This window comes from Salinarimonas chemoclinalis, assembly GCF_041514305.1.
Classification (GTDB): Bacteria; Pseudomonadota; Alphaproteobacteria; order Rhizobiales; family Beijerinckiaceae; genus Salinarimonas; species Salinarimonas chemoclinalis.
In genome coordinates this window covers 1-56,430 of sequence record NZ_JBGMWH010000010.1, presented here as the reverse complement: position 1 = coordinate 56,430, position 56,430 = coordinate 1, and the positions used below count along the sequence as shown (strand labels likewise).

General features: G+C 71.4%; 52 protein-coding genes (1 of these 52 only partly in view). 30 read left to right on the top strand and 22 right to left on the bottom strand.

Annotated features, from left to right (window positions below; genetic code table 11):
* The 3 genes from AB9M23_RS15585 to AB9M23_RS15575 all read left to right on the top strand — a co-directional run.
* Positions 1-375: the 3' portion of an undecaprenyl-diphosphate phosphatase gene (locus AB9M23_RS15585; protein ID WP_372425484.1), read on the top strand. The gene continues 432 nt to the left of window position 1, outside the view; only the last 375 of its 807 coding nucleotides appear in the window; its start codon lies beyond the left edge, outside the window; the stop codon is at positions 373-375.
* Positions 376-412: 37 nt separating this feature from the next.
* Positions 413-1,669 carry an MFS transporter gene (locus AB9M23_RS15580; protein WP_372425483.1) on the top strand — a complete coding sequence of 419 codons (1,257 nt, stop codon included), beginning with the start codon at positions 413-415 and terminating at the stop codon, positions 1,667-1,669.
* Between the two features lie 229 nt (positions 1,670-1,898).
* The gene (locus AB9M23_RS15575) at positions 1,899-4,079 is read left to right on the top strand and encodes a sodium-translocating pyrophosphatase (protein WP_372425482.1); all 2,181 of its coding nucleotides are present in this window, start codon (positions 1,899-1,901) and stop codon (positions 4,077-4,079) included.
* A gap of 49 nt (positions 4,080-4,128) precedes the next feature.
* On the opposite strand, the gene AB9M23_RS15570 is transcribed toward AB9M23_RS15575, so the two are convergent.
* On the bottom strand, positions 4,129-4,506 hold the full coding sequence (locus AB9M23_RS15570; RefSeq protein ID WP_372425481.1) for a VOC family protein: 378 nt from the start codon (positions 4,504-4,506) through the stop codon (positions 4,129-4,131).
* A gap of 199 nt (positions 4,507-4,705) precedes the next feature.
* Here AB9M23_RS15570 and AB9M23_RS15565 point away from each other — a divergent pair, with 199 nt between their 5' ends.
* The 4 genes from AB9M23_RS15565 (at position 4,706) to preA (ending at position 10,457) form a co-directional block, all read left to right on the top strand.
* Positions 4,706-5,683, top strand: a complete 978-nt coding sequence (locus AB9M23_RS15565; protein ID WP_372425480.1) for an NAD(P)H-dependent flavin oxidoreductase — start codon at positions 4,706-4,708, stop codon at positions 5,681-5,683.
* 153 nt (positions 5,684-5,836) lie between these two features.
* Entirely contained in the window at positions 5,837-7,492 is a 1,656-nt protein-coding gene (locus AB9M23_RS15560) for an alpha-amylase family protein (RefSeq protein WP_372425479.1), read from the top strand.
* A 249-nt stretch (positions 7,493-7,741) separates the two neighbouring features.
* Complete coding sequence (locus AB9M23_RS15555; protein WP_372425478.1) at positions 7,742-9,103, top strand: NAD(P)-dependent oxidoreductase; 1,362 nt, start codon at positions 7,742-7,744, stop codon at positions 9,101-9,103.
* A 13-nt stretch (positions 9,104-9,116) separates the two neighbouring features.
* Positions 9,117-10,457, top strand: coding sequence for an NAD-dependent dihydropyrimidine dehydrogenase subunit PreA (gene preA, locus AB9M23_RS15550; RefSeq protein ID WP_372425477.1), 1,341 nt, complete (start codon positions 9,117-9,119; stop codon positions 10,455-10,457).
* Between the two features lie 23 nt (positions 10,458-10,480).
* On the opposite strand, the gene rutR is transcribed toward preA, so the two are convergent.
* Positions 10,481-11,149 (bottom strand): HTH-type transcriptional regulator RutR, encoded by a 669-nt coding sequence (gene rutR / locus AB9M23_RS15545; protein ID WP_372425476.1) that lies wholly within the window; start codon positions 11,147-11,149, stop codon positions 10,481-10,483.
* A 392-nt stretch (positions 11,150-11,541) separates the two neighbouring features.
* Here rutR and AB9M23_RS15540 point away from each other — a divergent pair, with 392 nt between their 5' ends.
* From AB9M23_RS15540 to AB9M23_RS15515, 6 genes are all read left to right on the top strand, one after another.
* Positions 11,542-12,384, top strand: a complete 843-nt coding sequence (locus AB9M23_RS15540; protein WP_372425475.1) for an ABC transporter ATP-binding protein — start codon at positions 11,542-11,544, stop codon at positions 12,382-12,384.
* Between the two features lie 76 nt (positions 12,385-12,460).
* Positions 12,461-13,390, top strand: coding sequence for an ABC transporter permease (locus AB9M23_RS15535; protein WP_372425474.1), 930 nt, complete (start codon positions 12,461-12,463; stop codon positions 13,388-13,390).
* Positions 13,391-13,437: 47 nt separating this feature from the next.
* A complete protein-coding gene (locus tag AB9M23_RS15530) occupies positions 13,438-14,370 on the top strand; it encodes an ABC transporter permease (RefSeq protein ID WP_372425566.1) in 933 nt (310 codons plus the stop codon).
* A gap of 36 nt (positions 14,371-14,406) precedes the next feature.
* Positions 14,407-15,417 (top strand): ABC transporter substrate-binding protein, encoded by a 1,011-nt coding sequence (locus AB9M23_RS15525; protein ID WP_372425473.1) that lies wholly within the window; start codon positions 14,407-14,409, stop codon positions 15,415-15,417.
* Between the two features lie 79 nt (positions 15,418-15,496).
* Entirely contained in the window at positions 15,497-16,957 is a 1,461-nt protein-coding gene (gene hydA / locus AB9M23_RS15520) for a dihydropyrimidinase (protein WP_372425472.1), read from the top strand.
* A 262-nt stretch (positions 16,958-17,219) separates the two neighbouring features.
* Complete coding sequence (locus AB9M23_RS15515) at positions 17,220-18,458, top strand: Zn-dependent hydrolase (protein ID WP_372425471.1); 1,239 nt, start codon at positions 17,220-17,222, stop codon at positions 18,456-18,458.
* Between the two features lie 4 nt (positions 18,459-18,462).
* Here AB9M23_RS15515 and AB9M23_RS15510 read toward each other — a convergent pair whose 3' ends face one another.
* From AB9M23_RS15510 to AB9M23_RS15495, 4 genes are all read right to left on the bottom strand, one after another.
* The gene (locus tag AB9M23_RS15510) at positions 18,463-18,840 is read right to left on the bottom strand and encodes a helix-turn-helix domain-containing protein (RefSeq protein WP_372425470.1); all 378 of its coding nucleotides are present in this window, start codon (positions 18,838-18,840) and stop codon (positions 18,463-18,465) included.
* A 337-nt stretch (positions 18,841-19,177) separates the two neighbouring features.
* Positions 19,178-19,393, bottom strand: coding sequence for a hypothetical protein (locus tag AB9M23_RS15505; protein ID WP_372425469.1), 216 nt, complete (start codon positions 19,391-19,393; stop codon positions 19,178-19,180).
* A gap of 123 nt (positions 19,394-19,516) precedes the next feature.
* On the bottom strand, positions 19,517-20,383 hold the full coding sequence (locus AB9M23_RS15500; RefSeq protein ID WP_372425468.1) for an HpcH/HpaI aldolase/citrate lyase family protein: 867 nt from the start codon (positions 20,381-20,383) through the stop codon (positions 19,517-19,519).
* Positions 20,384-20,393: 10 nt separating this feature from the next.
* Entirely contained in the window at positions 20,394-20,879 is a 486-nt protein-coding gene (locus AB9M23_RS15495; RefSeq protein WP_372425467.1) for a MaoC family dehydratase, read from the bottom strand.
* Between the two features lie 132 nt (positions 20,880-21,011).
* Between AB9M23_RS15495 and AB9M23_RS15490 the strand changes: the two genes are divergently transcribed.
* Together AB9M23_RS15490 and AB9M23_RS15485 are read left to right on the top strand one after the other, a co-directional pair.
* Positions 21,012-21,971, top strand: coding sequence for a transglycosylase SLT domain-containing protein (locus tag AB9M23_RS15490; RefSeq protein WP_372425466.1), 960 nt, complete (start codon positions 21,012-21,014; stop codon positions 21,969-21,971).
* Entirely contained in the window at positions 21,968-23,182 is a 1,215-nt protein-coding gene (locus AB9M23_RS15485) for a DUF2336 domain-containing protein (RefSeq protein ID WP_372425465.1), read from the top strand. Before AB9M23_RS15490 ends, AB9M23_RS15485 begins: the two co-directional genes overlap by 4 nt.
* A gap of 13 nt (positions 23,183-23,195) precedes the next feature.
* On the opposite strand, the gene AB9M23_RS15480 is transcribed toward AB9M23_RS15485, so the two are convergent.
* Positions 23,196-23,459 (bottom strand): DUF7683 domain-containing protein, encoded by a 264-nt coding sequence (locus AB9M23_RS15480; protein ID WP_372425464.1) that lies wholly within the window; start codon positions 23,457-23,459, stop codon positions 23,196-23,198.
* Positions 23,456-23,704 (bottom strand): colicin E3/pyocin S6 family cytotoxin, encoded by a 249-nt coding sequence (locus AB9M23_RS15475; RefSeq protein WP_372425463.1) that lies wholly within the window; start codon positions 23,702-23,704, stop codon positions 23,456-23,458. Before AB9M23_RS15475 ends, AB9M23_RS15480 begins: the two co-directional genes overlap by 4 nt.
* Before the next feature lie 208 nt (positions 23,705-23,912).
* On the opposite strand from AB9M23_RS15475, the gene AB9M23_RS15470 reads away from it, so the two are divergent.
* The 6 genes from AB9M23_RS15470 (at position 23,913) to AB9M23_RS15445 (ending at position 27,829) form a co-directional block, all read left to right on the top strand.
* Complete coding sequence (locus AB9M23_RS15470; RefSeq protein WP_372425462.1) at positions 23,913-24,545, top strand: 50S ribosomal protein L25/general stress protein Ctc; 633 nt, start codon at positions 23,913-23,915, stop codon at positions 24,543-24,545.
* Positions 24,546-24,628: 83 nt separating this feature from the next.
* Positions 24,629-25,234 carry an aminoacyl-tRNA hydrolase gene (gene pth, locus AB9M23_RS15465; protein WP_372425461.1) on the top strand — a complete coding sequence of 202 codons (606 nt, stop codon included), beginning with the start codon at positions 24,629-24,631 and terminating at the stop codon, positions 25,232-25,234.
* Positions 25,235-25,321: 87 nt separating this feature from the next.
* Complete coding sequence (locus AB9M23_RS15460; protein ID WP_372425460.1) at positions 25,322-25,627, top strand: hypothetical protein; 306 nt, start codon at positions 25,322-25,324, stop codon at positions 25,625-25,627.
* Positions 25,536-25,979, top strand: a complete 444-nt coding sequence (locus tag AB9M23_RS15455) for a PIN domain-containing protein (protein ID WP_372425459.1) — start codon at positions 25,536-25,538, stop codon at positions 25,977-25,979. The genes AB9M23_RS15460 and AB9M23_RS15455 overlap by 92 nt, the downstream gene beginning before the upstream one ends.
* A 22-nt stretch (positions 25,980-26,001) precedes the next feature.
* Positions 26,002-27,099 (top strand): redox-regulated ATPase YchF, encoded by a 1,098-nt coding sequence (ychF, locus tag AB9M23_RS15450; protein ID WP_372425458.1) that lies wholly within the window; start codon positions 26,002-26,004, stop codon positions 27,097-27,099.
* A 64-nt stretch (positions 27,100-27,163) separates the two neighbouring features.
* A complete protein-coding gene (locus AB9M23_RS15445) occupies positions 27,164-27,829 on the top strand; it encodes an endonuclease V (RefSeq protein WP_372425457.1) in 666 nt (221 codons plus the stop codon).
* Positions 27,830-27,841: 12 nt separating this feature from the next.
* Here the strand turns inward: AB9M23_RS15445 and AB9M23_RS15440 are convergent, their stop codons facing one another.
* Together AB9M23_RS15440 and AB9M23_RS15435 are read right to left on the bottom strand one after the other, a co-directional pair.
* On the bottom strand, positions 27,842-30,856 hold the full coding sequence (locus tag AB9M23_RS15440) for an N-6 DNA methylase (protein WP_372425456.1): 3,015 nt from the start codon (positions 30,854-30,856) through the stop codon (positions 27,842-27,844).
* 106 nt (positions 30,857-30,962) lie between these two features.
* Positions 30,963-31,487: a hypothetical protein gene (locus AB9M23_RS15435; RefSeq protein WP_372425455.1), complete on the bottom strand. Its 525-nt coding sequence runs from the start codon at positions 31,485-31,487 to the stop codon at positions 30,963-30,965.
* A gap of 416 nt (positions 31,488-31,903) precedes the next feature.
* On the opposite strand from AB9M23_RS15435, the gene AB9M23_RS15430 reads away from it, so the two are divergent.
* Positions 31,904-33,073: a TadE/TadG family type IV pilus assembly protein gene (locus AB9M23_RS15430; protein WP_372425454.1), complete on the top strand. Its 1,170-nt coding sequence runs from the start codon at positions 31,904-31,906 to the stop codon at positions 33,071-33,073.
* Positions 33,074-33,079: 6 nt separating this feature from the next.
* Here AB9M23_RS15430 and argE read toward each other — a convergent pair whose 3' ends face one another.
* Both argE and apaG read right to left on the bottom strand, forming a co-directional pair.
* The gene (argE, locus tag AB9M23_RS15425) at positions 33,080-34,243 is read right to left on the bottom strand and encodes an acetylornithine deacetylase (RefSeq protein WP_372425453.1); all 1,164 of its coding nucleotides are present in this window, start codon (positions 34,241-34,243) and stop codon (positions 33,080-33,082) included.
* Positions 34,244-34,276: 33 nt separating this feature from the next.
* Positions 34,277-34,669: a Co2+/Mg2+ efflux facilitator ApaG/CorD gene (apaG, locus tag AB9M23_RS15420; RefSeq protein ID WP_372425452.1), complete on the bottom strand. Its 393-nt coding sequence runs from the start codon at positions 34,667-34,669 to the stop codon at positions 34,277-34,279.
* Between the two features lie 135 nt (positions 34,670-34,804).
* On the opposite strand from apaG, the gene AB9M23_RS15415 reads away from it, so the two are divergent.
* Positions 34,805-35,455, top strand: coding sequence for a CDP-alcohol phosphatidyltransferase family protein (locus tag AB9M23_RS15415; protein WP_372425451.1), 651 nt, complete (start codon positions 34,805-34,807; stop codon positions 35,453-35,455).
* Between the two features lie 39 nt (positions 35,456-35,494).
* Here the strand turns inward: AB9M23_RS15415 and AB9M23_RS15410 are convergent, their stop codons facing one another.
* A complete protein-coding gene (locus AB9M23_RS15410; RefSeq protein ID WP_372425450.1) occupies positions 35,495-35,866 on the bottom strand; it encodes a helix-turn-helix domain-containing protein in 372 nt (123 codons plus the stop codon).
* Positions 35,848-36,129, bottom strand: coding sequence for a BrnT family toxin (locus tag AB9M23_RS15405; RefSeq protein ID WP_372425565.1), 282 nt, complete (start codon positions 36,127-36,129; stop codon positions 35,848-35,850). Before AB9M23_RS15405 ends, AB9M23_RS15410 begins: the two co-directional genes overlap by 19 nt.
* A gap of 418 nt (positions 36,130-36,547) precedes the next feature.
* Here AB9M23_RS15405 and AB9M23_RS15400 point away from each other — a divergent pair, with 418 nt between their 5' ends.
* The 4 genes from AB9M23_RS15400 to AB9M23_RS15385 all read left to right on the top strand — a co-directional run bounded on the left by AB9M23_RS15400 (position 36,548) and on the right by AB9M23_RS15385 (position 40,886).
* Positions 36,548-36,736, top strand: coding sequence for a hypothetical protein (locus AB9M23_RS15400; RefSeq protein WP_372425449.1), 189 nt, complete (start codon positions 36,548-36,550; stop codon positions 36,734-36,736).
* A gap of 107 nt (positions 36,737-36,843) precedes the next feature.
* On the top strand, positions 36,844-37,860 hold the full coding sequence (locus AB9M23_RS15395) for a BMP family lipoprotein (RefSeq protein ID WP_372425448.1): 1,017 nt from the start codon (positions 36,844-36,846) through the stop codon (positions 37,858-37,860).
* A gap of 37 nt (positions 37,861-37,897) precedes the next feature.
* A complete protein-coding gene (locus AB9M23_RS15390; protein WP_372425447.1) occupies positions 37,898-39,436 on the top strand; it encodes an ABC transporter ATP-binding protein in 1,539 nt (512 codons plus the stop codon).
* A gap of 601 nt (positions 39,437-40,037) precedes the next feature.
* Positions 40,038-40,886, top strand: coding sequence for a C40 family peptidase (locus AB9M23_RS15385; RefSeq protein ID WP_372425446.1), 849 nt, complete (start codon positions 40,038-40,040; stop codon positions 40,884-40,886).
* 85 nt (positions 40,887-40,971) lie between these two features.
* Here AB9M23_RS15385 and AB9M23_RS15380 read toward each other — a convergent pair whose 3' ends face one another.
* From AB9M23_RS15380 to AB9M23_RS15360, 5 genes are all read right to left on the bottom strand, one after another.
* A complete protein-coding gene (locus AB9M23_RS15380) occupies positions 40,972-41,550 on the bottom strand; it encodes a TerD family protein (RefSeq protein ID WP_372425445.1) in 579 nt (192 codons plus the stop codon).
* 52 nt (positions 41,551-41,602) lie between these two features.
* Entirely contained in the window at positions 41,603-42,586 is a 984-nt protein-coding gene (locus tag AB9M23_RS15375; RefSeq protein ID WP_372425444.1) for a calcium/sodium antiporter, read from the bottom strand.
* A 43-nt stretch (positions 42,587-42,629) separates the two neighbouring features.
* Positions 42,630-43,082: a tellurite resistance TerB family protein gene (locus AB9M23_RS15370; RefSeq protein ID WP_372425443.1), complete on the bottom strand. Its 453-nt coding sequence runs from the start codon at positions 43,080-43,082 to the stop codon at positions 42,630-42,632.
* Positions 43,083-43,193: 111 nt separating this feature from the next.
* Complete coding sequence (locus tag AB9M23_RS15365; protein WP_372425442.1) at positions 43,194-44,471, bottom strand: TerD family protein; 1,278 nt, start codon at positions 44,469-44,471, stop codon at positions 43,194-43,196.
* 41 nt (positions 44,472-44,512) lie between these two features.
* Positions 44,513-45,100: a TerD family protein gene (locus AB9M23_RS15360; RefSeq protein WP_372425441.1), complete on the bottom strand. Its 588-nt coding sequence runs from the start codon at positions 45,098-45,100 to the stop codon at positions 44,513-44,515.
* A 346-nt stretch (positions 45,101-45,446) separates the two neighbouring features.
* On the opposite strand from AB9M23_RS15360, the gene AB9M23_RS15355 reads away from it, so the two are divergent.
* A complete protein-coding gene (locus tag AB9M23_RS15355) occupies positions 45,447-46,532 on the top strand; it encodes an ATP-grasp domain-containing protein (RefSeq protein WP_372425440.1) in 1,086 nt (361 codons plus the stop codon).
* Between the two features lie 134 nt (positions 46,533-46,666).
* Here the strand turns inward: AB9M23_RS15355 and ppdK are convergent, their stop codons facing one another.
* The 3 genes from ppdK to glyS all read right to left on the bottom strand — a co-directional run bounded on the left by ppdK (position 46,667) and on the right by glyS (position 53,036).
* Complete coding sequence (ppdK, locus tag AB9M23_RS15350) at positions 46,667-49,345, bottom strand: pyruvate, phosphate dikinase (RefSeq protein WP_372425439.1); 2,679 nt, start codon at positions 49,343-49,345, stop codon at positions 46,667-46,669.
* A 119-nt stretch (positions 49,346-49,464) separates the two neighbouring features.
* On the bottom strand, positions 49,465-50,778 hold the full coding sequence (locus tag AB9M23_RS15345) for a hypothetical protein (protein WP_372425438.1): 1,314 nt from the start codon (positions 50,776-50,778) through the stop codon (positions 49,465-49,467).
* A gap of 176 nt (positions 50,779-50,954) precedes the next feature.
* Positions 50,955-53,036 (bottom strand): glycine--tRNA ligase subunit beta, encoded by a 2,082-nt coding sequence (gene glyS, locus AB9M23_RS15340; protein WP_372425437.1) that lies wholly within the window; start codon positions 53,034-53,036, stop codon positions 50,955-50,957.
* A 387-nt stretch (positions 53,037-53,423) separates the two neighbouring features.
* Between glyS and argS the strand changes: the two genes are divergently transcribed.
* Both argS and AB9M23_RS15330 read left to right on the top strand, forming a co-directional pair.
* Complete coding sequence (gene argS / locus AB9M23_RS15335) at positions 53,424-55,184, top strand: arginine--tRNA ligase (protein ID WP_372425436.1); 1,761 nt, start codon at positions 53,424-53,426, stop codon at positions 55,182-55,184.
* 48 nt (positions 55,185-55,232) lie between these two features.
* Positions 55,233-56,430, top strand: a 1,198-nt coding sequence (locus AB9M23_RS15330; protein WP_372425435.1) for a hypothetical protein, incomplete at its 3' end; no start/stop codon positions are given.

Here is a 56,430-nt window from a genome sequence, read left to right as displayed (position 1 = left end):
CCGCTGCCGATGTATCTCGCCATCGGCGTGATCCAGTGCCTCGCGATGATCCCCGGCGTGTCGCGCTCGGGCGCGACCATCGTCGGTGCGATGCTGATGGGCTCGTCCAAGCGCGCGGCCGCCGAGTTCTCCTTCTTCCTGGCGATGCCGACCATGGCGGGCGCGTTCGTCTGGGAACTCGGCCAGTCCTGGCGCGACCTCTCCGCGGACGACGCGACGATGATCGCGATCGGCTTCGTCTCCGCCTTCTTGGCGGGAATCTTCGTGGTGAAGACGCTGCTCGACTACGTCTCCAGGCACGGTTTCGCGCTGTTCGGCTGGTGGCGCATCCTGGTGGGCAGCATCGGCTTCGCCGCGCTGATCGCCTTCGGGTGACGCACGGGGCGTCGCGAGCGAGGAGCGGGCGGGAGCGATGACGACGACCGGCGCGAGCCGCATGCGCGATGGCCCCGCGCCGGGCGGCCCCGGGATCGACGACGGGCTCGCCCGCCGCAACGCCGTCGTGCTCGCCGGCGCGCAGGCGCTCGGCGGTGCGAACCCGGCGATCATCATCTCGCTCGGCGGGATCGTCGGCCAGCAGCTCGCCGAGAACGACGCGCTCGCGACGCTTCCGGTGAGCCTCCTCAATCTCGGGCTCGCGCTCGGCACGATTCCCGCCGCCCTGGTGATGCGCCGCTTCGGGCGGCGAACGGGCTATGTCCTCGGCGCCACGATCGGGGTCGTGGCCGGTGCGATCGCCACGCTCGGCATCGCCCGCGAGGCGTTCCTGCTGTTCTGCCTCGGCACCTTCGTCGCCGGATTCTACGGCGCCTACGTGCAATCCTACCGCTTCGCGGCGGCGGACACGGCGAGCCCGGCCTTCAAGGCGCGGGCGATCTCGTGGGTGATGGCCGGCGGGCTCGTCGCCGGCGTCGTGGGGCCGCAGGTGGTGATCCTCACCCGCGAGGCCATCCCGGGCGCGCCCTTCGCCGGCTCGTTCCTGGCGCAGGGCGGGCTCGCGTTGCTCTCGATCCTGGTGATCTCCCAGCTGCGCACCCCGCCCGTGCCGCCGCCGCGCCCGGCGGGGGAGGGTCCCGCGCGCGCCGGACGCCCCCTGCGTACGATCGTGCGCCAGGGGCGCTTCGTCATCGCGGTCTGCGCCGGGCTCGTCTCCTACGGGCTGATGAGCTTCTTGATGACGGCGGCGCCGCTCGCCATGGTGGGCTGCGGGCTGCCCATCGAGACGGCGGCGCTCGGCATCTCGTGGCACATCCTGGCGATGTTCGGCCCGGCCTTCTTCACCGGGCGCCTGATCGAGCGCTTCGGCAAGGAGACGATCACGGCGATCGGCCTCGTGATGATCGCGGTGGCGGCGGCGATCAACCTCGGCGGGCTGACTGTCGCGCATTTCTGGGGCGGGCTGATCCTGCTCGGGGTGGGCTGGAACTTCGGCTTCATCGGCGCGACCGCGATGGTGACGGACTGCCACCGCCCCGAGGAGCGGGCGAAGGTCCAGGGCGCCAACGACTTCCTCGTCTTCGGCTCGGTGGCGATCGCCTCCTTCTCCGCCGGCAAGCTGCTCGACGTCGGCGGCTGGGAGACGCTCAACTGGCTCGTCTTCCCGCCGATCGCGGTGGCGCTCGCCCTCGTCGCGCTGCAGGCGCGCGACAAGCGGCTCTCCGCCGCCTGAGGCCCCGCGCCGCCCGATCGACGGCGCGCGCCGGCGCCGGCACCGGAAAGCGGCCGAAATCCGTGCGTCCCGCGGCCGTCGGCCGCAAGTCTCGTTTGCGCACCGTCGGAAAGTTTGGCACGACTCCTCGCGGAAACCTCAAGAGGGGGCGAGCGCCGGCCCCGGCGCGTCGCGCACGTGCCGGAATGCGACGGACAGCGGCGCCGACCCCGATCCCAAGGACGGTCAGATGCTCGTACTCACACTCATCATCCTGGGCGGTGCGTTGTCCATCGCCTACGGCCTCTGGGCCATCAACGATGTCATGAAACGCGACGCCGGCACCCTTCGGATGCAGGAGATCGCGGGCGCGATCGCCGAGGGCGCGCAGGCCTACCTCAAGCGTCAGTACATCACGATCGGCATCGTCGGCGTGATCCTGTTCGGCGTGATCGTCTGGCTCCTGGGGATCTGGGTGGCGATCGGCTTCGCCATCGGCGCGATCCTGTCCGCCGCGGCCGGCTTCATCGGCATGAACGTCTCGGTGCGCGCAAACGTCCGCACCGCCCAGGCGGCGGCGACCTCGCTCGCGAAGGGACTGGACGTGGCGTTCAAGTCCGGCGCCGTCACGGGCATGCTCGTGGCGGGCCTCGCGCTTCTGGGCGTCGCCGTCTACTACACCGTCCTCACCCGGTGGCTCGGCTATGGACCCGGCTCGCGCATCGTCATCGATTCGCTGGTCGCGCTGGGCTTCGGCGCCTCGCTGATCTCGATCTTCGCCCGCCTCGGCGGCGGCATCTTCACCAAGGGCGCGGACGTCGGCGGCGACCTCGTCGGCAAGGTCGAGGCCGGCATCCCGGAGGACGACCCGCGCAATCCGGCCACGATCGCGGACAACGTCGGCGACAACGTCGGCGACTGCGCCGGCATGGCGGCGGACCTGTTCGAGACCTACGCGGTGACCTTCGTCGCCACCATGGTGCTCGCGGCGATCTTCTTCGCCGGCCAGCCCGGCATGGAGACGATGCTGCTCTACCCGCTCTCGATCGGCGCGGTGTGCATCGTCACCTCGATCGCCGGCACGTTCTTCGTCAAGCTCGGCGCGAACTCGTCCATCATGGGCGCCCTCTACAAGGGCTTCGTCGCCACCGGCGTGCTCTCGATCGCGGCGATCGCGCTCGTCAACGTCCTGCTCTTCGGCGGCTTCTCCACCGAGTTCACGGCGGTCGTGCCGACGCTCGGCGGCGGCGAGAACGTCACGGTCTTCACCTCGCTCGACCTCTTCCTCGCGGCGGTGCTCGGCCTCGTGGTCACCGGGCTCATCGTCTGGATCACCGAGTACTACACCGGCGTCGGCTTCAGGCCGGTGCGCTCGATCTCGCAGGCCTCGGTGACCGGCCACGGCACCAACGTGATCCAGGGCCTCGCGATCTCGCTCGAGTCGACCGCGCTGCCGACGGTGGTGATCTGCTTCGGCATCATCGGCGCGTACCTGCTCGCGGGGCTCTTCGGCATCGCCATCGCGGTCACCGCGATGCTGGCGCTCGCCGGCATGGTGGTCGCGCTCGACGCCTTCGGCCCGGTGACGGACAACGCCGGCGGCATCGCCGAGATGGCGGGCCTGCCCAAGGAGGTGCGCCGCTCCACCGACGCGCTCGACGCGGTGGGCAACACCACGAAGGCCGTCACCAAGGGCTACGCCATCGGCTCGGCCGGCCTCGGGGCGCTCGTCCTGTTCGCGGCCTACACGTCCGACCTGAACTACTTCATCCTCTCGGCGAACGCCGAGGGCTCGACGCAGTACCAGTACTTCGCCGGCGTCACGCCGGACTTCTCCCTGGCCAACCCCTACGTGGTCGTGGGCCTGCTCTTCGGCGGCCTGATCCCGTTCCTGTTCGGCGGCATCGCCATGACGGCGGTGGGCCGCGCGGCGGGCGCGGTGGTCGAGGAGGTGCGCCGGCAGTTCAAGGAGAAGCCGGGCATCATGGCGGGCACCGATCGTCCCGACTACGGGCGCGCGGTCGACATGCTGACCAAGGCCGCCATCCGCGAGATGGTGGTGCCGTCGCTGCTGCCGGTGCTCGCGCCGATCGTGACCTACTTCGTGATCTACGCGGTGGCGGGCAAGAGCCAGGCCTTCTCGGCGGTGGGCGCGATGCTGCTCGGGGTCATCGTCACGGGCCTGTTCGTGGCGATCTCGATGACGTCGGGCGGCGGCGCCTGGGACAACGCCAAGAAGTCCTTCGAGGACGGCTTCGTCGACAAGGACGGCGTGAAGCACATGAAGGGCTCGGAGGCGCACAAGGCGTCGGTCACCGGCGACACCGTCGGCGATCCCTACAAGGACACGGCGGGCCCCGCCGTGAACCCGGCGATCAAGATCACCAACATCATCGCCCTGATGCTGCTCGCCGTTCTCGCCCAGATGTGAGGACCACCGCCCGCCCCGGCCGCGCTCGGCCGGGGCGGGCGGTCTCGCTTCAGCTCGCGGGCGTCATCCAGCCGACGGCGACGCCGCGCGGGTCGGCGACGATGGCGATGCGGCCGACCTGCGGCACGTCGAAGGGCTCGCGCAGGACGCTCCCGCCCTTCGCGCGCGCCGCGGCGAGCGCCGCATCGAGATCGTGGACGCTGACGTAGGCGAACCAGGTCTCCGGCCCGGCCTCGTCTCCCATGTGCGACGTGTCGAACAGGCCCGCGACCGCGGTGCCGCCGACCATGGCGACGGCGTAGGTCGTGCCGTTGTCCATCGGCATCTCCTCGAAGGTCCAGCCCAGCGTCTCGCCGTAGAAGGCCTTCGACGCGGCGAGGTCCTTCGTCATCAGCTCGTTCCAGTGGAAGTACCCGTGCGGGGTCATGGCTCCTCTCCTCGGGCGCGCCCTGCGCCGGGCGGACCCTAGGCCCACCCGAGCGCCCGCGACATCCGGACGCATCCGTAGGGGACGCGGCGCCCGGCGGCCGCCGCCCGGCGTTGCCGCCCGTGCTTGCAAGGATCGCGGGGAGCGTCCATGTCGGCTGCGACCCCGCTCGCGCGCCACTCCCGCCGGAGACGTCCCCGTGCCGCTACCCGCCATCCTCCAGGGCCGCCTGCGCCTGCCCGTGATCGCCGCCCCGATGTTCATCGTCTCGGGGCCGGAGCTCGTGATCGCGCAGTGCGAGGCCGGGATCGTCGGCTCCTTCCCGGCGCTCAACGCCCGCCCGCCGGCGCTGCTCGACGAGTGGCTCGCGCAGATCCGCGAGGCGCTGGCCGCCCACGACGCCGCGCATCCGCAGGCGCCATCCGCGCCCTTCGCGGTGAACCAGATCGTGCATCGCTCGAACGACCGGCTCGAGCAGGATCTCGCGCTGTGCGAGAAGCACCGCGTGCCGATCGTCATCACGTCGCTGGGCGCACGCCCGGAGCTGAACGACGCCGTGCACGCCTGGGGGGGCATCACCTTCCACGACGTGATCAACGTGAGGTTCGCGCACAAGGCGCTGGAGAAGGGCGCCGACGGGCTCGTGGCGGTCGCGGCCGGCGCCGGCGGGCACGCGGGCGGGCTCTCGCCCTTCGCCCTCGTCCAGGAGATCCGCGCCTTCTTCGACGGCCCGATCGCGCTCTCGGGCGCCATCGCCACCGGCCGGGCGGTGCGCGCGGCGGAGGTGATGGGGGCGGATTTCGCCTACATCGGCTCGCCCTTCATCGCCACGACCGAGGCGCGGGCGAGCGAGGGCTACAAGCGCATGATCGTCGAGAGCACGGCCGACGACATCCTCTACACGCCCTACTTCACCGGCGTGCCGGGCAACTACCTCGCGCCCTCGATCCGCGCCGCGGGGATCGATCCCGCCACGCTGGCCGACAAGGAGCGCCAGGCGATGGACTTCGGCGCGTCGGGCGCGGACGCCAAGGCCTGGCGCGACATCTGGGGCGCGGGGCAGGGGATCGGCGTGGTCGACCACGTCGTGCCCGCGGCCGCGCGCATCGCGCGCCTCGCCGAGGAGTACGACACGGCGCGGGCGATGGAGGGCCGCGTGCGGCTGCGGCCACGCTGAGCCGGGGGGCTTCGGGCCCCTGCTCCCCGTAGCCCGGAACGAAAGGCGCGCAGCGGCGGTTTCGGCAGTCGTCGCAGACGCATCGCGTGCTCCGGGCGTCGGCGGCCCCACCCGCGACGGCCTTCCCGCCGGGGAAGGAGAGAGGGACCCCCCATGCTCGATCTCTGGTACAAGAACGCCGTCGTCTATTGCGTAGACGTCGAGACCTTCATGGATTCGGACGGAGACGGGTGCGGGGACTTCCAGGGTCTCACGGACCGCCTCGACCACATCGAGGCGCTCGGCGCCACCTGCGTCTGGCTCCTGCCGTTCTACGCCTCGCCCAACCGCGACAACGGCTACGACGTTTCGGACTTCTACCGGGTCGACCCGCGGCTCGGCACTCTGGGCGACTTCGTGAACTTCACGCGCGAAGCGAACGGGCGGGGCATCCGCGTGATCGTCGATCTCGTGGTCAACCACACCTCGACCGATCATCCCTGGTTCCAGAAGGCCCGCGCCGACCCGGGCTCGCGCTTTCGCGACTTCTATCTGTGGTCCGATGAGAAGCCGGACGACGCGCACGAGGGCGTCGTCTTCCCGGGCGTGCAGGACACGACCTGGACCTGGGACGAGGAGGCCGGCGCCTACTATTTTCATCGGTTCTACGAGCATCAGGCCGATCTCAACGTCGCGAACCCCGCGGTGCGCGAGGAGATCGAGAAGATCATGGGCTTCTGGCTGGAGCTCGGCGTCTCGGGTTTCCGGCTCGACGCCGTGCCCTTCCTGATCGAGGACGGCCCGCGCTCGCCGCTGCGCAGCGCGGACCCGGACGCGCAGGCGGACCCGCACGAATTCCTCACCTACCTGCGCCGCTTCCTCTCCTGGCGCAAGGCGGAGGCGATCCTGCTCGCCGAGGCGAACGTGCCGATGGAGACGATCCCCGCCTATTTCGGCGACGACGGCGAGCGGATGACGATGGTCTTCGACTTCCTGTTGAACCAGGCGACCTTCCTCGCGCTGGCCCGGGAGGACGCGAGCCCTATCGCCGAACTGATGAGGGCGCGCCCACCGATCCACGAGGTGGCGCAATGGGCGACCTTCCTGCGAAACCACGACGAGCTCGATCTGGGGCGGCTCTCCGAGGAGGAACGCGCGCAGGTCTTCGCGGCCTTCGCGCCGGACCCGGGCATGCGTCTCTACGACCGCGGCATCCGCCGGCGCCTCGCGCCGATGCTCGGCGGGGACTGTCGGCGGCTCGCCATGACCTACAGCCTGATGCTCGCGCTGCCCGGCACGCCGGTTTTCTGGTACGGCGACGAGATCGGCATGGGCGACAACCTCGACCTGCCCGAGCGCGCAGCCGTGCGCACGCCTCTCCAATGGACCGACGGGCCGACGGGCGGTTTCTCCAAGGCGGCGCCGCGGCGTCTCGCGCGCGCCATGGTGACCGATCCCGCGTTCGCGCCGGACGCCGTCAACGTCGCGCTCCAGAGCGAGAACGCGAACTCCCTGCTCGAGCGCATCCGCCGGCTCGTGCGCGCGCGCCGCGCGGCGCCCGAGATCGGCTGGGGGCGCAGCGAGATCCTGGAGACGGACGATCCCGGCGTGCTCGCGCTGCGGGCGAGCTGGCGGGGTGCGAGCACGATCACGCTCCACAACCTCGCGCCGCGCCAGGTGACGGTCACCCTCGACATCGCAGACGAGCACGAGGTGCTGCGCCCCGTCCTGTGCGACAGCGGCGGACGCCTGCCGCAGGCGGCCGACGAGCCGATCGCGCTGCCGCCCCACGGATACGCGTGGTTCAGGGCGGACGACGAGCGGCGGTGAGAGGGGATCGATGTCGCAGACGCACGCCGGCGTCGTGCGGGCGCGGCCCATCGGCATCTGCTGCCCATCCCCTGACCACCCCTGCCTCCCTTTTCACCCTGCCGCGAAATTGACAGCCGCCCTCGCTTTTGATCACATGGTCAAAACTAGAGCCGCTCCAAGAGAGACCGGCCGAGGGTGAACGTGTCCGACCATTTCGCGAGCGAGGCCCGTGGGCGTATCCGCGCGGGCTCGAGGGAGGCTCATGCCGTGAGCACGCATCCTGACATCGGCGCCGGCCGGCTTCCGGCGGAGGCCATCGAGGCCGGGTTCGGGGACCTGCATCCGGCGCTCGACCGCAACGAGGCGCGCGTCGCCTCCGAGCGCTGCCTGTTCTGCTACGACGCGCCCTGCATCCAGGCCTGCCCGACGGGCATCGACATCCCGCTGTTCATCCGCCAGATCATGGCGGACAACCCGCAGGGCGCGGCCAAGACGATCCTCGACGCGAATATCTTCGGCGGCATGTGCGCGCGCGTCTGCCCCACCGAGACGCTCTGCGAGGAGGCCTGCGTGCGCATGGCCGAGGGCAAGCCCGTCGAGATCGGGCGCCTCCAGCGCTACGCCACCGACGCGCTGTTCTCGGCGGGACGCCAGCTCTACCGGCAGGGTCCCGCGACGGGCGCGCGGGTCGCGGTCGTCGGCGCGGGGCCGGCGGGGCTGTCCTGTGCCCACAAGCTCGCGACGCTCGGCCACGCGGTCGACGTCTACGAGGCGCGCGAGAAGGCCGGCGGGCTCAACGAGCACGGCATCGCCGCCTACAAGGCGACTGAGAACTTCGCGCAACGCGAGGTCGACTGGATCCTCGGCGTCGGCGGCATCACCGTCCACCACGGCAAGCGGCTCGGCCGCGACGTCACGCTCGCCTCCCTCGCGTCGGAGTACGACGCGGTGTTCCTCGGGCTGGGCCTCCAGGCGGTGAACGCGCTCGGCGTCGACGAGGCGGGCCTCGCCAACATCGAGGACGCGGTCGCCTTCATCGAGCGCCTGCGCCAGACGCCGGACCTCGAAACGCTGCCGATCGGCCGCCGGGTGATCGTGGTCGGCGGCGGCATGACGGCGATCGACGCCGCCGTGCAGGCGAAGAAGCTCGGCGCGGAGGAGGTCACCCTCGTCTACCGTCGTGGCGCCGACGCCATGCCGGCCTCGCGCTACGAGCAGGAGGTGGCGCTCACGAACGGCGTCGTCATCCGCCACTTCGCCCGGCCCTACGCGGTGCAGGGGGAGGGCGGTGTCCTCTCGTCCGTGCTGTTCATGCGCACGGCGCTCGAGGGCGGCAAGCTCGTCGATACCGGCGAGACCTTCGCGCTGCCCGCCGACCAGCTGTTCAAGGCGATCGGCCAGGTCTTCCTGCCGACCGACGTCGCCGACGAGAGCGCGGTGCTCGAGATGGACGGGCCGAAGATCAGGGTCGACGCCGAGCGGCGCACCTCGCTGCCCAAGGTCTGGGCCGGGGGCGACTGCATCGCCGGCGGCTCGGATCTCACCGTCGTCGCGGTGGAGGACGGCAAGCAGGCCGCGCTGTCCATCGACCGGGCGCTCGCCGCCCGCATGCCGCTCGCGGCAGAATGAGGAGGACGAGACCATGGCCGACCTGTCCGTCGACTTCGTGGGCATCAAGGCGCCCAACCCCTTCTGGCTCGCCTCCGCGCCGCCCACCGACAAGGCCTACAACGTCGAGCGCGCCTTCCGCGCCGGCTGGGGCGGCGTCGTCTGGAAGACGCTCGGCGAGGACCCGCCGGTCGTGAACGTCTCGGGCCCGCGCTACGGCGCGATCCACGGGCCGGACCGGCGCGTGATCGGCTTCAACAACATCGAGCTGATCACCGATAGGCCGCTCGAGGTGAACCTGCGCGAGATCAAGGAGGTCAAGCGCAAGTGGCCGGACCGGGCGATGGTGGTCTCGCTGATGGTGCCCTGCACCGAGGAGAGCTGGAAGGCGATCCTCGCGCGTGTCGAGGAGACCGAGGCCGACGGCGTCGAGCTCAACTTCGGCTGCCCCCACGGCATGTCCGAGCGCGGCATGGGCTCGGCGGTGGGGCAGGTGCCCGAATACGTCGAGATGGTCGCGCGCTGGTGCAAGCAGCACACCCGCATGCCGGTGATCGTGAAGCTCACGCCCAACGTCGGCGACATCCGCAAGCCCGCGGAGGCCGCCAAGCGCGGCGGCGCGGACGCGGTGTCGCTCATCAACACCGTCAATTCCATCATGCACGTCGACCTCGACGCCATGTCGCCCTGGCCGCACACGGGCGGCAAGGGCACGCACGGCGGCATGTGCGGGCCGGCGGTCAAGCCGATCGCGCTCAACATGACCGCCGAGATCGCCCGCGCGGAGGCCACCCGCGGCCTGCCGATCTCCGGCATCGGCGGCATCGAGACCTGGAAGGACGCCGCCGAGTTCATGGCGCTGGGCGCCGGCACGGTGCAGGTCTGCACGGCCGCGATGGTCTACGGCTTCAAGATCGTCGAGGAGATGAAGTCGGGCCTGTCCGACTGGATGGACCAGAAGGGCTATTCCCGCGTCTCCGACTTCGTGGGCAAGGCGATCCCCAACGTCACCGACTGGCAGTACCTGAACCTCGACTACGCCGTGAAGGCGCAGATCGACCAGGACGCCTGCATCAAGTGCGGCCGCTGCCACATCGCCTGCGAGGACACGTCCCACCAGGCGATCACGAACATGGTCGAGGGGGTGCGCAAGTTCGAGGTGATCGAGGAGGAATGCGTCGGCTGCAATCTCTGCGCCGTCGTCTGCCCGGTCGAGAACTGCATCACCATGGTGCCGCTGGAGAACGCGGTCGACAAGCGCACCGGCCGCATGGTCGACGGTTCCTACCGGAACTGGACGCAGCACCCCAACAACCCGATGGCGAAGCAGCCGGTGGCCTACGACACCGACGCCGCGCTCGAGCCGGCGGAGTGATCCCGGCGCCCGCGCGGGGCGTCTCACCCGCGCGGCATCGCCCCGTCGAGGAGGAGGCGCACGAGCCCCTCGCGCGTCTCCTCGAAGAACCCCTCGTCCGCCAGCGTGCGGCCCGTCACGGCCGCCACCTGCGAGGAGAAATCGGCGTAATGCTGCGTCGTCGCCCAGATCGCGAAGATGAGCGTGTGCGGAGCCACGGGCGCGAGCCGCCCGGCGGCGATCCAGCGCTCCAGGATCGCGACCTTCTCGTCGACGAGCGCCTTCAGCGGACCGTCGAGGACGCGCCCGAGCAGCGGCGCGCCCTGGAGGATCTCGAGCGCGAAGAGCTTCGAGGCGGCGGGCATGTCGCGGGAATAGGCGAGCTTGCGCGCGACGTAGGCCTCGAGCGCCGCGCGCGGGTCGCGGCCCTCGTCGAGTTCCCGCAGGGGCTCGAGCCAGAGTTCCAGCGTGCGGCGGAGCACGGCGAGGTAGAGCGCGTCCTTGGTCTTGAAGTAGTAGAGCAGGTTCGGCTTGGAGAGCCCCGCCGCGGCGGCGATCGCGTCGATCCGGGCGCCGTGAAAGCCGCGGCTGGCGAAGGCGTCGAGGGCGGCGTCGAGGATGCGCTCCTCGTTGGCCTCGCCCGCCCGGGTGCGCGGGCCGTTGCGCCCCACCGCCGCCGTCTCCTCCCCGTCCACGCGTACCGCCTCGTCCATCCCGTCCTCCCGGCTCGGCCCGACCGTATGGCGGGGACGCGGCGGGAGGCAAGCGCGGATGGCCGCGCGTCTCGTGTGGTTTCGGTGCCGCGGCGTGCGGCGGGATGCCGACAGGATGAGCAGGGGCTCGGCGCGGCCCGGTCGACGCGCCGAGCGGGAGGTCGATGCAGGCTCTCCCCTCTCCCTCGTGGAGAGGGGAGAGGGGAGTCCCGTCGCGCTCGTCCACGCGCGGCGCGCGCGACCTTGGACGTCGGGGCGGCTCGTGCGGCACGCGTCTTGCCCGAGAGTCGCGGGGCGGCGAGCGGTGAACGGTCGGCATCGCGCTCTTGCGCCGCCGGCCCGGGCGGACGAAGCTGAGGGGGTCGGGCAGGGACATGCGTCTGGAGGAGTACATGGCCGGATCCGCCGCACCGCTCGGCGCGCACGCGGGGGCGCCCGTCGGCGCCGCCGTGCGCGACGCGTCGGTGATCGACGTCCGCGGGCTCTCGCTCACGTTCCAGACGGCGGACGGGCCGGTCTACGCGCTCTCCGACGTCGATCTCCAGGTCGCCGAGGGCGAGTTCGTCTCCTTCATCGGCCCGTCGGGCTGCGGCAAGACCACGCTCCTGCGCGTCATCGCCGACCTCGAGCGCGCCACCGGCGGATCGATCACGGTCAACGGCATGACGCCGGAGGAGGCCCGCCTGAAGCGCGCCTACGGCTTCGTCTTCCAGGCGCCCGCGCTCTATCCGTGGCGGACGGTGGGGCGCAACGTCGAGCTCCCGCTCGAGATCTTCGGGCTGTCGAAGGACGAGCGCCGGCGCCGGCGCGAGGAGATGCTCGAGCTCGTCAACCTCTCGGGCTTCGCCAAGAAGTATCCCTGGCAGCTGTCGGGCGGCATGCAGCAGCGCGCCTCCATCGCCCGGGCACTGTCGTTCGACCCGAAGCTGCTCCTGATGGACGAGCCCTTCGGCGCGCTCGACGAGATCGTGCGCGACCACTTGAACGAGCAGCTGCTCCAGCTCTGGGCCAAGACGAAGAAGACGGTGGTCTTCGTCACGCACTCGATCCCCGAGGCGGTGTTCCTCTCGACCCGAATCGTGGTCATGTCGCCGCGCCCGGGCCGGATCATCGACGTGATCGACTGCGACCTCGGCCCGGACCGCCCCCTCGACATCCGCGAGACGCCGGAATTCCTGAAGATCGCCCACCGCGTACGCGAGGGGCTTCGTGCGGGGCATTCCTATGACGATTGAGGGGATGCTGCATGGAAGCCGCCGCCGCTCCCCCCGCTCCCGGATGGGAGAGGGGAGCCGCCAGGGGAGGCGCGTCGTGACCTCCTCCACCACCGTCCCCCTCGTCGGCGCCGCCCGTCCCGGGCTCCTCGGCAAACTCTGGCGCGGCAACACCGGCCCCGTGCTCGCCGTCGTCGCGGCGATCCTGGTGGTCTGGTACGTCGCAGCGGTGCTGATGAACTGGACCGGCGTCTCCGAGCGCTTCGCGCGCATGGGCCAGGAGGCGACGACGAGCGCGATCTTCTGGCAGACCATGGCCGAGGACAGGCCCATGCTGCCGGCGCCGCACCAGATCCTGGTCGAGCTCGACAAGACCATCCTCGACGTGGCGCCGACCTCGCGCCGCAGCCTCGTCTACCACGCGACCGAGACGATCTCGGCGACGCTCGTCGGCTTCCTGATGGGCTCGGCGCTCGGCGTGCTGCTCGCGGTCGGCATCGTGCACCTGCGCACCCTGCAGAAGAGCCTGATGCCGTGGGTGATCTCCTCGCAGACCGTGCCGATCCTCGCCATCGCGCCGATCATCGTCGTCGTGCTGGGCTCGATCGGGCTGCGCGGGCTGATCCCCAAGGCGATCATCTCCGCGTATCTCTGCTTCTTCCCCGTCACGATCGGCATGGTGAAGGGGCTCGAGGCGCCCGACCGCATGCAGCGGGACCTGATGCGCACCTATTCGGCGTCGTCGTGGGAGATCTTCTGGAAGCTGCGGCTGCCGGCATCGCTGCCGTACCTGTTCGCCTCGCTGAAGGTCGCGATCGCGATCTCGCTCGTGGGCGCCATCGTCGCGGAACTGCCCACCGGCGCGCAGGCGGGGCTCGGCGCGCGGCTGCTGGCGGGCTCCTACTACGGGCAGACGATCCAGATCTGGTCCGCGCTCGTCGTCGCCGCCGCCTGCGCAGCGCTCCTCGTCGTGGCGGTGGGCCTGCTCGAGAAGGCCGTGACGAAGGCGATGGGAGGCCGGCCGTGAGCGGGTTCTTCGCACGCCGCCTCGCGAGCCCGGCGAAGGTCGCCTGGATGATCGCGCTCACCTGGGTGGGCTGCGTCTACGCCCTCGGGCTCGTGCATCAGGAGGAGGTCGCGGGGAACGCTGGCGCCGGGTTCTGGGCGCTGGTCGTCGCGCTGTGGGCCACGGCCACGCTGTCGGTCGCCGGCCTCGCCGGGCTCAAGACCCGGTCCAGGGCCGCGCAGGCCGCGATCGACCTGTTCACGCCCCTCCTGTTCGGCGCCTTCCTGTTCTTCCTGTGGGAGGTCGCCGTCGTCGGTCTCGGCGTCCCGGGCGCGCTGATGCCGCCGCCGTCGGCCATCTGGGAGCGCATCCTCGTCTCGGGCAACGTACTCTGGGCCGACTTCCGGCAGACCTTCCTGAAGGGCGTGCTCGCCGGCTGGGCCATCGGGTGCCTGTCCGGCTTCGCGGTGGCGATCCTCGCCGACCGCGTGCCGTTCCTGCGCCGGGGCCTCCTGCCGGTCGGCAACTTCGTGGCGGCCCTGCCGATCATCGGCATCGCGCCGATCATGGTGATGTGGTTCGGGTTCGACTGGCAGTCGAAGGCCGCGGTCGTCGTGGTGATGACCTTCTTCCCGATGCTGGTGAACACGGTGGCCGGCCTCGAGGAGGCCTCGCGCATGGAGCGCGACCTGATGCGCTCCTACGCGGCGGGCTACTGGGAGACGCTGGTGAAGCTGCGGCTTCCGGCGGCGATGCCCTTCGTGTTCAACGCCCTCAAGATCAATTCCACCCTCGCTCTCATCGGCGCCATCGTGGCCGAGTTCTTCGGCACGCCGATCGTGGGGATGGGCTTTCGCATCTCGGCCGAGGCGGCGCGCCTCGGCCTCGACATGGTCTGGGCCGTGATCGCGCTCGCCGCGGTCGCCGGCTCCACCTTCTACGGTCTCGTCGTGCTCGCCGAGCGCGCCGCGACCTTCTGGCATCCGTCGATCCGCAAATAACAGGGGCGCGGCGACGGCAGTGGAGGAGAGAGGACGATGCTGAAGAAGACGGTGCTCACCGGGGCCGCGGGTCTCGGGCTGCTCGTGGGCCTGACGGCCGGCGCGCAGGCGCAGACGACCGACATCACGCTCCAGCTGAAGTGGGTCACGCAGTCCCAGTTCGCGGGCTACTACGTGGCGCAGGAGAAGGGCTACTACGAGGAGGAGGGCCTCGACGTCACCATCAACCCGGGCGGCCCGGACATCGCACCGCCGCAGCTGATCGCCGGCGGCGGCGCCGACGTCATCGTCGAGTGGATGCCCGCGGCGCTCGCCGCCCGCGAGCGCGGCGTGCCGCTCGTCAACATCGCCCAGCCCTTCGAGCGCTCGGGCATGATGCTGACCTGCCGCGAGGATACGGGCATCACCTCGCCGGACGATTTCGCGGGCAAGACGCTCGGCGTCTGGTTCGCGGGCAACGAGTACCCGTTCCTCGCCTGGATGTCGCGGCTCGGCCTCGCCACCGACGGCTCGGACGGCGGCGTCACCGTGCTGCGCCAGGGCTTCAACGTCGACCCGCTGATCCAGGGCCAGGCGGACTGCGTCTCCACCATGACCTACAATGAGTACTGGCAGGTCATCGACGCGGGCTTCACCCCCGAGCAGCTCGTCGTGTTCCCCTACGCGGACCAGGGCGTGGCCACGCTGGAGGACGGGCTCTACGTGGACGAGAACCGGCTCTCCGATCCGGAGTTCGTCGAGGCCATGGCCAAGTTCGTGCGCGCCTCGATGAAGGGCTGGGAGTACGCCCGGGAGAACCCCGAGGAGGCGGCCATGATCGTCCTCGAGAACGACGCCAGCGGCGCCCAGACCGAGGAGCACCAGGTGCGCATGATGGGCGAGATCGCCAAGCTGCTGGCCACCGGCGACGGCGCGGGCCGTCTCGACCCGGCCGCCTACGAGCAGACCGTTGAGACGCTGCTCTCCTCGGGGGGCGACAGCCCCGTGATCTCGGCCGCTCCCGAGGGCGCCTGGACGCACGCGATCGTCGACGCCGCCGGCCTGTGAGGCCATGATCCCGGGACCGGCCGCCGGGCGCGGCCGGTCCCCACGCCGTCAACGAACCGAGTTTGCAGGGGAGGGACCCATGGCCTTCGTCATCAAGGGCGGAACGGTCGTCAACGCCGACATTTCCGAGCGCGCCGACGTGCTCGTCGACGGGGAGACCATCCTCGCCGTCGGCCCGGACCTCGAGGTGCCGGCGGGTGCCGAGGTGATCGACGCCACGGGCGCCTACGTCATGCCCGGCGGCATCGACCCGCACACGCACATGGAATTCTCTTTCATGGGAACGGTGTCGGCGGACGACTTCGAGTGGGGCACGAAGGCGGCGCTCTCCGGCGGCACCACCATGATCGTCGACTTCTGCATCCCCGGCGCCGGGCAGCGGCTGACGGAGGCCTATCGCGACTGGCGGGCGAAGTCCGAGAAGGCGGCGGGCGACTATTCCTACCACCTCGCGATCACGGACTGGACGCCGGAGATCTTCGAGGACATGGCGACCATCGTCGGCGAGCTCGGGGTGAACACCTTCAAACACTTCATGGCCTACAAGGGCGCCTTGATGGTGGAGGACGACGTGCTCTTCCACTCCTTCAAGCGCTGCGCCGATCTGGGCGCCATGGCGATGGTGCACGCCGAGAACGGCGAGGTCGTCGCGCAATTGCAGGAAGACTACATGGGCCGCGGCATGACCGGGCCCGAGTTCCACGCCTATTCGCGCCCGCCCGAGGTGGAGGGCGAGGCGGCCAATCGCGCAATCATGATCGCCGACATGGCCGGCTGCCAGCTCTACATCGTGCACGTGTCGTGCAAGGATGCCCACGACGCCATCGCGCGCGCCCGCGCCGCCGGCAAACGCGTCTACGGCGAGCCGCTGATCCAGCACCTGACGCTCGACGAAACGGACTACCAAAACGTCGACTGGGACTACGCCGCGCGCCGCGTGATGTCCCCGCCGTTCCGCCCGAAGAAGCACCAGGAGAGCCTCTGGACGGGCCTCCAGGCGGGCTCGCTGCAGGTGGTGGCGACCGACCATTGCTCGTTCACTAGCGAGCAGAAGCGCATGGGGCACGGCGATTTCCGCAAGATCCCCAACGGGACCGGCGGTCTCGAGGACCGCATGCCCGTGCTGTGGTCGAAGGGCGTCAACACCGGCATCCTCACGCCCAACGAGTTCGTGGCGGCGACCTCCACCAACTCCGCGAAGATCCTCAACTGTTATCCGCGCAAAGGCGCGATCCGCAAGGGCGCGGACGCCGACATCGTGATCTGGGATCCGGAGGCGACGAAGACCATTTCTGCGGCGTCCCAGGTCTCGCGCATCGACTACAACGTCTTCGAGGGCGTGGAGCTGAAGGGCCTGCCGGCGAAGGTGTTCCTGCGCGGGCGCCTCGCGGCCCAGAACGGCGAGGTGCTCGCCGAGCGCGGCTGGGGGACCTTCATCGCGCGGAAGCCCTTCCCCGCGCCCGCCCGCGCGCTCGCGACCTTCAAGGCGCTCACCGCGCCGCGGCCGATCGCGCGCGAGCACGGCACGGTGGTGCCGTAAGCTCCCTCCCTTCAGGGGAGGGGACGATCCGCGAAGCGGATCCGGGGCGGGGTCCGTGCCCTTCCCGGTTTCCGCTACGCGGAACGCGCCTTCGGCGCGCCCCATCCGTCCCGGCGCTTCGCGCCGATCCACCTTCCCCTACAGGGAAGGATCAACGAGCGGCGCGGCGCGCCTCTCCCTCCCGGTAGGGGAGGGGACGATCCGCGTAGCGGATCAGGGGTGGGGTCCGTCGCCGGTGATCAGACACAACGAGAAACGACCCATGCAGAACCTCACGATCGACGCCCAGCGCCTCTGGGACACCCTGATGGAGACCGCGAAGGTGGGCGGGACGCAGAAGGGCGGCATCAAGCGGCTCACCCTCACCGATCTCGACAAGACGATCCGCGACTGGTTCAAGGCCGAATGCGAAGCGCTCGGTTGCACCGTCGAGGTGGACGAGGTCGGCAACATGTTCGCCACCCGCCCCGGCAAGCGCGCCGACGTGGCCCCGATCGCCATCGGGTCGCACCTCGACACCCAGCCGACCGGGGGCAAGTTCGACGGCGTGCTCGGCGTGCTCGGCGGCCTCGAGGTGATGCGTACGCTCCACGCGCTCAATTACGAGACCAACGCGCCGCTGATGCTGGTGAACTGGACGAACGAGGAAGGCTCGCGCTTCGCCCCGGCCATGCTGGGGTCGGGCGTCTACGCGGGCGTCTTCGACACCGCCTTCGCCGACAGCCGCGAGGATCGCCAGGGTGTCACCTTCAGGCAAGCGATCGACGCCATCGGCTATCGCGGGACGAAGAAGCCGGGCGAGGTGACGTTCTCCGCCATGCTCGAGCTGCACATCGAGCAGGGGCCGATCCTGGAGGCCGAGGGCAAGACGATCGGCGTCGTGCAGGGCGTCCAGGGCATGCGCTGGTACGAGGTGACGCTGACGGGCCGCGAGGCGCATACGGGCTCGACGCCGATGCGCCTGCGCAAGAACGCGCTCGTGGGCGCCGCGCGCCTGGTCGACCTGATCGACGCCATCGCGCACGCGCACGCGCCCGACGCGGTGGGCACGGTGGGGCTGCTCGAGGTGACACCGAACTCGCGCAACGTGATCCCCGGCCAGGTGTTCTTCACCGTCGACTTCCGCCACCCGGAGGACGCCGTCCTCGCGCGGATGGAGGCCGAGCTGGACGCCGCCATCGAGGCGGTCGCGACCGAGATCGGGCTCGAGGTCGAGCACAAGAAGGTGTGGGATAGCCCGCCGGTGAAGTTCGACCCGGACCTGATCGCCGCCGTCCGCAACGGCGCCGATAAGGCCGGCTTCCCTCACCGCGACATGATCTCCGGCGCCGGCCACGACGCCGCCTACACCGCCCGCGTCGCGCCCACGACGATGGTGTTCGTGCCCTGCGAGGGCGGGCTGTCGCACAACGAGGCGGAGTCGACGTCGATGGAGGAATGCGCCGCGGGGGCGCAGGTACTGCTGAACGCGCTCCTGGAGTACGACGCGCGGTTCGCGTGAGGGGTCACCCCGCCTTCGGCCCGCGCTTGCGCTTCGGAGCGCGATCCAACGGCGCGTCGTCCTCGTCGGCGAGGGCGGCGAAGCCGGTGAGGATCACGTCCGGGCGGTCGGTGAAGCGCGCGACCAGCTCGAGCCGGCCGCCCATCGCCGCGACATAGTCGGAGAGGGTGGAGAGCAGCAGGTCGGAGCGCTGCTCCAGCCGGGAGACCGAGTCCTGCCCGATCTCGAGCAGCTCCGCCATCCGCGCCTGCGTCAGCTCCCGCGCCCGCCGCAAGTCGCGCAGGGTCATCTCCTCGCCGATCAGCTCCGCGGCGCGACGCTCGACCTCGGCGCGCTCGTCCGGTGGAAGGCGGTCGATGATCTCTTGCAGGGTCACGTACATCAGCGATCTCCCTCGGCAAGTCGGCCGTCCAGGTGGTCTGCGACGCGTCGATCCGCCGTCGTGACGAGCCACCGGTAAAATCGGCTCTGAGCTTGCCCCGTCGCTTCGCCAGCGGCCCGAACTGCTCCAGCCAGCGCGTCTGGGAGACGAGCTCGATGCGCACGCCCCGATCCATGCGCGCGATCTCTTCCGCAAACTCCGGATGAAAGACGACCCGCCAGCTCATGCAATTTCTTCGCACGGCCGTTCTATGGAGTCAAATACATGCCCCAGTAGAAAGAAAAAGGGACCTCAGGTGGTGAGGTCCCCTCTGCGTCCGCCGGCGTGCAACCCGCGCTCACGCCTGCGCGAGATGGCTCTCGTCCACCGCGCGCATGTGCGGCTCGCGCTCGCTCTTGATGTGGTAGACGGCCTCGCCGTCGCGCTCGCCGGGGACGATGCGGATGATCTCGTAGGTCAGGGCCATCTGGTTGGGATGGATGCGGATCATCTGCCGCTCGTCCGCGACGAGCTTCACCTTGTCCCCCAGCGAGAACCGCGCCTGTTCCGACATGTCGTGCCTCCTTGCATGCTGGGCAGACAACGCCCGAGCTTTCCGGAAGTTCGGAGCGGGGCGGGAATATTCCTGTCGATGGGAACCCGGATGCCCGGTCCCGGGTCGCCGCCCGCGCCCGGCTCACCCCGCCCGCGCGAGCACCCGCCGCGCGCGCTTGAGGTGCGGCATGTCGATCATCTCGCCCTCGATCGCCACCACGCCCGCGCCGGGATCGGCCTCGAAGGCAGCGACGATGGCGCGCGCGCGGGCGACCTCGGCAGGGGAGGGGGTGAAGGTCTCGTTGATCACCGGGACCTGCGCCGGGTGGATCGCGAGCTTGCCGGTGAATCCGTCCCGGCGCGCCGCGCGGCACTCGGCGGCGAGGCCGTCGAGATCGCGGAAGGCGGTGTGGACGCCGTCGATCGCGTCGACCTCGGCGGCGGCGGCGGCGAACAGCAGCATGCTGCGCGCGATCCGGTAGGGCTCGGTCCAGGCGCCCGCGTCGTCGCGGTTGCTCTCCGCGCCGAGATCGGCGGAGAGGTCCTCGCCCCCCCAGGCGAGGCCGCGCAGGCGATGGCTCGCGCCGCCGTAGCTGCCCAGCCCGAAGATGGCGCGTGCCGTCTCGGTGGCGATGGCGTGGACCACCGTGCCGCCGTCCGGCAGGCCGTATTCCGCCTCGCGCACGGCGACGAGGGCCGCGAGATGCGCCACGTCCTGGCCGCCGGACGCCTTCGGCAGCACGATCCCGTCCGGCGTTGCCGGCATCACCGCGTCGAGATCGGCGCCGATGAGATCGGTGTCGAGCGCGTTCACGCGCACGAGGAGGCGGGGGCGGCCCTCCACCGCGCCGGCGCGCGTGAGGAAGGCCGCGGCCACGGCGCGCCCGCGCGCCTTCTCGCCGGGCGCGACGGAGTCTTCCAGGTCGACGATCAGCGCGTCGGCGCCCGCGCCGAGCGCCTTGTCGAGCTTCTTCTCGCTATCCCCGGGAACGAAGAGATACGACCGCATCCGCTCCCCCTCACGCCGTCGGGCGCTTGAGCATGAAGGCCTGGCGCGTGCACTGCGCGACGAGCGTGCCGTCCTGCTTGTAGGCCTTGTGGCGGAACGTGACGATGCCGGCGTTGGGGCGCGAGCGCGATTCGCGCTTCTCGACGACCTCGGTCTCGCAGCGCACGGTGTCGCCCTCGAAGAGCGGCGCGGGGAAGGTCACGTCCGTCATGCCGAGGTTGGCGATGGTGGTGCCCACCGTCGTGTCGTTCACCGAGATGCCGATCATCAGCCCCAGCGTGAAGAGCGAGTTCATCAGCGGGCGGCCGAACTCCGTCTGCGTCTCGCAGAAATGCGCGTCGATGTGCAGCGGCTGCGGGTTGAGCGTCATGTTGGAGAACAGCATGTTGTCCATCTGCGTCACCGTGCGGGTGAGGCGATGGGGGATGACCGCGCCCGGCTCGAAGTCCTCGAAGTAGATCCCGCCCCTCGGGTGGCGCCGCGCCTCGTCGACCATGCCGTGCATCCTCCTCGCGGGCGCGCTCGCCGCGCCCCTTAAATCCTTCGTTTACCATGACGGGCGATGCTCGCGACCTGACCCGAGCCGCGCCCGTCGGCCGCGACCGGGCCCGAGGACCCGCGGCGCGCCATGTTCCTGTTCACCTCGCTTCCCGCGCAGACGAGCCCGACCGGAGCGGCGGTGCCTCCCCCCGTGGTCGACGCCATCCGCGACGGCGCGCGGGCGAACGGGCTCAGTTTCGACTACCTGCTCGCCACCGCGCAACGCGAATCGGCGCTCGACCCTTCCGCGCAGGCGAGCACCTCTTCGGCCACGGGCCTGTTCCAGTTCATCGAGCAGACCTGGCTCGGCCTCGTCGACAGCGAGGGGCCGCGGCTCGGTCTCGCGGAGGAGGCGCGCGCCGTCGTGCGCGGGCCGGACGGGCGCTACCACGTGCCCGATCCCGCGCAGCGCGCCGAGATCCTCGCCCTGCGCGAGGACCCGCGGCTGGCCGCGCAGCTCGCCGGCGCGCTGACCAACCGAAACGCGGCCGCGCTCGCGTCGGCGCTCGGCCGCGCGCCGAGCGAGGCCGACCTCGCCGTGGCCCACGTGCTCGGCGCGAGCGGCGCCGCGACCCTGATCCGCGCCGCCGGCGAGCGGCCGCAGACGCCCGCCGAGACGCTCTTCCCGCGCGCGGCCGAGGCGAACCCGGCGCTGTTCCGCGACCGTGCCGGCACACCACGCTCGGCGGCGGCGCTCTACCGCGCGATCGCCGATGCTCACGAGGCCGCGCGCACCCACGCCGCCGCGGCCGGATCGACGCCCGCGGGCGACGGCGCCGCGCCCGCGTTCGGCGCCGACGCGCCGCTCGCCTTCGCCCGCCGCGACGGGCCCGCGTTCCACGGCCTGTTCCGGACGGACGCCGCCGCGCCCGGCCCGGTCTCCGGGGCGGTGGCGAGCCTATGGAGCGCGCCACCGGACGGCGCTCTCCCGACGCCCGCCGCGGCACCCGCAGCGTCCGTCCCGCTCTCGAGCGCCCCGACCCGCGGCGCGGCCGGCCGCGGCGACGGCCCGCTCGACCTCGCCGCCGTGGCCCGGGGGACGCGATGATCGTCCGGCGCTTCCTCCTGTGGGCCCGCACGGCCTCCCCCGGCGACCGCGCCGAGGCGGTGAGCGCGCTGGCGCGCGCCTATCTCTACGGCGACCTCGCCCCCGCCGACCGCCGGGACGCCGAGACCGCGCTCACCGCGATGCTCGACGATCCCTCGCCGCTCGTGCGGCGGGCGCTGGCGGAGGCGGTGGCGAACGCGCCCGAGGCGCCGCGCCACCTCGTCGTGGCGCTCGCGTCCGACCAGAGCGGCATCGCCGCCCTCGTGCTCGCCCGCTCGCCGCTGCTGACGGACGCCGACCTCGTCGACTGCGCCGCGCTCGGGGACGACTTCGTGCAGACCGCGATCGCGCTGCGCCCGCGGCTCTCCTCGGCCGTGTCGGCGGCGCTCGCCGAGATCGCCTGCCCTCAGGCGGTGGAGGAGCTCCTCGGCAATCCGGGCGCGGGCCTCGCGTCCTCGACCTTCGCGCGCATCCACGAGCGGTTGGGCGAGGAGCCCGCTATCCGCGAGGCGCTGCTCGCCCGCGCCGATTGCCCGGTGGACGTGCGCCAGACCATCGCGGTGGCCGTGGCAGCGCGGCTCGAGCGCTTCGTCGTCGGCTGCGGCTGGCTCTCGGCCGAGCGCGGCGCGCGCGTGGTGCGCGAGGCGCGGGAGAAGACCACCGTCGCGCTCTCCGCCGGTCCCCAGGCGGACGCGCTGCGCCTCGTCGCGCACCTGCGCCGCTCGGGCCAACTCACCCCGGCGATGATTCTGCGCGCCATCCTCTCGCGCGCCATGCCGTTCGCCGAGGCCGCCTTCGCCGATCTCGCCGAGATGCCGGCGAAGCGCGTCGTGGCGCTGCTGCACGACCCGCGCGGGGCGGGCTTCCCGGCGCTGTATCGTCGCGCGAAGCTGCCGCCGGCGCTGCTGCCCGCCTTCGAGGCGGCGCTGTCGGCGCTGCGCGAGCCGGAGGGCGACCGGGCGAGCGGCGGCGCGCAGCTCTCGCGCCGGATGGTCGAGCGGGTGCTCTCCGCCTGCGCCACGCTGCCCGCGGAGGAGGCCGGCAAGCTCCTCGTGCTGCTGCGCCGCTACGAGGTCGAGGCCGCGCGCGAGGAGGCCCGCGAGGCGAGCCGCGCGATGGCGGAGGACGCCGCGCTCGACGTCGCGCTCGCCCACGTGGAGCGCGGCATCGTCGAGGCGATCCGCTCGCGGCGGCTCGGCGTGGCGGCCTGAGCGCACGTGCGCCTCAGGCCGGCGCCGACGCCTCCGCGTAGGGCTCCATGTAGTAGACGAGCGCGGGGTCGAGCGGGCCGGCGCCGACGAGGCCGGCTATGTCTGTCGCGATGGCGAAATCGACCGGGTAGGAGCCGATCGCGTCCGGGTCGTCCTCGTCCGTCTCGATCATGCGCTTGATCGTTTCGAGGCCGTCCCGAAGAAGCTCGACCGACCAGATCCATTCGTCCGTGGCGGGGTGGTAGCCGACGAGCTCGTGAACGATGCGCTGGGTCATGGCTCGATCCTCCGCGCGGGGTTGCCGGGTTTGGTCATCTCGCCCGTCACCGAGTCGAACTCTCCCAAGTGCCGCCCGCGCAGATCATAGACCTCCACGCGGCCGTGCTGGTAGTCCCATCCGTAGATCCGCCAATCATCCCGCCAGCGCGCCCGCTCGCGCGTCCGGCCGAAGCGGGTCTTGGCGCGAACCCGGCGAGCGCTCGGGAACGCCGGCAGCTTCGGAGGAGGTGTCTTGGGCGACATAAACACGACTTCTATATTGTTTCTGTGCTGATTGCGTGCGACGCACCTGTCAATCCGGTACACGAAGAGCCGTCCGCCTTGCCCTCTCTCGAAAACCCGCCTATAAGCCGCCCTCGCGCCCGCTAGACACCCTTGGAGGCACGGGCGCGCGACGGGCCGCCGCGTTGGCGGCTTTCGTCGTTTCCAGCACCATCGAGGAATCACGACCATGTCCGAGACCAAGACTCTCCAGGCCGTGGCGCGCGATCGGGTCGGCAAGGGGGCCGCCCGCGAAGCCCGTCGCCAAGGCCGGATTCCCGCCGTCGTCTACGGTGCCGGCAAGCCGCCGCGCGCCATCGAGATCGACTTCAACGAGACCAAGAAGCTGATCTACGCCGGCGGCTTCATGACCACGATGTTCGACATCGAGGTGGGCGGCGAGACGGAGCACGCCATCCCGCGCGACTACCAGCTCGACCCCGTCAAGGACATGCCGATCCACGTCGACTTCTTCCGCGTGGGCCGGGGCCAGACGATCGCGGTCGAGGTGCCGGTGCACTTCGTCAACCAGGAGAAGTCGGTCGGGCTCAAGCGCGGCGGCACGCTCAACGTCGTGCGCCACACGGTGGAGCTCAACGTCCCCGCCGACGCGATCCCGGATTCGATCGACATCGACATCGCGACGCTCGACATCGGCGACAGCCTTCACATCTCGGCCGTGACCCTGCCCAAGGGCGTCACGCCGGTGATCCAGGACCGCGACTTCACCATCGCCACCATCGCCGTTCCGGCGGGCGTCCGCGAGGCGCTCCAGCAGGAGGCCGCCGAGAAGGCGCAGGGCGGCGAGGCGGGGGAGGGCTGATCCGGGCCCTTCTCGACAGGTTGTTTCGTGCGCGCGCTCCGGCCGAAGGGCCGGAGCGCTTCGCCGTTTCGGGGGAGGGTCGAGTGCGCCTCTTCGTCGGGCTGGGCAATCCCGGCGCCCGCTACGCCGGCAACCGGCACAACATCGGCTTCATGGCCATCGACGAGATCGCCCGTGTCCACGGCGCGGCGCCCTGGCGCCGCCGCTTCCAGGGCGAGGCGTGCGAGGCGCTCGTCGGACGCGAGCGCGTGCTGCTGGTCAAGCCTCTCACCTACATGAACGAGAGCGGGCGCGCCGTCGCCGAGGCGATGCGCTTCTACAAGATCCCGCTCGACGACGTCTGCGTCTTCCACGACGAGCTCGACCTCGCCCCCGCCAAGCTGCGCATGAAGAAGGGCGGCGGCAACGCCGGCCACAACGGGCTGCGCTCGATCACGGCGCAATGCGGCAACGACTATCGCCGCGTGCGCCTCGGCATCGGCCATCCCGGCGACAAGGCGCTGGTGCACGCATACGTGCTCAACGACTTCGCCAAGTCCGAGCAGCCGTGGGTGGAGGACCTCTGCCGCGCGGTGGCGGACCATGCCGAGCTGCTGGCGAAGAGCGACGACGCCTCGTTCCAGAACAAGGTCCACCTCGCCATGGAGGGGCGCGGCTGGGGGGACGTGAAGCGCCCGGGGGAGAAGTGAGCAGGGGACCGCACCGTTGACTCTCGACCGGGACTGCACGACATCACTGCAACACGAATCTCGTGTTTTCGTGAATGGAGCGCGGGCATGAAGAATGTCACGATCACCCTCGATGAGGACGTGCTCGCGCGAGCACGTGTCGAGGCGGCGAAGCAGGGGAAGAGCCTGTCGCGGTACGTTTCGGAGACGGTCGAGATGAAGCTCGGTCGCAAGCGCAGTCAAGCGGACGTCGTCGCCGACCTCCTGAAGGGGCCGAAGTGGAAGCTGGGCGGGGGCCCGCTGCCGAAGCGGGACGAGATCTATGAAGAGCGTCTTCGTCGACACGAACGTCCTGATCTATCCGCTTCAGACGGACGATCCGACGAAGGCGGCGATCGCCACCGCATGGATTGAGAGGCTTGCGGCGCGGGAAGCCCTCGTCGTAAGCCCGCAAATCATCGACGAATTCGTCTCGGTGCTCACGCGTCGCTACTCGTTTCTTCCGCTTCTCGACGTCCTCGACAAGGCTCGCGACTATTCCGAGTTCTGCCGTGCACGCATGGACGCCGACACCACGCGAGCCGCGATCGATCTGCTGTTGCTGCACAGGTTTTCCTGGTGGGATTCAGTCATGCTGGCCTCAGCGCTGGACTTCGGCTGCGAGATCGTCCTCACAGAAGACCTCCAGAATGGGCGATCGGTCGACGGCATGTTGATCGTCGACCCGTTCGCAGCCGATATCGACACCGTCCTGCGGGACATCTGAAAGACGAGACAGGAAAACCGCCATGGGCTTTCGCATGGGCATCGTCGGGCTGCCGAACGTCGGCAAGTCCACGCTCTTCAACGCGCTGACGCAGACGGCCGCGGCGCAGGCGGCGAACTATCCGTTCTGCACGATCGAGCCCAACGTGGGCGACGTCGCCGTGCCCGACGAGCGGCTCGATGCGCTGGCCGCGATCGCGAAGTCGGCGCAGATCGTGCCGACCCGGCTCACCTTCGTCGACATCGCTGGCCTGGTGCGCGGCGCCTCGCGCGGGGAGGGGCTCGGCAACCAGTTCCTCGCCAACATCCGCGAGGTCGACGCCATCGCCCACGTGGTGCGCTGCTTCGAGGACGAGGACGTCACCCATGTCGAGGGCAGGATCGACCCCGTCGCCGACATCGAGACCATCGAGACCGAGCTGATGCTGGCCGATCTCGACAGCCTCGAGCGGCGCGTCACGGGCCTCGAGAAGAAGGCCAAGGGCGGCGACAAGGAGGCCAAGGAGAGCCTCGACCTCTGCCAGCGCGCCCTCGTGCTGCTGCAGGACGGCAAGCCCGCGCGGCTCGTGCAGGTCTCGGCGGAGGAGCGCCGCGCCTTCGACATGCTCCAGCTCCTCACCGCGAAGCCCGTGCTCTACGTCTGCAACGTCGAGGAGGCCTCGGCGGACGCCGGCAACGCCTTCTCGGAGCGCGTCTTCGCCCGGGCGAAGGAGGAGGGCGCACAGGCGGTGGTGGTCTCCGCCAAGATCGAGAGCGAGATCGCGGTCCTCCCCGAGGCGGAGCAGGCGGACTATCTCGAGGCGGTCGGCCTCGCCGAGCCCGGCCTCAACCGCGTGATCCGCGCCGGCTACCGGCTGCTGGGGCTGCTCACCTACTTCACCGTCGGGCCGAAGGAGGCCCGCGCCTGGACGATCGCGACCGGCACCCGCGCGCCCCAGGCGGCGGGCGTCATCCACACCGACTTCGAGAAGGGCTTCATCCGCGCCGAGACCATCGCCTACGACGACTACGTGTCGCTCGAGGGCGAGGCCGGCGCGCGCGAGGCGGGGAAGATGCGGCTCGAGGGCAAGGAGTACGTCGTGCGCGACGGCGACGTGATGCACTTCCGCTTCGCGCCCTGATGCATCGCGTCGCGGCGGGCGGCGCATCCGCAACTTTGCGGAGCCTCGCGGCGTTTGGGCGTCCATGAAGCTCGAACGCCGCCACGATTGGGATCTCGACGTCGACGCCGCCCTGCGCCTCCAGGAGGAGCTCCGGGGCGACATCGACATCTCCACCCCGCTCGATCTCGACGCGATCCACCTGATCGCGGGCTCGGACGTCGTCATCAAGGACGACACGGCGCACGCCGTCGTCGCCACCTTCCCGGATCTCCAGCCGGTCGAGACCGTGCACGGCCACGGCACGGTGCGCTTGCCCAACACGCCGGCGATGACCAGCTTCCGGGAGGGGCCGGCGCTCCTCGACGCCTTCGCCAAGCTCGAGCACGTGCCCGACGTCTTCCTCTTCGACGGCGCCGGTATCGCACACCCCCAGCGCTTCGGCACCGCCTGCCATCTCGGGCTCTTCCTCGAGCGCCCGACGATCGGTTGCGGCAAGACGCGGCTGTGCGGGCGGTTCGCGCTCCTGCCCGAGGACAAGGGCGCGATGGCGCCGCTCACCGACGGGGGCGAGACGATCGGCATGGCGGTGCGCACGCGCACGCGGATGAACCCGATGTTCATCTCGCCCGGCCACCGCGCGGACCTCGACAGCGCCGTCGCGCTCGTCCTGCGCACCACCGAGAAGTACCGCCTGCCCGAGCCGATCCGGCTCGCCCACAAGGCGGGGCAGGGCGAACCCGCGCCCTAGCCGTCTCGCCCGTCACCCCGCACCGGCTCCGTCGAGCAGACGGGCGACGAGGGCGTCGATGCGTGCGGCGAGGCCCGCGTCCGCGAGTGCGGTGCGGACGAGGGCGCGGGCGCGCTGGAAGCGGGCGGCGTCCGGAAGGGGGACGGCGGCGGCGAGCGCCTCCGCCTCCCGCGCCGCCGCGGCGATCTCGCGATGCAGGGCGACCGCCGGATCGAAGCGGGGGATCGGCAGCGACCAGACGACCTTGTCGAAGTCCCGCGCCCCGAACAGGCCGCGGGACTGGAGGTGCTCCGAGCGGGCGCGGGTCGTCTCCGAATTGACGAGCGCGGCGAGGAAGTGCGCCTCGTCCTCGGAGGCGGGGGCGAACCAGTAGAGCTTGTGGTCGATGACGGCTTGGGTGTCTCGGACCACGCAGGCCGCGGGCTGGGAGCCGGCTTTGGCGTAGACGACGCGCAGCGGCGATATGGGGAACTGCGAGCCGAGCTCGTTGTGGTAGTTCCATCGCCCGATCAGCGTCATGCCGGGGCTCTCGCCGGTTTCCTTCCAGGTCCTCTCGGCGGCTCGCATCCAGCCCGTGATCCCGTCATATCCTCGGTTCGCCGCTCCCTCTGCGTCCAGCAGCTCTCCCTTGTCGGTCACCGGCACCACGCCCTCGAACGCCTGCCCGATCCGGTAGGGCAGGACGCTCTCCCCCAGCAGCACCGGCCGAAGGAACTCCGCCTCGACCGGGTGCTCGACGCCCGGCGCGGATTTCCACGGCTCCTTCTCCTGGCTCGAGCGGCGGCTCGTCACCGCGGGCTTCGCCGTGTTCGAGCCGAGCTTGCCGAGGCTGCGGCGCTCGACGAGGACGAGCATGCGCGGCACCAGCGTCGCGCCCTGCCGAAACAGCTTGCGATAGGGCGATCCGCCCTCGAACCGCGCCTCGCTCGGCGCCGGCGCGTTCTCGACTACCGTAAGGAGCCGGTCGGCGACCTCCTCGGGCGCGTCGCGCTGGCCGGCGAGGCCGCCGGAATAGCGGCGCACCGTCGTGGGGATCGGCCTGGCGATCGCGCGGCGCCGCCCGAAGACGGCGCAGGAGGGAACGGGGAACAGCGGCTCCACGTCCCGGTCCATCACCCAGGCCTCGTCCCAATGGATGCGCAGGGAGTCGAACGAGCCGCCGCGCAGCTTCTCGAACTGCCCGCGGGTGAGCACCGCCAGCGGCAGGACGAGGCCGAGCCGGCCCGAGGCGCGCAGGTAGAGCCCGGCGGCGCGCACGGCGAAGAGCGCGCACAGGTCGTTCTGCGTGGCGAAGCGCCCGCCGACGTGCACGCGCTCGCCCCGCGCCAGCTCGCGGAAGCGCTTCTGGAGGCCCTCGCTCATGTGCCGGAAGGCGACCCAGGGCGGGTTGCCGACGAGCACGCTCGCCCAGCCGCCGCGGTGGGAGAAGGCGAGGGGGCGCGAGAGGTTTCGCGCGACGTAGGCCCACACCGAGTCGCGACCCTCGCGGCGCAGCCGGTCGAAGGTCTCGTAGGTCGTGCCCATGTCGGGCACGGCGTCGCGCTCCTCCGCGGTGAGGTCGCGCATGTAGTGCATCTCGATCTCGCGCACGAGCCGGTACTCGACCTGGTCGCGGCTCGCGCCGGACTCCGAGCCCGAGCGCAGCACCTCGATCGCCTTGTCGAACAGCCCGGCGTCGCGGCAGAACACGTCGGGGAAGTCGAGCTTCGTCGCGCCGGTGCCGTCGGGCGCCGGCGGCACGCGCACCGTCAGCTCCTTCAAGCCCATCACGTCCGTGATCGAGAGCTGGAGCGCGTCCCCGAGATAGACCGGGATCGAGATCGAGCCCTTGCGCGCGTGCAGCACCGGCGCCAGCGCGAGGAGGTACGTCACGCGCGCGATGATCACCGCGACGGGGTGGATGTCCATGCCGGCCACGAGCTCGGTCGTGCGCCCGGCGCGCTCCGCCTCCGGCAGGTCGCCGTCCTCGGCCTCCGCGAGGACGAGGCGGATGGCGTGGAAGAGGAAGGCGCCGGAGCCGCAGGCGGGGTCGAGCACGGTCTGCTCGAGGGGACGCGAGACGCAGTTCTTCACCACCTTCGCCGCGAGCCAGTCCGGCGTGTAGTACTCGCCGAGCCCATGGCGCTCGGCACGGTCGATGAGGCTCTCGTAGAGCGTCTTGAGCACGTCGGTGCGCGCCTCGCGCAGCCGGAAGCGGCGCACGTGCGCGAGGATGCGCCGCACCAGCGCCGCGCCCTCCGGGGCGGCGACGATCCAGTCGAAGAAGTCGCTCTCCACCGCGCCGTAGATCCCCGCCGCCTGGAAGGCCTCGCCCGAGAGGAGGCGGGCGGGGTCGTCCTCGCGAATCTCCAGCACCGCCCCGGCGATCGCCTTCGCCACGATGACGAGGAACGTGTGCTGGACGAACAGCGCGTCGGACTCGACGTCCTTGCCGTAGACGAGGGTGAGGAGTTGCGCCCAGAGCTGGCGCTTGAGCGCCACCGCGGGATCGTCCTTCAGGCTCGCCCACAGTTTCTCGAGATCGCGCGCGGCGCGGCGGTAGGCGACCGAGTCCTGACCCAGCTCCGACTTGAGCGTCAGCTCGTCCGTCGGCAGCGAAGCCTTCAGCGCGAGCACGCCGTCGAGAAAGGCGAGGAACTCGACCGGCCGCTCGGGATCGAGCGTCGCGCGGCGCACCTCCACGAGCGCGCCCTCGACGAGCTCGTAGGCGATCCACAGCCGCCCGTCGGAGGCGAGGCCCACGAAGCGCTCGCCCTCCTCCTGCTCGCGGTTGGCCAGATAGTCCGGCATCTTGCGCTCGACGTCGCCGCGCTCGGCGACGAGGTCGCGCTTGGCCTCGAAGACGGTGCGCCCGATCAGCGCGTCGGTGCGCGAGCGCACCTCGATGCGCTGCTCGAAGCGGATGTCGTGGAGGGCGGCGTCGAACTCCTCCACCAGGAGGTCGCGGAAGTCCGCCTTGACCTCGTCGTGCCCCGGACGGCTCGCCAGATGCGCCAGGAGCGCGCTGACCCTCTCAGATACCGACACGTCGCTCGCACCCTCGCATCCCCGAGCACTTGGTGTGCGAGAAAGCGGGCGCGCGGTCAAGCCGATGTCGCCGTTTCGTTCCGGCTCTCCAGCGTGGGGCGGTGCGTCAACACCGGTCGTCGGAAGGGTCTCGGTCCGTCGCCGGCGCCGCGATGGCGTCCCCCGCCTCGTCGCCCTTCAAGAGCCGCAGGGCGGCGATGGCGCGGTCCCAGGGCAGGGCGAGGTCGACGACGAGGCGGGCGCGGCCGTCGCCGAGGTCCTCGAGGCGGGTGCCGGACCGGGCGGCGCACGCGGGGGCCGGCGCGCGCATCGAGTCGACCTCCTCGACGAGGTCGTTCACGCCGACCCCGAGCACCTCGGCCAACGCCTCGATCTGAGCCATGCGTCGGGGCAGGCTGCGACCCTTGGCGTACGACCAGACGCTCACGTCCGAGATCCGCATGCCCGCCGGCAGGCGCTCCTGTGCGAGGCGCGCGGTCTCGCGATAGGTCAGGCCGCTGCGCTTGATCGCCTGCCAGAGGCGATGCGCGAAGACGTCCTTGTCGATGGGGAGCGTGCGCTCCTTCCGGGGCCTGTCCCTCTGCACGGGCTGCGGCGCGCGCGGGGTGGGTCGGTCGGTCGGTGGCACCATCGGGGGCTCCGGTGAAAGGGGGGACGGCCGCCCCGGCCGCCGCTTTCGCGTCGACCGGGGCGGCCGGTGTCGTCGTCGTACAGGGGCAGACGGCGGAAGCGAGACGCCGCATGGCCCGCAGCCGGTCTACACGAGTGCGCTCCGCCGCTCGACGAACGACCGTTCCAAATTCTCAGAGATATCTTCAGAAATGGAAGCACCGCGGATCATCGCGTTCGGAGCGTCGATCGAGCAGATGATTAATGAAATACTGTGCGAATGCAGAGGCGAGCCCGAAACCCGTTCGTATCCGGACGCTCGACGACGGTCCGGAGTCCTGGGGAGACCGACTCCCGAGAACGTTTCCGTACATGGATCATAAGCAGCGATTCATAATCTCGAGCTAAGCCGTAGTGGACGATCGGAGACCTCCGTCCATGCGCCGCTTCCTCTACGACACGCGCGGCAGCGCCGTGATCCCCCTCGCCCTCGTGCTGGTTCCCGTCATCGGGCTCGCGGGCGCGGCGGTCGACTACACCCGCACCACCAGCGTGCGCGCGGAGATCCAGTCGACGCTCGACGCCGCCGTGATCGCCGGCGCGCGGGCGCCGCAGGATCATGCGGCCGTGGCGGAGCGCGCCTTCGATACGACCCGGATCGCGGGCGTGGAGGGCGTCGACGCGCGCTTCTCGCTCGGCGAAGGCGGGCGGGTGGTCGGCGAGGTCGGCTTCAGCGTCCCCACCGTCTTCCTCGGCGTGGTGGGCCGTCGATCCTTCGATGCCGAGGTCAGGGCGGAGGCCGTGCGCGCAAGCGCGCCGAACGGGCCGTGCGTGCTCGTCCTCGACGAGCGCACGCCGCAGCCCTTCCTCGTCAACAGCGGCGCGGACGTGCACGCGCCCGATTGCGAGATCCACGTGCGCAGCCGCGCGAACCCGGCGGCCATCCTCAACGCCGGCGCGGAGGTCTCCGTCCGCCGGCTGTGCGTCGCGGGGCGCGACATCATCGACAACGGTGCGACGGTGTCCGGCCTCGAGCTCGGCTGCGCCGCGGCGGAGGACCCCTATGCGGGCTCCCTGCCGGTGCCGCAGGTCGGCGCCTGCGACTACTCGAATGGAAACTACAATGGAGGCAACGTCACCCTCTCGCCCGGCGTGTATTGCGGCTGGCACAACTTCAACGGCGCGCCGCGGGTCACGCTGGAGCCGGGCCTCTACGTCGTGAAGGACGGCGGCTGGAACGTGAACGGCGGCGTCTGGCGCGGCGAGGGCGTGACGTTCTACTTCCCGTCCACGGCGAAGATCCAGTTCAACAGCGGCATGGACGTCGCGCTCTCGGCGCCGGAGGGCGGCGAGACCGCAGGCATCCTGCTCTTCGAGGCGCCGGGGCTCCCGCGATCGCAGTTCATCCTCAACAACGCCAACGGCAACACGCTCGAGGGGCTCGTCTACCTCCCGAGCCGCGAGCTCGTGATGAACGCGCGCTCGCGCATCGAGTCCGACCGGATCGGCATGGTCGTCGACCGGCTCATCCTCAACGTGGCGGACTGGCGACTCGCGCCCGAGAACGCCGGCGCCTCGGCGGGCGCGGAGGTGCGTCTCGTGCGCTGACGCGGCTCAGCGGCGGAGCTCGGCCGCCAGCCGCCGCAGGAAGGCCTCGCCGTCGGCGAGTTCGTCGAGGGTGATGTACTCGTCCGCCTTGTGGGCGCGGGCGATGTCGCCGGGCCCGCACAGGACCGTGGGCAGGCCCGCGCCCTGGAAACGGCCGGCCTCGCTGCCGTAGGAGACGGTCACCGGCCGGTTGCGCCGCGCAACGCGCAGCGCGAGCCGCTCGGCCTCCGAGCCCGGCTCCGGCGCGAGCCCGGGCACGTCCACCGACCAGACGTTCGAGATCGCGCCGAAGGGGCCGTACCGCGTCAGCCGCTCGGCCTCGACGGCGCGCGAGAGCGCCTCGACCTCGGCCTGGAGCGCGCCCATGTCGACGCCGGGGATGTAGCGGATCTCCCAGCCGACGGCGCAGTCGCGCGCGAGGATGTTGCGCGCGCTGCCGCCGGCGATGGTGGCGACGTGCAGCGTCGAGAAGGGCGGGTCGAAGCGTCCCGTCGGGTCGCCGTCGCCGATCAGCCGGTCGCCGAGCGCGTTGAGCCGCGCGACCAGCGCGCCCGCCGCCATGACGGCGCTCGCGCCCTCCGTGATGCGCGAGGAATGCGCCTCCGTGCCCCCGACCCGCGTCTCGCACATGGCGACGCCCTTGTGCGCGTCCGCCACCTCGAGGCCCGTCGGCTCGCCGACGATCACCGCGGCGGGCCGCGGCAGGTCGCGCCCGAAGGCCGCGATGGCGTCGACGACGCCGAGGCAGGTCGTCTCCTCGTCGTAGGAGAGGACGATGTGGATCGGCCGCGCGAGATCGGCGGCGACGAAATGGGGCACGAGGGCGAGCACGAGCGCGTCGAAGCCCTTCATGTCGGTCGTGCCGCGGCCGTACGCCCGCCCGTCCGCGACGCGCAGGCGGTACGGGTCGCTCGACCAGACCTGGCCCGCGACCGGGACGACGTCGGTGTGGCCCGAGAGCACGATGCCGCCTTCGACCCGCGGGCCGATGGTGGCGACGAGCGCCGCCTTGTCGCCGGCCGCGTTCGGCAGCCGGATCGCCTCGACGCCGTGCGCGGCGAGCCAGTCCTGGGCGAAGTCGACGAGCGGGAGGTTCGACTTCTGGCTCTCGGTGTCGAAGCCGACGAGCCGCTCGAGCATCTCGAGCGGCGACAGGGGAGCGGGGCTCATCGAGGCGGGGACCTTCCGGCGGGTGGGGAACGATCAGTGCAGCGAGCGGCGCGCGTCCGGTGCGTCGAGGGAGAAGGCGGGGATCTCGGCCTCGAAGACCTCGCCCTCGCCGCGCTCCATGCGGTAGTGGCCTTGCATCGTGCCGTCGGGCGTGTCCAGCGGGCAACCGCTCGTGTAGGTGAACATCTCGCCGGGGCCGAGCACGGGCTGCTGGCCGACCACGCCCGCGCCGTGCACCTCCTGAACGCGCCCGTGACCGTCGACGATCCGCCAGTAACGATCGCGTAGGCGCACCCGCTCGGGATTGAGGTTCACGATCTCCACGGTGTAGGCGAAGAAGTACCGCCCCTCCTCGGGGCGGGACTGCTCCTCCAGGTAGGACGGCGTCACGGTCACGCGGACGCCGTTCGTCACGGCGGTGTACATGAGCGGCCTCCGACGCGGTGGGCGCGGGCGCGTCCTGCCCGTGCGGACACGAGGTGAGATGATGCACGAGGTGGTAAGCCGGCAAGGGCCCATCGTCAATCGCGACGGGCCGTCCACCCACGCGGGGGGGCATCCGTGCTCGACGGAGTGATGCGCCGCCTGATCGATCCGCCGCTCGACCGGGCGGGGGCGATCCTCGCCCGCGCGGGCGTCGGGGCGGATGCGATCACGATGGCGGGCCTCGCCTTCGGGCTCGCCTGCGCGGCCGCGATCGCGGCGTCCGCGGACGCCGTCGCCCTCGCGATGCTGGCGCTGTCGCGCCTGTGCGACGGGCTCGACGGGGCGGTGGCGCGCGCGAGCAAGAAGACGGACCGCGGCGGCTTCCTCGACATCGTCTGCGACTTCGCCTTCTACGGCGCGGTGCCGCTCGGCTTCGCGCTGCGCGACCCGGCGGCCTTCGGCCTGCCCGCGGCGGTGATCCTGTTCGCGTTCTACGTGAACGGCGCGAGCTTCCTCGCCTTCGCGGCGGTGGCGGCCAAGCGCGGGATGGAGACCGCCTCGCGGGGGGTGAAGTCGATCTACTTCACCGCCGGGCTGGCGGAGGGAACGGAGACCATCCTCGTCTTCGCACTGATGATTCTCTTCCCGGCCTGGTTCCCGCTGATCGCCTACGCCTTCGCCGGGCTCACGGCGATGACGGCGATCGCGCGGATCGCCTTCGCCTGGGTGCTGTTCCGCGACGAGGACGATGACGGCGAAGGCGGCGGGGGAGGGGACGCGCCGTAGGCTCGTGGACGCGTGGGCGGCGCGGTGGGCTGCGCGGCCTCACCGCGCGCTCGCGGCGAGCGATCGCCGCACGCCGTCGGGATCGGCCTCGATGGCGCGAAGGTAGGCGTCGAGCGCCGGGTCGGGCAGGAGAGCGCCGTCCTCCAGCGCCTCGACCGTCTCGGGGGGGAGGCCGTAGCGGCGGGCGAAGTCCGCCTGGGACAGGCCATCGCGCTCGCGCGCGAGCCGCACCCGGTGCCCGGCGACGGCGCGTGCGAGCTCGTCGTCGGTCATCGGTTGCGCGTCCGGATCTTCCAGCGCACGGCGATCGATCTCCTCGTCGGTCATGGCCGCGAGGCGGGCGCGGTGCTCGGGCGGGAGGCGGCGCACGGCCGCGAGGGCCTCCTCTATGGTCATTCTGACGATCGCCATGTTCGCCCTCCTCCTGGTCCGTCCTCGTACAGCCGCCTTTCGCCGCGATTTGCGAGACGCGCTGAGATCAGCCGATTGCAGCCTCCGCGAATAGTATAGCACACAAAGAGCAGAGCGTTCCCGCAACGACCGACCGTTCGGAGACGAAGCTCCCCATAGTGATGCCGGCCATCCCGCCAGGTGACACGGCTCGGATCGAGAAAGACCAAGCTCGCCTCCTCGAATGCGACGCAATGCTTCGCCTCGTTCGAGGCGGCCTTCACTTGGTCCCATTCGAAGCGTGGCAACTGCGGCACACCCGAGATCTACTCTGCTCAGAAGACGGTCGCAACCAATTAGAAGTAAAGCACATTGAAGCTACCTTGAATTTCGTAAATCGGTCAAAAAAAAGCCGCCGGGGTGCGGCGGCCTTGAGTCTAGGGAGGAAACGCCCAAGGAGGGCATGTGGCCGGGCGACGGATCGCGTCGGCCACGATCCGAAGATAGGCGCGTGCGGTGCAAAAACCAAGCTGAAAAGGACAGCATGGTTGCCCAATTTTTACACGCCCGTACGAAGCGCATTCCGTTGCGGAATCGCCGCCTGCGCGCCGCATCCGGGCCGCGCGCCCGCCGCAAAGCACCGCGATGACGCGCGGCGCGGCCATCGTCGACGAGGCGCGATCGAACGTCGGGAGCAGACGGATGCAGGAGAGGTCCGGCAGGTATCCGGAGGCCGACGCGGCCGCGACGCTCGAGGCGGCGCTCGCCGCCGTGCGCGCGCTCTCGGGAGAGCTCGCCGATCGGCGGATCGCGGCCGCGCGACGGACCCTCGCGGGCATCCACGTCCGCGCCGCCATGGCGCGGCGCGGCGGGCCCGCGCGTCGGCCGTGAATATCGCCGGCGTGCGACGCGAACGGGCTTTACTGTAAGGGAAAGCCCGTGCCACCTTGGCGGCCAACGGAGGTATCGCCTCCGCTCCGCAAGAGGGGTTCGCTCACATGAAGAAGACGATCACCGCCCTCCTGGGCGCGACCGCGCTCACGTTCGCCGCCTTCGGCCCGGCCGCGGCACAGGACGAGGTGCGCCCGGCCATCATCTACGATCTGGGCGGAAAGTTCGACCGTTCGTTCAATGAGGGCGTGTTCAACGGCGCCACACGCTTCCAGGAGGAGACCGGCATCGACTTCCGCGAGTTCGAGCCGCAGAACGACGCCCAGCGCGAGCAGGCCATGCGCCGCTTCGCCGAGCAGGGCTTCGAGCCCATCCTGGCGGTGGGCTTCTCGCAGCAGTCGGCGCTCGAGCGCGTCGCCGCCGAGTTCCCGGAGACCGACTTCGCCATCATCGACTCGGTCATCGACCTGCCGAACGTCGCCTCCTACGTCTTCAAGGAGCACGAGGGCTCCTACCTCGTCGGCATGCTCGCAGCGCTCGCGTCCGAGACGGACACGGTCGGCTTCGTCGGCGGCATGGACATCCCGCTCATCCGCAAGTTCGCCTGCGGCTACGCCCAGGGCGTGAAGGCGGTCTCGCCGGACGCCGAGGTGATCGTCAACATGACGGGCACGACGGGCGCCGCCTGGAACGACCCCGTGCGCGGCGGCGAGCTCACCCGCTCGCAGATCGAGCAGGGCGCGGACGTGATCTACCACGCGGCCGGCGGCACCGGCGTCGGCGTGCTGCGCGCGGCGGCGGACGCCGGCAAGCTCGGCATCGGCGTCGACTCGAACCAGAACATGATGCATCCCGGCTCGGTGCTGACCTCCATGCTCAAGCGTGTGGACAACGCCACCTACCAGCTCTTCACCGCCTCCCGGGCGGGCGAGTTCGAGGCCGGCGTGCAGGTCCTGGGCCTCGCCGAGGGCGGCGTCGGCTGGGCGCTCGACGAGAACAACGAGAGCCTGATCACGCAGGAGATGCGCGACGCGGTCGCCGAGGCCGAGGCGGCGATCATCGCCGGCGACGTCATGGTGCACGACTACATGACGGATTCGTCCTGCCCGGCCGTGTCCATGTGATCGCGTCGCGAGCACGAGCCCGAGGGTCGTCCCGTCCATGTCCTCCGCGTCCTTCTCCGCGTCGTCCCCCGCCATCGAGCTCGTCGGCGTCAACAAGAGCTTCGGCCCGGTCCACGCCAACAAGGACGTGAACCTCCGGGTCGAGGCCGGCAGCATCCACGGCATCGTGGGCGAGAACGGCGCCGGCAAGTCGACCCTGATGTCGATCCTGTACGGCTTCTACGAGGCCGATTCGGGGGAGGTCAGGGTGAAGGGGCAGCGGCTGCGCATCCGTTCCTCCGCGGATGCGATCGCGGCGGGCATCGGCATGGTCCACCAGCACTTCATGCTGGTGGACACGCTCACCGTCGTCGAGAACGTCATGCTCGGCGCGGAGGGCGGGCAGCTGCTCGCCGGCGGCGAGGCCAAGGTGCGCGAGGAGCTGGCGCGCTTCGCCGCGGACTACGGCCTCACCATCGATCCCGACGCGCTGGTGGGAGACCTCTCGGTCGGCCTCCAGCAGCGCGTCGAGATCATCAAGGCGCTCTACCGGGGCGCCGAGATCCTGATCCTCGACGAGCCCACCGCCGTGCTGACCCCGCACGAGGCGCAAGGGCTTTTCGAGCTCCTGCGGACGCTGAAGTCCCGCGGCGTCACGATCGTGCTGATCACGCACAAGCTGCACGAGATCATGGCGGCGACGGACAATGTCTCCGTCATGCGCCGCGGCGAGATGGTGGCGACCGTCCGCACCGCCGACACCTCGCCCGCGCAGCTCGCCGACCTGATGGTCGGCCGCCACGTGCTCCTGCACGTCGAGAAGGGCGACCACCGGCCCGGCGAGCCGATGCTTTCCGTGCGCAACCTCTCCGTCGCCGACCAGCTCGGCGTCATGCGCGTGATCGACGTCTCCTTCGACGTGCGCGCCGGCGAGATCGTCGGCATCGCCGGCGTCGCGGGCAACGGCCAGAGCGAGTTGCTCGAGGCGATCGCCGGCATGCGGCCGATCGCGACCGGAACGATCGCGGTGGGCGGGCGCGTGCTCGAGGCCGGTGAGCGCGATCCGCACCGCCTGCGCGCGATGGGCCTCCTGCACGTGCCCGAGGACCGCATCCGCATGGGCCTCGTGCCGTCCTTCGAAGCCTGGGAGAGCGCGGCGCTCGGCTTCACGAACGACCCCGCCTACGGGACGGGGCCGATCCTCAGCCAGGGGCGGATGATCGCCGACGCGCAACGCAAGATGGAGATGTACGACGTGCGCCCGCCGGCGCCGCGGCTGAAGACCGCGAACTTCTCCGGCGGCAACCAGCAGAAGCTCGTTCTGGCCCGGGAAATCGAGCGCGGCCCCAAGGTCCTGCTCGTCGGCCAGCCGACGCGGGGCGTCGACATCGGCGCAATCGAGTTCATCCACAAGCGCCTGATCGCGCTGCGCGATCAGGGCGTGGCGATCCTGCTCGTCTCCGTCGAGCTCGACGAGATCATGAGCCTGTCGGACCGCATCCTCGCGATGTGCGGCGGCACGGTCACCGGCGAGCGCCGGCCGGAGGAGACGAACGAGGGCGAGCTCGGTCTGCTGATGGCGGGCGTGGCGGCGTGATGCACCTGCCGTGGAGAGGCTCGCCGACACGATCGTTGCGCCGTGGATCACATGGAAACGAGGTGAACGATCCGCCGATGACGGCCGCCGGCGGATCTCCCTGCTATCTCGCGGGCGCGTCGATCCACGCGTCTCCTGCGCCTCTCTCGGCTCTGGACGACCGGTGCCCGGAAGGCGGCCGAGAGACGTCGGCGCCCCCTGTCCTTCCCTGTAGGGGAAGGTGGCTCGGCGAAGCCGAGACGGATGGGGCGCGCGGGACGCGCGTTCGGCGAAGCCGAAGAGCACCGGTGGGGCCGGACACCGAGGCTTCCGCTTCGCGGAACGCGTCGCTGCGCGCCGCGCCCCATCCGTCTCGTCGGCTTCGCCGCCGATCCACCTTCCCCTACAGGGAAGGAGAGGGCCGGCATCCTGCGTCGCGAGGTCCGTCGTTCGACCCGACGTGCCGGAGAGGTGTAAAGCGACTAGCGATGAGGGAGCGGGGAGACCCGCGGCGGCCTTCATCCGCAGCGTGCGGCATGATCCCGCCCATCGTCCCGCCCCGTCTCGCTTCGCCTTCTCGACCGCTCGCACGGCCAGCCGACCCGCCTCTTCCGGACACCGCATGACCCACGACCGCCGCCTCACCCTCGCCCGACCCGACCTCGCCGACGCTGCGCTCGAGGGCATCGTCCCCGCCGCGCGTTACCTCGTGCCGACGCGACGGCGCGTGCGCGCGCCCCTCGTCGACCTGCGGCCGCAGCCGCGGCTCGACGCGGGCATCGACACGCAGGCCCTGATGGGGGAGGCGGTGGACGTGCTCGACGTCGACGAGGAGGGCTTCGCCTTCGGTCGCCTGGCGCGGGACGGCTATGTCGGCTGGCTCTCGGCGGATGCGCTCGCCGATCCCGAGCCGGCGCCGACGCATCGCGTCGCGGCGCTGCGCACCTTCCTCTATCCCGGCCCCTCGATGAAGCTGCCGGTCGCGGGCTGGCTGAGCCTCGGTGCCGAAGTGAACGTCGACGAGATCCGCGGCGACTTCGGGCGCGCGCCCGGTGCCGGCTGGCTCCACATGCCCCACCTCGCCGGGCGCGGCGCCCCGCCCGAGCCGGACTTCGTCGCCGTGGCGGAGCGCTTCCTGCACACGCCCTACCTCTGGGGCGGCGTCTCGAGCCTCGGGCTCGACTGCTCGGGCCTCGTGCGCGCGGCGCTCCACGCGGCCGGCCGCGCCTGCCCGCGCGACACCGACATGCAGGAGGCGGCGCTCGGCGAGACGCTGCCGGAGAATGCGCCGCTCGCCCGGGGCGATCTCGTCTTCTGGAAGGGTCACGTCGGCATCATGCGCGACGGCGAGACCCTGCTTCACGCCAACGGTCACCACATGACTGTGGCGAGCGAGCCGCTCGCCGAGGCCAGCAGCCGCATCCTCGCGAAGAGCTTCGGGCCGGTGACGCGCCTCGCGCGGCTCGCCTGAAGCGGCGAAGGACCGCCCGACGTACGAAGGCCCGCCGCGCGGTGCGCGACGGGCCTCGTTTCGTCCGGCCTGGACGAGGGCGCGATCAGCCCACGTTCACGCCGTGATGGCGCGCGAGCGGGCCGAGCCCGCCGGCGAAGCCCTGGCCGACGGCCTTGAACTTCCACTCGTCGCCGTGCCGGTAGACCTCGCCGAAGATCATCGCCGTCTCGACGGAGGCGTCCTCCGAGAGGTCGTAGCGGGCGATCTCGGCGCCGCCGGCGGCGTTCACGACGCGGATGAAGGCGTTCGACACCTGGCCGAAGTTCTGCTTGCGCGCCTCGCCCTCGTGGATCGTCACGGCGAATACGAGGCGCTTCACCTCCGCGGGCACGCCCGCCAGGTTGACCTTCACGGCCTCGTCGTCCCCGTCGCCCTCGCCGGTGCGGTTGTCACCGGTGTGCTCGATGGAGCCGTCGACGCTCTTCAGGTTGTTGTAGAAGATGAAGTCCTGGTCGGTGCGGACCTTGCCGTCGTCCTTGACCAGGAACACGCTCGCGTCGAGGTCGAACTCGGCGCCGTCCGTGGCGCGCGGATCCCAGCCGAGGCCGACGATGACGTTCGTCAGCCCGGGGGCCTCCTTGGACAGGGATACATTGCCGCCCTTCGAGAGAGAAACACCCATGATCGTCTCCTCTATGGTTGCGCGGCCACCGGCCGCCTCGTGAAATCGTGCCTCAGGCGAACAGGAGATCCTGATAGGCCAAGAGGATGAAGCCCGCATAGGCCGCGAGCATGGCGATGCCCATCCCGCGCCCGATGCGCGAGACCGTGAGCATCCAGGCCGCGAAGGCGAACGTGACGCCGGCCATGACCCACATGTCGACATCGACCAGCGTCTCGTCGATCACGAGCGGCTTGATCATCGCCGTGATGCCGATGATCGACAGGATGTTGAACAGGTTCGAGCCGACGATGTTGCCGATGATCATGTTGGTCTGGCGCTTGAGCGCCGCCGCGAGGCAGGTCGACAGTTCGGGCAGCGAGGTGCCGATCGCGATCACCGTGAGCCCGATGATGGCTTCCGGAACGCCGAGCGCGTTGCCGGCGGCCACCGCGCCGACGACGAGCATCTCCGAGCCGACGACGAGCGCGGCGAGGCCGGCGAGCAGGAATCCGATGCCCTTCAGAGGTGTGTCGATGCCCTTCTCGTCGGCGTCCTCGTCGTGGACGTCGTCGTCCGCGACGCCGGTGTCCTTCCAGTACTGGTACGCGATGAAGGCGGCCAGCAGGGCGAACATGCCGAAACCGGCCCAGCGCGGCACGATGCCGTAGAGCATCAGCGCCACGAGGATGACGGTGGCGACCAGCATCATGCCCATGTCGCGCACGAGCTCGCGCGGCTTGCCCTGGATCGTGAACACCACGGCGGTGGCGCCGAGGATGAGCAGGATGTTGGCGATGTTCGAGCCGACGATGTTGCCCAGCGAGATGCCTGGAAACCCGCTGAGGTTGGCGTTCACCGAGGTGAACAGCTCCGGTGCCGACGTGCCGAAGGCGACGATCGTCGCCCCGATGAAGAGCTTCGAGAGCCCCGCGCGCTCCGCGATGAACGCGGCGGCGTCGACGGTCCAGTCGCCTCCCTTGATCAGGAGATAGAGGCCGAAGGCGATGGCGCCGAAGGCCAGGACCGTCAGTTGATAATCGCCGAGTTCGTTCATGGGGGGCGCGGGGCTCCGGGAGGTTCACGGGGTTGGTGGTGGATCAGAGGTCGAAATCGGCGGGGTCCAGGGAGAGCTCGCGGGCGATGGTGCGCACGATGGCCTTCTCGTCGTCGTCGAAGTCGCCGTCCGAGGCGCCGATGGCGATGCACACGCGGACCATGACGCGGGCGGCGTCGGGCTTGTCGCGCAGCTTGCCCACGTGCTTGAGCGCCTCGGCCTTGCCGATCTCGGCGTCGAACTCGAACTTGTCGGTGATCTTCTTGAAGAAGGCGATCACCTCCTCCAGCTTGAAGACCTTCAGCTCGTCCGAGCTCTCGATGTACTTGATCATCTTCTGCTTCTCGGACGAGGAGATGTCCCCGTCCGCGGCCGCCACGAGGGCGCAGCCCGCCACGACGGCCTCCATGAACTCCTTGTTCTTGAAGCGCGAGACCTCGGTCTGCAGCGCCTCGCGGGCCTTCGCGACGTTCGTCTTGAGCCAGTCGAGCACCATGGTCCTGGTCCTTCCCTCTTCTCGTGAATGGGCCGCCGCGCACACCGTGGTGCGGCGGGGCGAGGCGCGCCGACCCCGGCGCACTCGCGCTTCGGCCCGCCTACTTGGAACTCACTTGGAGCCGCGCGTCCAGCGCATGCCCCAGCCGTAGGCCTCGTCCATCGGCTTGTGGTTCTGGAAGTACTTGACCTCGCGCGACACACGCATCTGCCCGCCGACGTTCTCGATCAACGTCACGGCGCACATGCCCATGCTGGACCCCTCGTCGAGTCGCACCTCGATGGGTGGCTGGTCGGGGGCGAAGACGGTGACGACGCCGTCCGTCGCCGCCCAGTTCGGCGCGCCTTCGTAGATGAAGGCGTAGACCAGCACGCGGCGGATCTCGTCCCAGTGCCGGCCGTTGATGCGCATCCACTCGCCGTCGGCGCTCTGGCCGGTGCGATCGTCCCCCGACAGCTGCACCCAGGGCGGGCCGTCGAAATAGCCGAACGAGTCGCCCAGCGCCTGCACGGCGCCCTTGCGGCCGTCGGCGAGCTCGAACAGGCAGCCGAGATCGAGGTCGACGCCCTTGGGCTTGCCGAAGCCGAAGAAGCCGCCGCCGCCCGATGGGGCCGCTTGGCCGCGGTTCCAGTTGAGGTTGATGCGCACCTCGCCGTAGCCGCCTGCCGCCTTCTTCGACAGGTCGATCGACTTGCGCTCCTTGGTGAGCGTCACCTTGGAGATGTTGATCGGAGCCGCGGCGGGGGCGGGGGCGGGCGGCGGCGTCGGTGGCGCGGCGCCCACGCGCGGGACGCTCGGCGGGCGGGCAGAGGGGGCGGGCGGCGGCGGAGGAGCCGGCTCGGGCTCGTCGTCGACCGAGACGCCGAAGCTCTCCGCGAGCGGCTTCAGCCCGCCGGCGAAGCCCTGACCCACTGCGCGGAACTTCCACTGCCCATTGCGCAGGTAGAGCTCGCCGAGGATGAGCGCCGTCTCGACCATGCCGCCGGTCTCGACCGGGTAGGTCACGATCGGCGTGCCGCCGTCGAGCACCGCGACCTCGAGCGAGGCCACCTGCGAGAAGGACACACCGCGCCCGGCGCCGTGGATCGTCGCCGTCACGGCGACCTTCTCGACGCCCGCGGGCATCGACCCGAAGACGACGGCGAACGTCGTCTCCTTGGCCCCGCCTTCGGCGCCGGCGTTCTGCGCCGTCAACCGCACGGCGCCGCCGGGCCCCTCCGGCTGGCCGTAGAACACCATGTCCGCGTCGCCCGAGACCCTGCCGCTCCCCTGCAGGAGGAAGGCGGAGACGTCGATCTCCGGCACTGCGCCGGACGGCGCGAAGCGCACCCGCACGACGGGTGCGCTGGCGTTCACCGGCGCGTTCGCGCCCTTCGTGAGCTGCGTCACGGTCTCACCCCCTCCGTTTCCGCCGCGTCGACGGCTGCGCCTCACATATGAGCCGCCGCCGCCCCCGCAAGATCCTGGGCGGTCCGTCCGTTGGCCGGCGCGCCGATCGCCTTCATGGTCCACTCGCCGGAGGCGCGGCTGACGACCGCCATGACGACGCCGGTGTGTGCGCCCTGGTCGGTGAGCGTGAAACGGGCGATCTCCTTGTCGGCGCGCTCGTCGACGAGGCGGCAGAAGGCGTTCTCGACCTCGTCGAAGGTCTGGCCGCGGAAGGAGTTGACCGTGAAGACGAGCGTCTGGATCGAGGCGGGAAGACGCTCGAGTTCGACCGTGATCGACTCGTCGTCGCCCTCGCCCTCGCCGGTGAGGTTGTCGCCGGAATGCACGATCGCGCCGTCGTTGGACTTGAGCTGGCGGAACCAGACGATGTCGACGAGCTGCTTGCCCCCGTCGAACAACAGGCAGGAGGCGTCGAGGTCGATCTCTCCCCCGCCGCCGCCGAACAGGCCGGCGAGGAAGCCGCCCTTCTTCTTCACGGGGTCCCAGCCGAGCCCCATGCGCACCTTGGAGAGACCGGCGCTCTCCTTCGCGAGCGAGATGGTCTGGCCCTTGGACAACGAGATCGCCATTGCATGCCTCCCCTGTGGTGCGCGGTACCGGTGTTGCGCGGGACCCTTGGTGCGCGGTGCCGCGTATCGACGCCGAGCGCCGAATCTGCGCGTCACGTTCCCTTGGTGAATTCCCTTGCGTGGTTAAGTGGTTGCGGTAAAGAATGCTGTCAAGCCGCAAAGCTTGGAAACAATGCGCGAGACGAAGGGTCGAATTAGCGTCGCACGCACGTGTTTTCATCCCGTCCGACCCGCCGAGACTCCCTCCGACGAGCGAACGCGCCGAGCCCGGCGGCGAATCGGCCTGCGCGCGACCGCGCGCCGGCCATGTGCTCTTGCTCGATCTCGATGACGGGTTCATGTCGTCATGAAGACGATCCTGTTCACGCAGGGCCACGCCAGCCAGCGCGCGGTGGTCCTGCTCGCGCGCGCCGCCGCGCCCCACCGCGCGGACCTGCGCATCCTCGCCTCGCACGCGGACGACCGCGAGGACATCCTCGACGGGGCCGACGTCGCCCTGCGCGAGCCGGCGCGCCCCGATCCGCGCGCCGCGGGTCCGGCCTACGCCGCCTGGCTCCTCGCGGAGGCCCGCGCGGCGGGCGTCGACGCCGTACTCGCCATGCGCGAGCGCGCGGCGCTCGCCGCCGCGCGGGAGGACTTCCGGGCGGCGGGCATCCGCCTCGCCTGCGGGGCGACGACGCCCGGGGCGCTCGAGACCTGCGCGCGCAAGGACCTGTTCGCGGCACGGATGCGCGCGGCGGGCCTGCCGGTTCCCGAGACGATCGCCGTCGTCGACGCCGCCGGCCTCGCCCACGCGCTCGCCACGCTCTCGGGCGCGCACGGGGCCTGCGTGAAGCCGGCGTCGGGCGTCTACGGCCGCGGCTTCTGGCGGCTCGACCCGGCGGCGGACGCCTTCGCCCATCTGGAGGATCCCGACCGCCGCGTCGTCCACCCCGACGTGTTCGCCGCCGCCTGGGCGCTCGCGCGCGAGCGCGGACGGCTCGTGGTGATGGACTACCTGCCGGGGGACGAGCATTCCGTCGACGTCGTCTGCGACGAGGGCCGGCTCGTGGCCGCCGCGGCGCGGCGCAAGTCCGGCTCCCACCAGGTGGTGACGACCCGCGGCCCAGAGATCGACCTGGCCGAGGCCGTGGTCGCCGCGCTCGGCCTCGACGGGCTCGTCAACGTGCAGACCAAGGCGGACGGGGAGGGGGTGCCGAAGCTGCTCGAGGTCAACACCCGCTACGCCGGCGGCGTCGGCTATTCCGCGGCCGCGGGCGTCAACCTGCCCGCGATCGCCACCGCGACGCTGCTCGGCCTCGCGCCTGCGCACGAGGCGTTCGGCGGCCCGGAGCCGCGGGCGGTGCGCATCGTCGACGAGCCGGTGGCGCTCGCGCGGACCTCCGCGCGGCTCGCGACGACGCGGGACGCACCGGCGGAGGTCGCGGCCTGAGTTCGGCGTGCTCGCAGGCGGTTTCCGGCGATCTCCAGCATGGACGCCGCGTGCGTGACGGCCGCGGCGTGCTCCCCTCTCCCGAACGGGAGAGGGGAAGGGGTGGTGGGGTGCCGCCGGCCCGCCTCCCCACGTCACGCCAGCGAGCGTGCCTCCCCGGCGAGAGCCGCCTGCGCCGCCGCGAGGCGGGCGATGGGGACGCGGTAGGGTGAGCAGGAGACGTAGTCGAGCCCGAGCCCCTCGCAGAAGCGGATCGAGGCCGGGTCGCCGCCGTGCTCGCCGCAGATGCCGAGCTTGATGTCGGGGCGGGTCTTGCGGCCCCGCTCGGCGGCCATGGCCACGAGTTCGCCCACGCCCTCCTGGTCGAGCGTCACGAAGGGGTCGAACTCGATGAGCCCCTTCTGCACGTAGGGCCCGAGGAAGGACGCCGCGTCGTCGCGGGAAATGCCGAGCGTGGTCTGCGTGAGGTCGTTCGTCCCGAAGGAGAAGAACTCCGCCGCCTCGGCGATCTCGCCCGCACGCAGCGCGGCGCGGGGCAGCTCGATCATGGTGCCGACCTGGTACGCGAACGTCGCGCCGGTCTCCTCCATCACGGCCGCGGCCATGGCGTCGATGCGGGCCTTGACGAGGTCGAGTTCGGGCTTCGTCATCACGAGCGGCACCATCACCTCGGGGGTGACCGGCGCGCCGGTGTCCTTCGCCGCCTTGACCGCCGCCTCGAAGATGGCGCGCGCCTGCATCTCGGCGATCTCGGGATAGGCCACCGCGAGGCGCACGCCGCGGAAGCCGAGCATCGGGTTCGCCTCGGAGAGCTCGGCGGCGCGGCGCTTGAGCTTCTCCGGGGAGGCGCCGATGGACTTCGCCACCTCCGCGAGCTCCTCGTCCGTGTGGGGCAGGAACTCGTGCAGCGGCGGATCGAGCAGGCGGATCGTGACCGGCAGGCCCTTCATGATCGAGAACAGCTCGACGAAGTCCGCCCGCTGCATCGGCAGGAGCTTGGCCAGCGCCGCGCGCCGCCCCTCCGCGTCGTCGGCGAGGATCATCTCGCGCACCGCGACGATGCGGTCGCCCTCGAAGAACATGTGCTCGGTGCGGCACAGGCCGATGCCCTCCGCGCCGAAGTTGCGCGCGGTGCGGGCGTCGAGCGGCGTCTCGGCGTTGGCGCGCACCCTGAGGCGGCGCACGCCGTCGGCCCACTGCATCAGCTTGGCGAAGTCCCCCGACAGCTCGGGCTGGAGCATCGCCACCTCGCCGACGAGCACCTGGCCCGCGCCGCCGTCGACGGTGACGACGTCGCCCTCGGTCAACGTGCGGCCGGCGACGGTGAGCGTCTTCGCCTTGGCGTCGACGCGGATGGACCCAGCGCCGGAGACGCAGGGCTTGCCCATGCCGCGGGCCACGACCGCCGCGTGCGAGGTCATGCCGCCGCGGGTGGTGAGGATCGCCTCGGCCGCGTGCATGCCGTGGATGTCCTCCGGAGAGGTCTCGACGCGCACGAGGATGCACTTGCGCCCGGCCTTCTTGACCGCCTCGGCCGCCTCGGAGGTGAACACGATCTCTCCCGAGGCCGCGCCGGGCGAGGCCGGCAGGCCGGACGCGAGCAGGTCGCGCTCGGCCTTGGGGTCGATCGTCGGGTGCAGCAGCTGGTCGAGCGCCTGGGGCTCGACGCGGCCGATCGCCTCCTCTTCGCCGATCACGCCCTCCTCGACGAGGTCGCAGGCGATCTTCAGCGCGGCGCGGGCGGTGCGCTTGCCGTTGCGCGTCTGGAGCATCCAGAGCTTGTTCTTCTCGATGGTGAACTCGAGATCCTGCATGTCGCGGTAATGCGCCTCCAGCCGATCGCAGATCGCGACGAGTTCGGCATAGGCCTGCGGCATCACCGTCTCCATCGACGGCTTGTCGGCGCCGGACTCCAGGCGCGCCACCTCGGTGATGTCCTGCGGCGTGCGGATGCCGGCGACCACGTCCTCGCCCTGGGCGTTGACCAGGAACTCGCCGTAGAGGCGCTTCTCGCCGGTGGACGGGTTGCGCGTGAAGGCGACGCCCGTGGCCGAGGTGTCGCCCATGTTGCCGAAGACCATGGCCTGGACGTTCACCGCCGTGCCCCAGGAGGCGGGGATGGCGTGGAGCTCGCGGTACTTCTTCGCGCGCGGATTCATCCAGGAGCCGAACACGGCGCCGACGGCGCCCCAGAGCTGGTCGCGCGGGTCCTGCGGGAAGGGATGGCCCAGCTTCTCCTGGACGATCGCCTTGAAGCGCTCGATCAGGCTCTTCCAGTCGTCCGCCGAGAGGTCCGTGTCGAGCTCGTAACCCTTGCGCTCCTTGTAGCTCTCGAGCGCGTCCTCGAAGTCGTGGTGCTCGAGGCCGAGCACCACGTTGGAATACATGGTGATGAAGCGGCGGTAGCTGTCGTAGGCGAAGCGCGCGTCGCCGGCGTCCTCGGCCAGCGCATCCACGGTCGCGTCGTTCAATCCGAGATTGAGCACGGTGTCCATCATGCCGGGCATCGAGGCGCGCGCGCCCGAGCGCACGGAGACGAGCAGCGGAGTCCTGGCGTCTCCGAAGGCGCGCCCCGCGATGCGGCCGACCTCGGCGAGCGCCGCGTTCACGGCGCCCTCGAGCTCGGGCGGATAGGTGCGGTCGTGGTCGTAGAAATAGGTGCACACGCCGGTGGTGATGGTGAAGCCGGGCGGAACCGGGAGCCCCAGGTTCGACATCTCGGCGAGGTTGGCGCCCTTGCCGCCGAGCAGGTCGCGCATCGCCGCCTCGCCCTCGGCCTTGCCGTCGCCGAAGGTGTAGACCCATTTCGTCATCGTCCACCTCGATCGCGTGATTGGAAAAACGCGCCCATGGCATAGCCCCCCGCGGCGGATTTGCCAAACCGGGAGCGTGCGCAGCCGGGATGCGCGTCACGGGGATGGAACGGCGCGGGTCACACGCGCGGGATGCCGAGCCCGGGCACGTCGAGGCGCGTGGGCACGCCGCCGTCCTCGCGCCGGGCGCGCTCCTCGGCCTCCGCCGCGGCGAAGTCGAAGGGCCGGCTCGGGCCGCCTCGCCCGGGCGCGCCGGGGCGGCCGGGCTCGCCGCCGCGGCCGCCGAAGAGGGACGCCTGCTGTGCCGCCGGCGTCCCGGCGGGGGACGCGGCGGGGGCGTGCGCGACGGGCGCGGGTTGCGCCGGCTGGTGGGGCTGGCTCTGCGGCTGGCCCGGCGCCTGCGGCTGGCCAGCGCCGCCGCCGCCGCCGCGGCGGGCCATGTCCTGCATCATCGCCTGGCCGAAGGTGGCGAGGCCGTCGTTCGCCGCGAGCCGGTTCCAAGGGCCGGGGCCGTCGTTGGCCGGCGTGAGGTCCGCCGACGCCGCAGCCTTGCCGCTCACCGTCCGGGCGAGCGGGGAGACCGGCGCGCCGCGGGTCGTGCCGCCCCGCGCCGAGGCGGGCTCGGGCTGCGCCAGCGGCTCGAAGGGCGGGAAGCGGAAGGGCGAGGTGTCGAGCACGCCGGTCGCCATCCACAGCTGGATGCGCTCGCGCACCTCGGTGGGCGTCACCGCCGACAGCGTCGCGGCGGCGGCGCGGGTGAGCCCGAGCCCGGCGCGCTGGGCCGCCCCGACGAGGGACCCGCCCGCGGTCTCGCCCGCGCCGCGGGCCGCGCCGGCGGCGCCGTTGATCGGCCCGACGAGGCGGCCGGTCGTCTGCGGCGCGCCCACGCCGCCGTTGGCGAGGAGGGCGAGGGTGCGCGCGTCGACCACCGCGAGGGCAGCGCCGTCGCCGAGGCCGAGCGGCGATTGCGCGAGGGGAGATTGCGGCATCGGCGCGCCGCCCGCGCCCGCCTGCGGCCCGCGCGCCATGCCGGTGCCGGGCGGCTGCTGGGGGGCGCCGGTGGGCAGGCGACCGGGCGTCTCGCCGACGATGCCGCCGCGGGACTGGTTCTGGTTGCGCACGAGGGCGGGCTCGCCCTGCGGCCGCGGCTGCGCCACGAGCGGGCCCGCCGGCGGGCGCTGCGGCTCGCCGTCGGTGGCGGGCGCGGCGGGGCCGGGAAGGACGAGGGCGGGGCCGGGCTTGCGGTCGTCGCCGGGTGTCTGCGGGCCGCGGCGGTTGCGCCCCTGGTCGCGCTCGCGCTCGCGCGCCACGGCGAGCCGCCGGTCGGCCTGCAGCACGTCGAGGAAGTCGCGGGAGGCGTTGTCGAGCGACTGCGGGTCCTTCGGATCCACAGGCGGGATGTAGGGCGGGTGCTGGATACCCGAGCTCGACACGTGCGCATTCCCGCGGGCGTACTACGACAGCTGGAATATACCGCCGATCCCTAGTCGTTTCATCCGGGGGAAGGCGGGATTCCTCATGCCCGAGAGGAATTTAGTTAACCTCCGCGATTCGACCGTGGGGACATGATGCGAATGGATGCATCGACGATGAGTCAAAGTTATGTGCATTAGCCCTGGATCTGCGAAAAATCCGCCACTGCCAGCGTCGCGCGCCGCAGGCCGGCGAGGAGGCGCAGGCGGTTGGCACGCAGCTCCGGGTCGTCCGCGTTGACCGTCACGTGCTCGAAGAACGCGTCCACCGGCGCGCGCAGGCGCGAGAGCGCGCGCATGGCGCCGGCGAAGTCCTCCCCCGCCACCGCCGCGGACGCCTCCGCCTCCGCGCCCGCGAGCGCGGCCAGCAGCGCCTGCTCCGCGGGCTCGCCGCGGGCGGCGACGAGAGCCGCGTCCGGCGCCGCGTCGTAGGAGACGCCGTCCTTCTTCTCCTCGATGCGCAGGATGTTGGCCGCGCGCCGGTGCCCGGCGAGCAGGTTCGCGCCGTCGTCGGTCTTCAGGAAGGCGTCGAGCGCCTTCACCCGCTCGACGATCATCAGCAGGTCGTCCTGGCCGGGGAGGGCGAAGACGGCGTCGATGAGATCGTGGCGCAGGCCCTCCTCGCGGAGGTGGACCTTGAGGCGGTCTGCGAAGAACGCGAGGAGGTCGGCGTGGACACCGGGCGCGAGGGACGGAAGGACGGAGGCGAGCGGCAACCGCAGCCCATTCTCCAGCACGATCCGCACGACCCCCAGAGCCGCCCGCCGCAGCCCGAACGGGTCGCGCGAGCCGGTCGGCTTCTCGTCGATCGCCCAGAACCCCGCGAGCAGGTCGAGCTTGTCGGCGAGCGCCACCGCCACCGACACCGGCGCATTCGGCACCCGGTCGGAGGGGCCGAGCGGCTTGTAGTGCTCCTCGAGCGCGGCGGCGACGGCCTCGTCCTCGCCCTGGAGGGCGGCGTAGGTGCGGCCCATCAGGCCCTGCAGCTCGGGGAACTCGCCCACCATCTCGGTGACGAGATCGGCCTTGGAGAGCTGCGCCGCCCGCGTCGCCAGCGCGGGATCGGCGCCGACGAGCGGTGCGAGCATCTCGGCGAGCGCCGCGACGCGCGCCACCCGCTCGGCCACGGTGCCGAGCTTCTCGTGGAAGACGATCGTCTCGAGCTTCGGCAGCCGTGCCTCGAGCGGCGTCGCCTCGTCCGTCTCGAAGAAGAACTTCGCGTCCGACAGCCGCGCGCGCACGACGCGCTCGTTGCCCGCGACGATGGCTGCGCCGCCGTCCGTCGCCTCCAGGTTGGCGACGAGGACGAAGGCGGGGGCGAGCGCGCCGGTCTCCCGGTCGCGCAGCACGAAGCACTTCTGATTGGCGCGGATCGTCGCGCGGATGGCGTCCGCCGGAATGTCGAGGAAGCGCTCCTCGAAGGACCCGAGCATCACCACCGGCCACTCGACGAGCCCCGCCACCTCCTCGAGCAGCGCCTCGTCCTCGACGAGCGCGAGGCCGCGCGCGAAGGCGAGGTCGCGGGCGTCGTGGAGGATGACGTCCTTGCGCTCGTCGGCGTCGACGCGGACCTTGGCCTTGGCGAGCTTCGACGCCCAGTCGTCGAGCCGGCGCACGCGGATGGCGTCCGGCGCATGGAAGCGGTGGCCGAAGGTGACGTTGCCGCTCTCGATGTCGCCGACCCGGAAGCGCACCACCTCCGGCTCCTCGGTCTCCGGCCCGAAGGTGCACACGATGGCGCGCAAGGGGCGGATCCAGGTGAGCGCGCCGGGCTCGGCGGAGGCCGCGCCCCAGCGCATGGCCTTGGGCCAGGGGAACCTGCGCACGATGTCGGGCAGGATCTCGGCCAGCACGTCCGGCGTCGGGCGCCCGGGGCGCTCGATCACGGCGACGTAGAAGTCGCCCTTCTTGGGGTCGCTCTCGACCTTGGCCTCGTCGATGGAGGCGAGGCCGGCGCTCTTCAGGAAGCCGTCGAGCGCCTTCTCCGGCGCCCCGACGCGCGGGCCCTTGCGCTCCTCGCGCACGTCCTGCCCCTTGGCCGGCAGGCCCGCCACGTGCAGCGCGATCCGCCGCGGGCCGTGGAACGCCTTCGCGCCCTCGTAGAGGAAGCCGCCCTCGACGAGCGCGTCGGTGACGAGCCGACGCAGATCGTCCGCCGCCTTGCGCTGCATGCGCGCGGGGATTTCCTCGGAGAAGAGCTCGAGCAGGAGATCGGGCATGGACGGGGCCTTGGAAGCGGAGCCTCGGGGGCGTGCGAGGGACCCGTCGCGGATAGAGGGGCGCGGGGCGAGACGCAAGCCCCGTGGGCTCGGGGCAGGGGGGCGGGAGGGCGGGCGGGAGGTCTCGAAGGTGGAGCCGCGCCGCAGAACGGGCGCGACCGCGACGACGGCCGCGACGGAACTCTCCTCTCCACGAGGGAGAGGGGAGAGCGTCGTGCGTGCTGCTGGCCGTCGTGCTCGACGGTCCGGCGGGTGACGGCGTCGCGAGGCCGCGAAGGGCGCGCTTCCCCCCACCCCCTTCCCCCCCGCCGCGTTCCGTCCTAAACCCCGCGCACGAGAACGATCCCGCGCCGGCCGGCCCGCCGGCGCCGAACGGACGGGTCCCACATGAACCTCTTCGCCCTCTTCGAGGCCCGCGTGGCCGAGGCGCTCGCCCGGCTCGTGGAGGCCGGCGCGCTCCCGGCGGGGCTCGACCACGCCCGCGCCGTCGTCGAGCCGCCGCGCGATCCCGCCCACGGCGACCTCGCCACCAACGCCGCGATGGTGCTGGCCAAGGACGCCGGCACGAAGCCGCGCGACCTCGCCGAGGCGATCGCCGCCGACCTGCGCGGGGACCCGCGCATCGAGGCGGTCGAGATCGCCGGGCCGGGCTTCATCAACCTGCGGCTCGCCCCGTCCGTGCTGCACGACGTCCTGCGCGCGGCGGTGCGCGCCGGCACCGGCTACGCGCGCGGCGGCGCGCCGGAGGGCGCGAAGGTCAACGTCGAATACGTCTCGGCGAACCCGACGGGCCCGCTCCACGTCGGCCACGGCCGCGGCGCGGTGTTCGGGGACGCGCTCGCCAACCTGCTCGCCTTCGTCGGGCGCGACGTGACGCGCGAGTACTACATCAACGACGCCGGCGCGCAGGTCGACGTGCTCGCCCGCTCCGCCTACCTGCGCTACCGCGAGGCGCTCGGCGAGGACATCGGCACCATCCCCGAGGGGCTCTACCCGGGCGACTACCTCGTCCCCGTCGGGCAGGCGCTCGCCGAAATCCACGGGCCGGGCCTGCTCGAGCAGGACGAGGAGACCTGGCTCCCGGTGGTGCGCGACACGGCCATCGACCAGATGATGGCGATGATCCGCGCCGACCTCGCGGCCCTCGACATCCGGCACGACGTGTTCTTCTCCGAGCGCGCGCTCTCGGTGGGCGACGTCGACGAGATCGACTCGGCGATCGCGGACCTGCGGGCGCGCGACCTGATCTACGAAGGCCGGCTCGAGCCGCCCAAGGGCGCCAAGGACGAGGAGTGGGAGGACCGCGAGCAGACCCTGTTCCGGGCCACGCGCTTCGGGGACGACACGGACCGCGCGCTGCTCAAGTCCGACGGCTCCTACACCTACTTCGCCGCCGACATCGCCTATCACCGCTCGAAGTACCTGCGCGGCTTCAAGGAGATGATCGACGTCTGGGGCGCCGACCACGGTGGCTACGTCAAGCGCATGAAGGCGGCGGTGGCCGCCGTCACCGGCGGGGAGGGGGCGCTCGACGTCAAGCTCTGCCAGCTGGTGAAGCTCCTTCGCGCCGGCGAGCCGGTGAAGATGTCCAAGCGCTCCGGCGACTTCGTGACGTTGCGTGAGGTGGTGGACGAGGTCGGCCGCGACGCCGTGCGCTTCATGATGCTGATGCGCAAGAACGACGCGTCGCTCGACTTCGACCTCGCCAAGGTGGTCGAGCAGTCGAAGGACAACCCGGTCTTCTACGTGCAGTACGCGCACGCGCGCTGCGCCTCTATCTTCCGCCAGGCGGCGGAGCAGATGCCGGGCGTCGATTTCGGGCCGCAGGCGCTGGCGGGGGCCGATCTCGCGCTCCTCTCGGACGAGGCGGAACTCGACCTCCTGCGGCGGATCGCGCTCTTCCCGCGCACGATCGAGCAGGCGGCGACGGCCCACGAGCCGCACCGGGTGGCGTTCTACCTCTACGACCTCGCCGCCGCGCTGCATCAATTATGGAGCAAGGGCAAAGACTTGCCGCAATTACGGTTTGTTAATCAAGCCGACCGAAAGTCCACCGAGGCGCGGCTCGCGCTGGCGCACGCCGTGCGTTGCGTGATCGCCTCCGGACTTTCCATACTGGGCGTCGCGGCCCCGGACGAGATGCGCTGAGCGCGTCGCGTCCGCCGCGAGGCGTGCGAGGCTGAGGATATCGGCGCGATGAGCGACAACGCGAAACGGCGGCTCTCCATCGATCTCGACGAGATCGAGCGCCAGCTGAGGCAGACCGGCGGGGACCCGCGGGCGGGTGCGCTCCACGGCCAGGCGCCCGCGCCGAAGGCCGACCCGCTGGCGGAGCTCGCCCGCATCGTCGGCCAGGACGACCCGTTCGGCGCGATGCTCGACGAGGACGCGGCGCGTGCCGGGGCGCGGCGGGCTCCGCCCGCGCCGCAGCCGCCCCCGCGCGGGGCCGACGTCGAGGACCCGCGCGCGGCCTACGCGGCGCAGGGCTTCTCCGTCGACGATCCGCGCCGAGGGGATCCGCGCTACGACGATCGGGGCTTCGAGGACCCGGCCCACGACGAGGCACACGACGAGGCACACGACGAGGCCTGGGACGACGCCGGCACGTGGGACGAGCCCTACGCGGCGGACGGCCCCGCGCACGACGACGCCGCCGACTGGGCCGGCGGCGCCTACGACGACGAGCTCGACGAGGATGAGCCGCGGCGACGCGGCGCCGGCCGCAAGAGCATGGTGACCGCCGGCGCGCTGATCGTCGTCGCCGCGATCGGCGTCGGCACGGCCTTGTGGTTCGCCGGCTCCGTCGACCAGGCGCCGGCCGACCCGCCGCTCATCGCCGCCGACAGCGAGCCCGCCCGCGTGGCGCCGGCGGACCCGGGCGGCGTCGAGATACCCAACCAGGACACGGCGCTGCTGGGCGCCGACAGCGGCGAGGCCCGCGTCGTCGATCGCGAGGAGCAGCCGGTCGACATCGCCGGGCTCGGGCGTCAGCCCGGTACCGACGCCCCGCGCGTCGTGCTGCCGCAGCCGGGCGCGGCGCCCGCGCCGGCACCGGGCGCGGACGACCCGATCGCGCAGGCGCTCGGCGAGGACGGCCTCGCCGGCCTCGACGCCGGCCTGCAGCCGCCGCTCGTCAGCTCGCCCGCGGTGGCGGCGCTGGGCGAGCCGCGGCGCGTGCGCACGGTGACGGTGCGCCCGGACGGCACGATCGTGGCCCCGGCCGGCCTCCAGCCGGCGACGCCGGCGGCGGCCGGAGTTCCCGCCGCCCAGCAGCCCGCGCAGCAGGACGTCGCGGCCCTCGCGCCGCTCGAGCCGATCGCCCAGCCCGCCCCCGACGATCTCCCGGCGCCCGCCGCGGACGACCTGCCGTCGGCGCAGCTCCCGGCGGCGGACG

Bases quoted from the DNA above. Each gene is read 5' to 3' on its own strand.
- AB9M23_RS15560 (WP_372425479.1), top strand. From the start codon at position 5,837: ATGCTCGATCTCTGGTACAAGAACGCCGTCGTCTATTGCGTAGACGTC.
- argE (WP_372425453.1), bottom strand. From the start codon at position 34,243: ATGAGCCCCGCTCCCCTGTCGCCGCTCGAGATGCTCGAGCGGCTCGTC.
- AB9M23_RS15475 (WP_372425463.1), bottom strand. From the start codon at position 23,704: ATGTCGCCCAAGACACCTCCTCCGAAGCTGCCGGCGTTCCCGAGCGCT.
- AB9M23_RS15480 (WP_372425464.1), bottom strand. From the start codon at position 23,459: ATGACCCAGCGCATCGTTCACGAGCTCGTCGGCTACCACCCCGCCACG.
- AB9M23_RS15360 (WP_372425441.1), bottom strand. From the start codon at position 45,100: ATGGCGATCTCGTTGTCCAAGGGCCAGACCATCTCGCTCGCGAAGGAG.
- AB9M23_RS15505 (WP_372425469.1), bottom strand. From the start codon at position 19,393: ATGTCGGAACAGGCGCGGTTCTCGCTGGGGGACAAGGTGAAGCTCGTC.
- rutR (WP_372425476.1), bottom strand. From the start codon at position 11,149: ATGGACGAGGCGGTACGCGTGGACGGGGAGGAGACGGCGGCGGTGGGG.
- AB9M23_RS15470 (WP_372425462.1), top strand. From the start codon at position 23,913: ATGTCCGAGACCAAGACTCTCCAGGCCGTGGCGCGCGATCGGGTCGGC.
- AB9M23_RS15540 (WP_372425475.1), top strand. From the start codon at position 11,542: ATGGCCGGATCCGCCGCACCGCTCGGCGCGCACGCGGGGGCGCCCGTC.
- ychF (WP_372425458.1), top strand. From the start codon at position 26,002: ATGGGCTTTCGCATGGGCATCGTCGGGCTGCCGAACGTCGGCAAGTCC.
- AB9M23_RS15430 (WP_372425454.1), top strand. From the start codon at position 31,904: ATGCGCCGCTTCCTCTACGACACGCGCGGCAGCGCCGTGATCCCCCTC.
- hydA (WP_372425472.1), top strand. From the start codon at position 15,497: ATGGCCTTCGTCATCAAGGGCGGAACGGTCGTCAACGCCGACATTTCC.
- AB9M23_RS15525 (WP_372425473.1), top strand. From the start codon at position 14,407: ATGCTGAAGAAGACGGTGCTCACCGGGGCCGCGGGTCTCGGGCTGCTC.
- AB9M23_RS15410 (WP_372425450.1), bottom strand. From the start codon at position 35,866: ATGGCGATCGTCAGAATGACCATAGAGGAGGCCCTCGCGGCCGTGCGC.
- AB9M23_RS15390 (WP_372425447.1), top strand. From the start codon at position 37,898: ATGTCCTCCGCGTCCTTCTCCGCGTCGTCCCCCGCCATCGAGCTCGTC.
- AB9M23_RS15575 (WP_372425482.1), top strand. From the start codon at position 1,899: ATGCTCGTACTCACACTCATCATCCTGGGCGGTGCGTTGTCCATCGCC.
- AB9M23_RS15435 (WP_372425455.1), bottom strand. From the start codon at position 31,487: ATGGTGCCACCGACCGACCGACCCACCCCGCGCGCGCCGCAGCCCGTG.
- AB9M23_RS15400 (WP_372425449.1), top strand. From the start codon at position 36,548: ATGCAGGAGAGGTCCGGCAGGTATCCGGAGGCCGACGCGGCCGCGACG.
- AB9M23_RS15570 (WP_372425481.1), bottom strand. From the start codon at position 4,506: ATGACCCCGCACGGGTACTTCCACTGGAACGAGCTGATGACGAAGGAC.
- AB9M23_RS15370 (WP_372425443.1), bottom strand. From the start codon at position 43,082: ATGGTGCTCGACTGGCTCAAGACGAACGTCGCGAAGGCCCGCGAGGCG.
- AB9M23_RS15380 (WP_372425445.1), bottom strand. From the start codon at position 41,550: ATGGGTGTTTCTCTCTCGAAGGGCGGCAATGTATCCCTGTCCAAGGAG.
- AB9M23_RS15530 (WP_372425566.1), top strand. From the start codon at position 13,438: ATGATCGCGCTCACCTGGGTGGGCTGCGTCTACGCCCTCGGGCTCGTG.
- AB9M23_RS15485 (WP_372425465.1), top strand. From the start codon at position 21,968: ATGATCGTCCGGCGCTTCCTCCTGTGGGCCCGCACGGCCTCCCCCGGC.
- apaG (WP_372425452.1), bottom strand. From the start codon at position 34,669: ATGTACACCGCCGTGACGAACGGCGTCCGCGTGACCGTGACGCCGTCC.
- AB9M23_RS15515 (WP_372425471.1), top strand. From the start codon at position 17,220: ATGCAGAACCTCACGATCGACGCCCAGCGCCTCTGGGACACCCTGATG.
- AB9M23_RS15490 (WP_372425466.1), top strand. From the start codon at position 21,012: ATGTTCCTGTTCACCTCGCTTCCCGCGCAGACGAGCCCGACCGGAGCG.
- AB9M23_RS15355 (WP_372425440.1), top strand. From the start codon at position 45,447: ATGAAGACGATCCTGTTCACGCAGGGCCACGCCAGCCAGCGCGCGGTG.
- AB9M23_RS15395 (WP_372425448.1), top strand. From the start codon at position 36,844: ATGAAGAAGACGATCACCGCCCTCCTGGGCGCGACCGCGCTCACGTTC.
- AB9M23_RS15510 (WP_372425470.1), bottom strand. From the start codon at position 18,840: ATGTACGTGACCCTGCAAGAGATCATCGACCGCCTTCCACCGGACGAG.
- preA (WP_372425477.1), top strand. From the start codon at position 9,117: ATGGCCGACCTGTCCGTCGACTTCGTGGGCATCAAGGCGCCCAACCCC.
- AB9M23_RS15495 (WP_372425467.1), bottom strand. From the start codon at position 20,879: ATGGTCGACGAGGCGCGGCGCCACCCGAGGGGCGGGATCTACTTCGAG.
- AB9M23_RS15500 (WP_372425468.1), bottom strand. From the start codon at position 20,383: ATGCGGTCGTATCTCTTCGTTCCCGGGGATAGCGAGAAGAAGCTCGAC.
- AB9M23_RS15460 (WP_372425460.1), top strand. From the start codon at position 25,322: ATGAAGAATGTCACGATCACCCTCGATGAGGACGTGCTCGCGCGAGCA.
- AB9M23_RS15375 (WP_372425444.1), bottom strand. From the start codon at position 42,586: ATGAACGAACTCGGCGATTATCAACTGACGGTCCTGGCCTTCGGCGCC.
- AB9M23_RS15455 (WP_372425459.1), top strand. From the start codon at position 25,536: ATGAAGAGCGTCTTCGTCGACACGAACGTCCTGATCTATCCGCTTCAG.
- ppdK (WP_372425439.1), bottom strand. From the start codon at position 49,345: ATGACGAAATGGGTCTACACCTTCGGCGACGGCAAGGCCGAGGGCGAG.
- AB9M23_RS15445 (WP_372425457.1), top strand. From the start codon at position 27,164: ATGAAGCTCGAACGCCGCCACGATTGGGATCTCGACGTCGACGCCGCC.
- AB9M23_RS15580 (WP_372425483.1), top strand. From the start codon at position 413: ATGACGACGACCGGCGCGAGCCGCATGCGCGATGGCCCCGCGCCGGGC.
- AB9M23_RS15385 (WP_372425446.1), top strand. From the start codon at position 40,038: ATGACCCACGACCGCCGCCTCACCCTCGCCCGACCCGACCTCGCCGAC.
- glyS (WP_372425437.1), bottom strand. From the start codon at position 53,036: ATGCCCGATCTCCTGCTCGAGCTCTTCTCCGAGGAAATCCCCGCGCGC.
- argS (WP_372425436.1), top strand. From the start codon at position 53,424: ATGAACCTCTTCGCCCTCTTCGAGGCCCGCGTGGCCGAGGCGCTCGCC.